The organism is Tardiphaga sp. GW822-FHT04G09 (assembly GCF_058800725.1).
In genome coordinates, this window is record NZ_JBXAMO010000004.1 from 112529 (window position 1) to 170199 (window position 57671).

Genomic DNA, 57671 nt, shown 5'->3' on the forward strand with positions numbered 1-57671 from the left:
TGAGCGGCTTGGCAATCGCGGCATGCTGCCACGGCGCAACCGCGTTCGACAAGACGCGACGCAAGGAGCACTTGCGTCGCGTCGATTGTGGCAGAGACAAGGAATATGAAAGCGAAATTACCGCTTGTGGATGAAGCCGATGATGTCCTTCACGGACTTGATGGTTTCGGCGGCAATAACGCCGGCGCGTTCACCGCCATCGGCCAGAACCTGATCGACATAGGTCAGATCGGATGTCGTCAGCCGCTTCATCTCGCCGGCGATAGGTGACAGTTTTTCGACAGCGAGATCGACGAGGCTCGATTTGAAGCCCGAAAACTGCGCGCCGCCGAATTCTGTGAGAATGTCAGCCTTCGACCGGTTGGACAGTGCAGCGTAGATGCCGACGAGATTGTCGGCTTCCGGACGCGGCTCCAGACCCTTCTCTTCCGACGGCAACGGTTCCGGATCGGTCTTCGCCTTGCGGATCTTCTGCGCGATGGTGTCCGCATCGTCGGTGAGGTTGATGCGCGAATTATCCGACGCGTCCGACTTCGACATCTTCTTGGTACCGTCGCGCAGGCTCATCACCCGCGTCGCCGGGCCGGTGATGACAGGCTCCGGCATCGGGAAGTAGGGGCCCTCGTGGCCCTGTGCGGCAATGGACTCGGAGAAATCGTTGTTGAACTTCTGCGAGATGTCGCGGCACAGTTCGAGATGCTGCTTCTGGTCCTCGCCGACCGGCACATGCGTGGCGCGATACAGCAGGATGTCCGCGGCCATCAGCACCGGATAGTCGTAGAGACCCACGGACGCGTTTTCGCGGTCCTTGCCGGCCTTCTCCTTGAACTGGGTCATGCGATTCAACCAGCCGAGGCGGGCGACGCAGTTGAAGATCCAGGCCAGTTCGGCGTGGCCGGAGACCTGGCTCTGGTTGAAGATGATTTGCTTCTTCGGATCGATGCCCGAGGCGATAAAGGCCGCAGTCACTTCGCGGGTGTTGCGACGCAGTTCATCCGGGCCGCCCCAGACGGAGATCGGTACGGTGACGGCATGCATATCAACCACGCAGTAGATGCAGTTATGCGTCTCCTGCAGTTTGACGAAATTCACGATCGCGCCGAGATAGTTGCCGAGGTGCAGATTGCCCGTCGGCTGGACGCCCGAAAAGACCCGTTGGGTAAAAGCCATAACCAAGTTCCTGTGCGCCCGTGGTGGAATGCGGGCAAGGGGCGTGACTTGCCATAGGCGCCGGGCGGCGTCCATTGCCAATCTGCCCTAGCCGGCCGCCGGCGATCGCTTGAGGGCACCGCGGATCTCGGCCCAGCGTACGGTGCCGGTCAGGGTGAGCATCGCTCCGTAGATGGCAAGTCCGCAAGCGATCAGCAGGGCGAGTAGCGCCAGCCGGGCGAGGCCATGCGCTTGCGCGATCCAGGGCAAGGCGAGCTGCGCGGCCAGCCACAGCAGCCCGCCCATGGCCAGCGACGACACGACAATGATCGGCAGCCGGCGTCTTGCATCATGGTCGAGTGAGAAGCCGAACGCTGCTGCGCTTCGGGCCGTCAGGAAGATTGCACTGCTCCATGCCGCCAGAGCGATCGCGGCGGCGATGCCGCTCGCACCGAATGACGTATTCAGAACCAGCGCGGAGATGATCGCGACGACCAGACCGATGAGCGTCGCCAGCAGCGGTGTCATCGTGTCCTCGCGGGCGAAAAAGGCGGGCGACAAGGCTTTCACAAGCACATGAGCGGGCAAGCCCAACGCAAGCCATATCAATGCACTCGCCGTGGAGATCGTATCGGTCGAACTGAACGCGCCATGTTGAAACAGAAACTGCACGATGAGATGGCTCAGCACCATCAGTCCAAGTGTTGCAGGTAGTGCAAGGCCGACTGCGAGTTCAAGCCCGCGCGATTCCGCCTGCGCGATCGCCGCGTGATCGTCTGATCGCACGGCACGCGTCAATGCGGGTATCAGCACCATGCCCATGGCCGTGCCGACGATGCCGAGCGGAAGCTCGATCAGGCGGTTCGCGAAATACAGCCACGACACCGCGGCCGGCGTTGTCGATGCGATGATGGCGCCGGTGACGACGAGAAGCTGTGGCGCGGAACTCGCGAGCATGCCAGGCAGCGCCTTGCGGAAGAAGCCGCGCATCTCACCGTCGAGGGACAATCGCAAGGGCGTCGCAAGATTGCCGCTGGACTGCCGCAAGATCAGCATCAGCAACTGCAGCAGCCCGGCGATGCCAACGGCGGCCGATATGGCCATAGCGGCAGTGTCTGGCTCCTGCCGCCACACCAGCAGTAGTGCCATCACGGCGATCAGAGCAATGTTGAACAGCAGCGGTGAAAACGCGGTCAATGCGAAGCGCTGTTGCGCATTCAGAAGTCCCATCATGACAGTGACGGGGCCCGCGAAGGCCAGATAGGGCAGCATCAAGCGCGCATTGTCGACGGCGAGCTGCAGCGTCGGCTGAGCGACGAAACCGGGAGCCAGCAATGCGATCACGACCGGCATCGCAAGGCCGATCAGGATCGTTGCGACGATCAGGGCTGCGCTGATGGTGCCGAGCACGCGACCCGCAAAGGCCGCGGCTGCGATGGCGCCCTGCGTTGTCTGGATACGCAGCCAGGCCGGGACCAGCGCGGCGTTCAGTGCGCCCTCGGTGAGCAGCCGCCGGATCACATTGACCAATTGAAACGCGACCAGAAAAGCATCCGCGATCGGACCCGCGCCGAGCAGCGCAGCCACCATTGCGTCGCGGGCAAAACCCAGCAGCCGCGACGCCAAAGTACCCGTGGAAATGGTCAGGATGGAACGGATCATAGAACCATCGTAAGGGGCTGTCCTTGCTGGCGCGGGGCAGAACGTGATAGTCGCTGCAGCCATCACACAGGCCTTCACCGACGGCTTAATCTGGGCGACAGCGAGACGAGTTGAAACGGATTTTCATCGTCATCGCAATTGCCGCAACGGGATATTCTTAATGACTTCAGCAAAATATGACGTGCTCGGAATCGGCAATGCGATTTTCGACGTGCTGGTGCAGGCCGATGACAAGTTTCTCGCCGCGCATGAAATGACCAAGGGCGGCATGGCGCTGATCGACGAGGCCCGCGCCGCGGCGATCTACAAAGCGATGGGCCCTGCCACCGAAATGTCCGGCGGTTCGGCCGCCAATACCATCGTCGGCCTCGCCAGTCTCGGCGCCCGCACGGCCTATGTCGGCAAGGTCAAGGACGATCAGATCGGCGCGCTCTATACCCACGACATCCGTGCCGCCGGCGTCGCATTCGACACCAAGGCGGCCACCGGCGGTCCGGCCACCGGCTGTTCCTACATCCTGGTGACGCCCGATGGTGAGCGCACGATGAACACCTATCTCGGTGCTGCGCAGGATCTGACGCCAGATGATATCGACGCCGCTGCGGTTGCAGCGTCTTCGATCGTCTATCTCGAAGGCTATCTGTGGGATCCCGTCAGCGCCAAGGAAGCGTTCGTGAAGGCCTCGAAGATCGCGCATGACGCCAAGCGCCAGGTTGCGCTGACGCTATCGGATGCATTCTGCGTCGGCCGTTATCGTGCCGAGTTTCTCGACCTGATGCGGTCCGGCACTGTCGATCTGATCTTCGCGAACGAGGCCGAATTGACCTCGCTCTACGAGACCGCGGATTTCGATGCGGCGCTCAAGCAGCTCGGCAAGGACATCAAGCTCGGCATTGTGACGCGCAGCGAGAAGGGGTGTGTGGTGACATCCGGCGATGGCGTCGTTGCGGTGCCGGCCCACAAGATCGAGAAGCTCGTCGATACCACAGGCGCTGGCGATCTGTTCGCGGCAGGCTTCCTGTTCGGCCTGGTGCGCAATGCCGGCTACGAGAATGCCGGCAAGCTCGGCGCCATGGCCGCCGCCGAAGTCATCCAGCATATCGGCGCGCGTCCGCAGGTGTCGCTGAAGGACCTGGCTGGCAAGAACGGGTTGCCGGTTTAAGGGTGTTATTCCCTCCCCTCGCGGGGAGGGAAAGGCGCCGTCTCACGCCGCCTTCTTCGCGCCCAGCTCCGCATAAATCGCGCGCTCAAAGTCTGAAAACACCTTCAAACAAGTCGGATCCGCGAATGGCAGCACCTGCATCATGATGACGCCGGTGATGTCGCGTGCCGGATCGATCCAGTAATAGGTGTTGGCGAGGCCGGCCCAGGCGAGGCTGCCGGCGCTGCGGCCTTCAGCGGTTTGCGCCGTGTTGATCATGAAGCTAAGGCCGTATTTCTTGTCGATGCCCGGCAGGAAGTCGACATTGTTACTGGCGGTCGGCACCGCCGCGGCCATCGGCGTCATGCTGAGCTCGCCAATATGATTCTGGCCCATCAGCGCGATGGTCTCCGGCCCTAATACCCGATTGCCGTTGCCGGTCCCGCTGTTCAGGATCATTTGCGTAAACTTGATATAGTCGGGCGCGGTGCCGTAGAGCCCGCCGCCGCCGGCGAAGAATTCCGGATCTTGCCTGATCTCGAAAGGGATCGGAGTCAGTGCGCCGTTGGTGCTGCGGCTGTGCATGGCGACGAGACGCTTGCGCTGGTCGTCGCCGATCACGAAGGCGGTGTCGGTCATTCCGAGCGGCGCCAGCAGGTGGTTCCGGAAATAGGCGTCGAGGCGTTCGCCGCTGACGGTCTCGACGACCTTGCCCACGAAGTCGATATTGGTGCCGTATTCCCAGCGCGTGCCGGGATCGCGCATGATTGGTACTTTCATGGCGGCGTTCAGCCCGGTGCGGAACGGCGGAATGCCGGTCTTTTCCAGATAGCGCACCATGTCGCCGTTCCACATGTCGTAGCAGAACCCGGCCGTATGGGTCAGCAGATGCCGCAAGGTGATCGGTTGGCGCGGTGGACGCAGCTTTGGGGTGCCGACGACGTCAAAGCCATCCAGCACCTGTGTTTCCGCAAGATCCGGCAGTACTGTCGTAAGCGGTGCATCCAGCGTCAATTTGTCCCGCTCCACCAGCTGCATCGCTGCGGCAGCGGTAATCGCCTTGGTCATGGAGGCGATCCAGAACACGCTGTCCGGGGTCATGGTGGTATCCTTGGATACGTCGCGCTTGCCGAACGCACCCCGATAGATGATCTCACCCCGCGTCGCAGCCATCGCAACCGCACCGGGAATCGCGCCGGCCTCGCTGGCCCTCTTTAGAATCTGGTCGATCTCGACTTGGGTAGACATCCGTTTCCCCTCCAGTTTTTTCTTATCTTACCGCGTTTCAACTTGAGCGCGAGGCCGCCGATCTCGCGGATGTGATTACACTTGCGCTGGTTTTAGCCCCTCGGCGGAACTATTTCCGGTTTAGCCAGCAAACTTCATAGCGGCCCGGAACGAAATTGGCGCAGCTGTGTTCAAAAAATGACGTGAACGTCAAAGCGCTTTCCGACACTAACCCTAAGACCATGAGTGTGCAGCGTGTCAGCTGCGGAGACCGACGATGATCGCGAACTGGACCGACTGGAAACATTATCCCCGCGCTTCCCGTGGCGAGAGCATCGAGGCACCGATCGGTCCAGGAATTTTCGAGGTCCGGGTTGCCCAGACCGGCGCCTTGTTCGCTTTCGATGCAGCTGAAAATCTGGCGCAGGCGCTGGCCAAGATTTCGGCCCCGCCGAAATCCTTCATCTCCTGGTTTGGTCGCCGTGACGTGGCGATGCTGCCGGAGCTGGAATACCGCACCTTCTCGACGACGACCCGCGCCAATGCCCGGATCGCTTTCGAGCGGATGATCGACCGGCGCGAGACCTATATGCGCGGCGCGGCCTGATCTGGCTTGCGGCGTTCGGCGACTGTTGAATTCGGGCGTTAAATGCCCGAGCGAGCGATAGCTGCCATTCGCTGCCGAGGGGCGCTTTCGGGTCTATACTCCTCTACAAGTCCGCGGCTATACGTTCGCGACACTTTCCGCAGGAGAACCGCCCATGTCACCGACCGCCGCCGCACGCCAGTCATCTGCCCCTTCGCTGCGCGACCGCCTCAAAGACCCCTCACTGCTGCGCGACAAGTGCTACATCGATGGCACTTGGGTCGGCACCGGCGAGACCTCGGTTACCAATCCGGTCAATGAAATTGAAATCGCCAAGGTGCCCAATATGGGTGCCAGGGAAACGACGCAGGCCGTCGAGGCCGCCGAAAAGGCGTTTCCGGTCTGGGCCAAGTTCACCGCCAAGCAGCGCTCCAACATCCTGCGCAAGTGGTTCGAGCTGATCATTGCCAATCGTGAAGATCTGGCGCTGATCCTCACCACCGAACAGGGCAAGCCGCTGGCCGAAGCGTTGGGCGAGGTCGATATCGGTGCCGCCTATATCGAGTTCTTCGCCGAGGAAGCCCGCCGCGTCTATGGCGAGACCATTCCGACCCAGCGCGCCGATGCGCGCCTGCTGGCAATCAAGCAGCCGATCGGTGTTTGCGGCGCCATCACGCCGTGGAATTTCCCGAACTCCATGATCACCCGCAAGGTGTCGCCCGCGCTGGCCGCCGGTTGCACCGTGGTGATCAAGCCCGCCAACGAGACGCCGCTGTCGGCGCTGGCGCTGGCTGAACTGGCCGAGCGCGCAGGTGTGCCGAAGGGCGTGCTGAACATCATCACCGGCGATGCATCGGCCATCGGCCTCGTGTTGTGCGAGCATCCTGCCGTGCGCTTCGTTGGCTTCACCGGCTCCACCAATGTCGGCAAGATCCTCTACAAGCAGGCTTCGGTCGGCGTGAAGAAGCTAGGCCTCGAGCTCGGCGGTAACGCACCCTTCGTGGTGTTCGACGACGCCGATATCGATGCTGCCGTCGAGGGCGCGATCGTGTCGAAGTATCGCAACATGGGCCAGACCTGTGTCTGCGCCAATCGCCTCTATGCGCAGGACGCGATCTACGATCAGTTCGTCGAAAAGCTGGCGAAGAAGGTTGCGGCCATGAAGGTCGGTGACGGCACCGAGCAGGGCATTACCCAGGGTCCGCTAATCAACGAAAAGGCGATCGAGAAGGTCGAGCGTCACATCGCGGATGCCGTGAAGGGCGGCGCCAGGATCGTCACCGGCGGCAAGCGCCACGCACTCGGCGGCACGTTCTTCGAACCGACGGTGCTCGCCAATGTGAACCCGAATGCGCTGGTGTCGCAGGAAGAAACCTTCGGCCCGCTGGCGCCGGTGTTCCGCTTCAAGGATGAAGCCGACGTCATCGCCATGTGCAACGCGTCGCCGTTCGGTTTGGCATCCTACTTCTATTCGCGCGATCTCGGTCGCGTCTGGCGCGTCGCAGAAGCGCTGGAGTCCGGCATGGTCGGCGTCAACACCGGTCTGATCACCACCGAAGTGGCCCCGTTCGGCGGCGTGAAGGAGTCAGGTCTCGGCCGCGAAGGTTCGCATCACGGCATGGAAGAATATGTCGAGATCAAATACATCATGATGTCGGGGATCTGAGGCGTCGCGCCTTTCCGAATTTTGAATCAGTCACTCGTCATGCCCGGCCCGCGCGAAGCAAGCTTCGTGCGGGCCGGGCATTCGCGTTTTGGCAGGCATGGCCAATGGCTCTGCCATAGCCAGCACAAATCAATGTCCGTCTCTCGGTTATTCGCCGGCGAGTCCGACGGGCCTTCTGAATTAGTTGATCCAGCCGAACCCGCCCTCGGTCAGTAGCAGCGACGTACGCGCACGCCATTGACCCAGACGGTGCGGCACGCCGCCGCCGGGCGGCGTACCACAACGGCGCCGCGGTAGCCGGCGCAGCCGGCACGGTAAACGCCACGTGTGCAGACGACGGCGTTGGCGTCGGTGGCTTCAAACGTCATTGTCGTGCCGAATGCGAAAACGGCTGCAACCATCATCAAGAAAGAACGCATGGTGATCTCCCGTTTTGGTTGGTTGGAAAAGGACGCGCGAAAAGGTTCGTGGGCTTCAGTGGCGGCGTAAGCGGTATACGAACAAGAGTTTTGGAAGTTGCTTCAATTGCAAAGAGTAGTTCGTAGGAATACGCAAAAATCTCGTGAACGATCAGGAATCCTGTAACGGCGCCTTGTATCCTGATGCGGCAAAACGTTTATTAAATATCGCAGATACTTGCCGACTTGAAACTTGCAGCGGGCCTGTTTCGCCCGATGCTGCCTCAGCAGGAGAAAGCATGTCGGATTTCAGAACCAGGTGGTTTAGCTTTCACAATCGACTTATCGAGCCTGCCTCAAAGGAAATATTCAGTCACGTCGAAAAGATGGTGATCGGCACCTTGATTATATCGGCCGGGGCACATGTATCGAGCGATGAGCCCTCTATCGTTCTGTTCGGATACCTGCGCCACAGTCTCGTCGGTGGTGGTGTCGAACTGTTCGGAATCGCTCTGTTGCTGCTGAACTTCATCGATGGCCTCTACAAGCTTGCAAAGCTGGAGTGGCACGTCGCGTTTCAGATCGCGATGTCGCTCTGTTACATCATCCTGTCTGCCCGGTTGATACAGCTGATCCTTGCCTTTCGTGGGGAGTAATGGACGCAGTCGGCGAATCGTTATCGTGCAGCCTCGATCACCGTTGAGCGAATGGCGCGAGGACGCCGGTACAAGCCGGTGAAAGCGATGCGCTGTTGCTGGCCAGGCACCGCACGATGCGGCCCCCACCGGGCGGAATGCCGCCGCAGAGCGATCTGATGTCGCCACCGCATGCTGATCTCATCACCAACAATTCTTCGCGTGGCCGCATCGGCCGCAGCACGATGGCTGCGGGAGTGGTTACGGGTGCAGCGGTCGCGGCTGCCGCAGCCGGAGCCGCAGTCGTGCCTTTCGTAGCGGGCGTCGCTGCTGCCTTCGGTGCGGCCGTTGCCGGCTTGGCAGCCGGTGGCGTGGATTCGGCCTTGGGCGTTGTTGCGGGTGCCGGCTCAGCGGCCTTTGGTGCAGCCGCCGGCGCTTCGACGGCCCGAACCGCGCCCGCGCATGCCGACGAAAGGCTCGACATGTTCTTCTGAAGGCACTGCAACGAGGCTTCTCCACCAGGAGGAATGCTCGAGCAATGCGCGATGTAATCCGAGCGGCACTGCGTCTTGATCGCGTCACGCTGCGCCTGGCTCGGCGCCTGCGCAAAGGCAGGGCTCGCGATTGCAAATAGAATGACAGTGGCCATCGACGTGCGATATCGCGCGGCGGAACCGAACATGAAATTCATCGCTGAAATCCTCGTTGCTACCGCCCGGTCATTCAGGGCAATTGCGTAAAATCTTCAAGAAACGTGAGTTCTGAAAGGCATTCGCAAAACAACTTCGGTCCGGCATCATTTTACGGTTTCGTTTCCACTACAAGTGTATTGTTGCTATTAATGCGTGTGGCTGCCGCTTTCTTGGCCGAGGGGTTTTCAGAGAGTCATTTGATTGAGGCAGGATAATGCGATTTGTGCGCGCCTGTTCATCTGGACGAAAAGCTCGCATTGAGCAGCTGCAGCAGATCACGGCCATGCGCGCTGCGGGTATCGTGTTGACGAGCCTTTTTTTAAGTGCCTGCGAGCAAAACACTTTTGTGCCGCCGCCACCGCCGAAAGTTGAGGTAGCGGTCCCTGTGCAGCGCGGCATCACGCGCTTTTTCGAAGCGACAGGCAATACAGCACCGGTCAAGAACGTTGATCTCGTGGCGCGCGTTCAGGGCGTTCTGCAGTCGATCAACTATCAGGATGGCTCCTTCGTCAAGCAAGGCGCGACGCTGTTCACGATCGAACCGGAGACATACCTGTTGAAGCTGGAGCAGGCGCAGGCTGCGGAAGCGGGGGCACAGGCCACTGCAAAGCAGGCCGAGGCTGACTTCAAGCGCCAGTCAGATCTCGTTGCCCGGCAAGCCGTCTCGCAAGCCACACTCGACCAGTCGACATCGGCGCGCGAAAACGCCCAAGCCAATCTGCAGCAGGCGCAGGTCAACACCAAGATCGCGGCCGTCAACTACGGCTATACGAATGTCGTTGCCCCGTTTGACGGTATCGTTAGCGCACATCTGGTGTCGGTCGGCGAACTGGTCGGTGTCGCGTCGCCGACGCAGCTTGCGACGATCGTGCAACTCGACCCGATTTATGTGAATTTCAACGTCAATGAACAGGATGTGCTGCATATCCGGGACGAAGCCCGACGGCGCGGGCTGACGGTGAGCGATATCAGGCAGTTGCCCGTCGAGGTCGGACTGCAGACCGAGACCGGCTTTCCGCACAAGGGCAAGATCGACTACATCTCGCCGACCATCAACCAGTCGACGGGTACGCTACCGGTGCGTGGTGTGCTGCCAAATCCGGATCGCATCCTGTTGCCGGGTTCTTATGTCCGCGTTCGCGTGCCTATCGACCAGCAAGGTGACGCCCTGCTGGTGCCCGATGTATCGCTTGGGAGCGATCAGGCTGGGCGCTATGTGCTGGTCGTGAATGGTGACAATGTCATTGAGCAGCGCAAGGTCGTCGTCGGCCCGCTGGAAGCCGACCTTCGCGTGATCGAAAGCGGTCTGAAGCCGGATGATCGCGTCGTCATCGCAGGCCTGCTGCGTGCCATTCCGGGGCAGAAGGTCGATCCGCAGGTGAGAAAAATCGAAGCGCCGATACCGACCAAGTAGGGACAGGCCATGATTTCGAAGTTCTTCATCGAGCGGCCGGTCTTGTCCAATGTCATCGCGTTGCTGATGATCCTGATCGGCGGCGTCTCGCTCTATGGCCTCGCTGTCGCACAGTATCCCGACGTGGTGCCGCCGACCGTCCAGGTCACGACGCGCTATCCCGGCGCCAGCGCCAAGACCATTGTCGACACGGTCGCATTGCCGATCGAGCAACAAGTCAATGGCGTCGAGGATATGCTCTATATGCAGTCCTACAGCGCTGCCGATGGCACCTATTCACTCACGGTCACGTTCAAGATTGGCACCGATCTGAATTTTGCGCAGGTGCTTGTGCAGAACCGCGTATCGAGCGCGCTGTCGTCGCTGCCGACCGCCGTGCAGAATCAGGGCGTTACCGTTCAGAAGAAGTCGACGGCAATCCTGTTGTTCGTGACACTGACGTCGCCGAAGTCGACCTATGACAGCCTGTTTCTGAGCAATTACGCCACGATCAACATCCGGGACGAGTTGTCGCGTCTGCCCGGCGTCGGCAATGTGACGGTGTTCGGCGCCGGCCAGTATTCGATGCGAATATGGCTCGATCCGAACCAGCTGCAAGCGCGCGGGCTGATGCCGCAGGACGTCATCCAGTCCATCCAGCAGCAGAGCCAACAGGTTGCTGCGGGCCAGATCGGCATGCCGCCGACACCCGCGGGGCAGGCGTTCCAGTACACGCTGAACATCAACGGGCGGCTGGACGATCCCGCCGAGTTCGAGGACATCATCGTCAAGACCGGCGATAGTGGCGACGTCACGCGGGTCCGGGACGTTGGGCGCGTCGAATTGGGCGCGCAGACCTACAGCCAGATATTCTCGCTCAACCAGAAGCCGGCTGTCGGCATCGGCGTATTCCAGTCGCCGGGCGCCAACGCGCTCGAGGTCGAAAAGGCCGTCGAGAAGAAGATGGTCGCGCTGGCTGCGCAGTTTCCCGACGACATCAAATACGACACCCCCTTCGACACCACGAAATTCGTCCAGGCATCGATCGACGAGGTCTACAAGACGCTTCTCGAGGCTGGGCTTCTGGTGCTGGTGGTCATCCTGATCTTCCTGCAGGACTGGCGTGCGATGCTGGTGCCGGCAACGACAGTGCCGGTGACGATCATCGGCGCCTTTGCGGCGATGGCCGCGCTGGGCTTTACGATCAATCTGTCGACTCTGTTCGCCATCGTGCTGGCGATCGGCATCGTGGTGGACGACGCCATCGTGGTTGTCGAAGGTGCCGCCTACAATATCGAGCAGGGCATGTCCGGCCACGACGCTGCGATCAGCGCGATGGACAAGCTGTTTGCCCCGATCATCGGCATCACGCTGGTGCTGATCTCGGTGTTCCTGCCGGCGGCATTCCTGCCTGGATTGACCGGGCGCATGTATGCGCAATTCGCGTTGGTGATTGCCGCGACGGCTCTGCTCAGCGCCATCAATGCGGCCACGCTGAAGCCGACGCAATGCGCATTGTGGTTGCGCCGCCCGGTGCCCCCGGAGAAGCGCAATTTCTTCTATCGTGGGTTCAACAAGGTCTACGACCGGGTTGAGCGGGGCTATGCTGCCCTGATCACTCGCATGGTCGCACACAGCAATCTTTCGGTTTTCATCGCATTGATTCTGATCGGTATCGGCGGTTATGGGCTGTCCCGGATTCCCACCGGCTTCATCCCGATCGAGGATCAAGGCTATCTGCTGGTAGCCGTCCAGTTGCCCGATGGCGCCGCGCTGGACCGGACGCAACGTGTGCTCGATCGGGTCAGCGAATTGGCCGCGAAGACGCCGGCGGTGGAACAGGTGCTTACCATTTCAGGCATCTCCGCGCTCGACAACAGCTCCAGCCTGGCCAATGCCGGTGTTGCCTATCTGATCCTCAAGGAATGGAGCGAGCGCGGACCGGGTCAGGACCTTCGTTCGCTGTTCGTCGGACTGAACGAGCGTCTCTCGGTGATCGAGGAAGCCCGCATTCTGGTGGTTCCTCCGCCGCCGATTCAGGGCATCGGCAATGCTGCGGGCTTCGCCATGCAGGTGGAATTGCGCGACGGTAACGCCGACTACGCCAAGCTGCAGGCGATCACCGGCGCGATCGTTGCCAATGCAGAGACACAGAGTGCCTTGCAGCGCGTCAGTTCGCCGTTCCGCTCGATGGTGCCGCAGTTCGATATCGAGATCGACCGTATCAAGACCCAGACCCTGCATGTGACGACGGATCAGGTGTTTTCGACCCTGTCGTCCTATCTCGGCTCGTCCTTCGTCAACCAGTTCAACAAGTTCGGCCGCACCTTTCAGGTCTATACACAGGCAGATGCCAAATTCCGGCTGACCGCCCGGGACATCGAGAACCTGATGGTCCGCAACCAGCAGGGCAGCATGATCCCGCTTGGCACCGTGGCGAAGATTACGCCCGCCGTAGGGCCGTCGCTGATCAGCCTTTACAATCTCTATCCGACGGCGGCGGTGATCGGCCTGCCGGCACAGGGCTACAGTTCAGGGCAGTCGATGGCATTGATGGAGCAGATCGCGGCCAAGACTTTGCCGCCGGGAACGGGCTTCGAGTGGACGGCGATGTCGTATCAGGAAAAGGTCGTCGGCAATCAATTGTATTATGTGTTCGGCCTTGCGTTGCTGCTCGTCTATCTTGTGCTCGCAGGGCAATATGAAAGCTGGTATGCGCCGATTTCGGTGATCCTGGCCGTGCCGCTGTCGCTACTTGGCCCGATGACGGTGCTCACCGCGCTACGAATCGAGAATAATCTCTACACGCAGATCGGCATTATCCTTTTGATCGCACTGTCGGCGAAGAACGCGATCCTGATCGTGGAGGTGGCGATCGAGCTGCATGTGCACGATCGCAAGCCGCTGCTCGAGTCTGCAGTCGCAGCCGCGCGTGCGCGCTTTCGGCCGATCCTGATGACGTCCTTCGCCTTCATTCTCGGCGTGCTGCCGCTGGTGCTGGCGACCGGCGCCGGCGCCAGCGCCCGCAAGTCGATCGGCATCACCGTGTTCTCGGGCATGCTCGCTTCGACCTGCCTTGCCGTCTTGTTCGTTCCCACCTTTTTTGTCGTCATCCAGAGGTGGGAGAACTGGCGCGCCAGCCGCAAGGCAACGATACCTGAAAATTCGACCGTCGGTGCCGGCGGCTCCAACTCGTAGCCGGCCGTCCGTTTCGCATGCGTCGTGTGGACTCTGCTTACCTTCGCAACACCGCGATCATCCGGCTCGCAAAAGCCAGCCGCTCCGCCATGACCGACACGAAGTATGTCAGCAGCTTCTGGCTCAATGCCGGATGGTTTTGCTTGATGTCCTCGAAGGCGTCGGCGCGCAGTAGATACAGCACGCTCGCGATTTCGGCCTGGATCGTGGCGCTGCGCGGTGCATAGGCGACAAGGCCCATTTCGCCCACTGTCGTGTAACGCCCGAGGCTGCGCACCCGCGTCAGCCTGCCATCGCCCGCCGGCACCATGATGCCAAGTCGGCCGTCCAGAATGAAGTGCATGGAATCGGCAGCGTCGCCAGCCTGAACGACGATTTCGCCGGCGCCGACCTCGATGCGTTGGCAGCGACGCATCAGTTCTTCGGAATCGTCCGCGGTGCGCAGGATCTTGGTGAACCAGTCGCGCAAGTTGGCTTCTTCTTCGGCGAGTCCGCGATGCCTGACGATCACCTCGTTCTCGCACCACTCCAGCGCGTGATCGAGTTCGCCCATGACCTTGACGGCGTTGTCGATGAACAGGCTGGCGCGCAAATTGCGATTGGCCGCGGGATGAAGATTGGCGAGCACCAGCGTGGTGCCGTGGCCTTCGGCGATGCGCTTGATCTGGGCGAAGCTGTGGGCAGCCGATGAGTCGATGCCCGTCACCAGCTTGAAGTCGAACACCAGATAGCGGCATTCGGGATGCCGGCGCAGCAGCGCCTTGACGTGCAGATACAGTCGGTTGGCCGAGCCGAAGAACAGATAGCTCTGCAGATTGAGGCCCTGAATTTCGCGGCCATGGGTCGCCAGCGTGCGCTGGTCTTCCAGCGACCGGTCGAGCGAACTGCGATATTCCGAGCCGTCGAAACCGTATTTGATCGAGGAGACCCGCGACACGCTGAGCGCAAAGGTGGCGCAGCCGATGACGATGCCGATCAGCACACCGGCCACGAAACCCCAGGTCAGAATAATGACGATGATCGCCAGCAGCGACAGGTAGTCGAGCAGCGAGAGCCGCTTGCGGGAGTCGACGATCCAGCGATGAAGTTGCTCCAGGCCGAGATACAGCAGCAGGCCGCCGAGCACGAAGCGCGGCATATAGGCAAGTAATGCGGGATCGACGACGAGCATCAGCGCGGCTACCGCGGCGACGGTCAGGCCGGACAAACGACCGGTAGCGCCACTGCTGCGGTTCAGGACTGAACGGCTGATCGAGATGCAGCCAGCATAGCCGCCAAGTGCGCCGGCCAGGATATTGGCGGCTCCGGTGACATTGAGTTCGCGCTCGATATCGGCTTCCTGATGCGCGGCGACTTCGAGGCCCGTCGTATTGAACAGCGTGCTCACTGCCGTCACGAAGATCACAGCGATGAAATTGCCCACAAGTCCGGGCAGCGCCTGCCACGGGTAGCCATCGCTGAAGAATCCCCAGGGCAAGGTCAGGCTGGCTTTCGGGGGCGACGCGAAGGTCCAGCCGATGGCCTGTGCTTCGATCACGGATATGCCGGCGATCCGGAACGCGAGATGCGCCGCTACGACGCTCCCGATGAGGATCGTGGGCAGCGCCAGCGGCTTGCGGGAGCGATGCCAGACAATGTAGATCGTCAGTGCCACGGCAGCCGCAGCCAGCAGCTCGTAGAGCGTCATCGGATTGGAGAGGCTGGTGAGGTTCGCCCATTGCAGCTTGTGGCCGGTAATCACCTGAATGGCGCCAGCGACGATCAGGCAGGCGGTAGCTCCGAGAAACCCGCCGATCACCGGATAGGGCACATAGCGGATAGCCCGCCCCATGCGCGTGATGCCGAAACCGCACAGCACGATGCCCGTGACGATCGTGGCCGAGGACAATGTGATGAGTACTGGACCCAGCAAAGTGGGCGATGCATCGGCCGTGACGAGGTGTTCGACCAGGGCTGCCGACAGGATCGCGGTGACGGCTGCGGTGGAGCTCTCCGGGCCGGCCACGGCGAAGGGAAATGAGCTGCCGAGGGCGACGACGGCGGCGATGACACTCGCCGAGATGAAGGTTGCGGCGATTCCGTAGGGCATCAGCGCCGCCAGCGGCCCCGTAAAGATCAGCACCGAATAGGACAGGCCGAAGCTGATGGTCAGAACGCTGGCGATCAGGCCGCCGGTGATGTCATTGCGCCAGACGCGCAACGCGTCCGGGCTGACGAGGGAGTCAGCCATGGGCGGCTACCTTCAAGGTGGAGGGGATGGTGGAGCCGGGCAAGAAGTATGTCACGCGCGAACCTGTCGGAGCGCTGCGCGACAAGCGCAACCGCCGCCGTCTCTGGTAGACGACGGAGAGATGGACGGACAAGAATATTTTTATGACAGTCCACGTGAAGGACCGTCGGCGGCTTAGCTGACCACAAGCTCAGCGCCGGTCAGGCGACGATAGGCTTCCAGATAGCGTTTGCTGGTGGCGTCGATGACCTCAGGGGGGAGTGCCGGCGGAGGCGCCTCACCGTTCCAGCGGCCGGCGCGTCGCTCGATGTCGAGATAGTCGCGCAGTGGCTGCTTGTCGAAGCTCGGCTGTGGCTGGCCCGGCTTATAGACATCGGCCGCCCAGAAACGGGAGCTGTCGGGGGTCATCACCTCGTCGATCAGGATGATGCGGCCATCGGCCTCCTTGCCGAATTCGAACTTGGTGTCGCCGATGATGATACCGGCTTCGCGGGCGATCTCTTCGCCCTGGGTATAGATGGCGCGGGTCATGCTCTCGAGGGTGAAGGCATCCTCCTCGCCGATGATCTCGCGCATCCGGGCAATGGTGATGTTCTCGTCATGGCCGGTCTCGGCCTTGGTGGCCGGGCTGAACACCGGCTCGGGGAATTTCTGGCTCTCAAGCAGTCCGGCATCGAGCTTCTCGCCGGCCAACGTGCCTGACGCAGCATATTCCTTCCAGGCCGAGCCCGAGATATAGCCGCGGATCACGCATTCGATCGGGAAGACGGTGGTGCGGCGGCACAGCATGGCGCGACCGGCCAGCGCGGCGCGGTGACCTGCGAGCGCCGGCACTTGCTTGATGATGTCGTCGGCATCGGCCGAGATCATGTGATGCGGGACCACGCCGCCGAGCTGGTTGAACCACCAGGCACTGATCTGGGTGAGCACCGCACCCTTCATCGGGATGGTTTCATTCATGACCACGTCGAAGGCGCTGATGCGATCGGTGGTCAGCAGCAGCACGCGGTCGTCGCCGACGGAATAGATATCGCGCACCTTGCCGCGACCGATCTTGGGCAGGGGCAGGTCGCTGGTGGCCATCGTGGTCATGTCAGGGGGTCTTTCGAAAGCAGAACCGTCCGGCGTCAGGCCGGCGGCGTCGTGATGAAGGGGGGCCTATTCCGGCAGCGGGATGAATTCGTGCTCGTTGGGCACATGGGCGAAGCGGCCGGTCTTCCAGTCTTCTTTCGCCTGCTCGATGCGTTCCTTGCTGGAGGACACGAAATTCCACCACAGGTGCCGCGGCCCTTCCAGTGCGTCGCCGCCGAGGAACATCATGCGGGTATTGTTGATGGCCTTGATGGTGATGGCATCGCCGGGCCGGAAGATCAGCAGTTGCGGCGCCTCATGGCGGTCGCCGGCGATCTCGATTTCTCCATCGACGATATAAACCGCGCGTTCCTCGTGATCGGGATCGAGCGGCACGCTGGTGCCGGCCTCGACCGCAACTTCGGCATAGAACCACGGCGACACCATCGACACCGGCGAAGCCTTACCAAATGCCTTGCCGGCGATCACGCGCGCGGTGAAGCCGGTGTCTGTGATGGTCGGCAGGCTCTCGGCAGCATAATGCTGGAACGACGGCGCGATTTCCTCGGAGCCCTTGGGCAGCGCGATCCAGCTTTGCAGGCCTAGCATCTTCTGGCCGTCGCGGCGCTGGACGTCGGGTGTACGCTCGGAATGGGCGATGCCCTTTCCGGCGGTCATCAAGTTCATCGCGCCCGGCTGGATCTCGCGGACATTGCCCTCGCTGTCGCGATGCATGATGGCGCCGTCAAACAGATAGGTGACGGTGGCTAGGCCGATATGCGGATGCGGCCGCACATCCATGCCCTTGCCGGAAATGAACTGCATCGGGCCGAAATGGTCGAAGAAGATGAACGGGCCGACCATCTGCCGCTTGCCGTGGGGCAGTGCGCGGCGGACCAGGAAGCCGTCGCCGAGATCGCGGGTGCGCGGCACGATTACCAGCTCCAGCGCGTCGCAGGTCTTGGGATCACCGAGGATCGGATCTTCTGATGGTTGCCAGCTCATGAGGGGCTCCGTGGGGTTGGAGCCATCATAGCAGCATTTGGCGGGGCGGGTAAAAGGGGCTCAGCCCGGATGGATCGCTCCGTCCGGACTGAGGAATGGCTGTGCTTACAGCGGCTTGATCTGGACCTTGCGGAATTTCACCACGCCGGAGCCGTATTGCAGGGCGATCGGGCCGGCGGCGTGCTTGGTATCTTCCACGTCGACGGTCTTTTCGCCGTTCAGGACGACCGTGAGCTTCGGACCTTTCGCCGTGATCTCATAGGTGTTCCACTTGTCCGCGGCCTTGGGCATCGGATTGACCTTGGCCACATCGACAATGGCACCGGTGCCATAGGACGGGTCGGGTCGCTTGTCGAAGATGTTGACCTCGTAGCAGGTCTTGCCGTCGATCACCTTCGGGTTATCGCAGCGAATGAAGATGCCGCTATTGGCTTCGGCATCGGTCCAGAACTCGGCCCTGATCTGGAAATCCTTGTAGGGGGTCTTGCTGACGAGATAAGCGAGGTCCTTGCCGGAGAGCAGCTTGTCGGCGGCGAGCGCGCCGTCCTTCATCGCCCAATTGGCGTCGCCGACCTTGTCCCAGTCGCCCATCCTGGTGCTATCGACCAGCGTGACCCAGCCACTTTCCGACTGGCTCGATGCCGATCTGACCATGTTGGACGCAGACAGGACGATCGCGACGCAAGCCGTGATCGCGGTGATGCGATTCATAAAGGTCTCCTCCCGTTTGCTTTGTGTTGCCGCGACGATAGCAACGGGAGGAAGAGCGTGTAAACGGCTGCGCGTCGTTATTTATAGTTGCCGTGCGGTGTAACCGCAGCGACGTTGATCGTGAGGTCGTCAGCGCCCCAGCGCGGTCGCAGTCGCAACGTGGTCGAAATTCTCGAGCGAGAGAATGGCGTCGGCAAATTTCTCGGCGCGATTATTCAGCACGGGGCGCGCGAGCTGCAGGAATTTCTGCTGCATGGCGGCGGCATCGGGAAACGAAGTCGGTTCGCCCGACGGGTCCGCATAGATGCGCTCATGCACGCCATCCTCGGTGGTGATGCTGACGCGCGCTCCGAACGGATGGCGCTTGCCTTCAAGGCGCGCGTCCTGAACCACGTCGAAACGGTCGGCCAGCATATTGATCGCGCTGTCGCCGAGACGCTTGTAGTCGTCCCAGCCGAAGCTGCCCTGATCGAGCGCCAGCGCGCCGGTGAAGAACATCGAGAACTGGCCGCCGACGATGGAGCTCGGATGGCGCTTGGTGGCGGCGTCGCCAGTCAGCGTGATGCCGTTGCGATGCAGGCCGATCTCGACGCGCTTGACCTGTTCGGGCGTCAGATTGTGTTCGCGGCGCATTGCGAGCAGAGCGTCGATGGCGGCGTGGGTGTAGCGGCAGCTCGGATAGGGCTTGATACCGATCTTCATGGTCTCATAGACCGAGCCGAGATCAGCCACGGCCTTTTCGGGATGCGCATCGTCGCTGTAGCCGACCAGCAAGCCATGCTTGCCTTCGACGGATTCGGTCGCACCGATGAAGTCGTTGCGCGCCAGCGTTGCGGCGATCACGCCGTTCATGGCTGCAGCCCCGACCTGGTAACGTTTGTTCCAGGCGCCGTTGACAAGGAATTGCAGCGAACCCGCCGCCTGGCTGCCCGACACGCCGAAAGCCGAAATCAGCTGATCCTTCGAGAGTCCGAACAGTTTGCCGGCTGCAGCGGCGGCGCCATAGGTGCCGGCGGTGGCGGTGGGATGGAAGCCCTTGGCATAATGGGAGGTCGGGTCGAGGGCGTTGCCGAGCCGGCAGCAGACCTCATAGCCGGCGACGATCGCGGTCAGCACATCCTTGCCGGAGGCGCCGACCATTTCCCCCACGGCAAAGGCGGCGGGCACCACGGGAGCGCTCGGATGCAGCGAGGAATCTGCATGGGTATCGTCGAAATCGAGCGAGTGGCCGAGCGCGCCGTTGAGCAGGGCGGCTACGGCCGGTGTCCAGGTCTTGCTGTCGCCGAACACGGTGGCTTCGCCCTTGCCGTCCAGCGACAGGGCTTCCAGCATCTTCAGCAAGGATGGGGTGGATTCGGCCTCGCTGCGGGCACGGATGGTGCTGCCGAGATAATCGAGGGTGAGGACCTTGGCTCGTTCCAGCACGTCCTGCGGAATGTCGTCGAATTTCAGGTCAGCGACATAGGCGGCAAGCGTTGCAGTCTCGTTAGCCATTGTGTTTCCTCACTCTTGTTGAAATAGCCTTAGGCGGACCAAATGGGCGTTTCAAGCCGGCATGGCGACGCGTGGATCAGCCATGCTGAAACCAGTTCGTCAAAATCCGTTTCAGGGATCAATCTGGACATGTCCGCATCGAAGCGAATTCTCGGCTTCCTGAAACGGGTGGTTGCCTTCTTTCAGGCGCGCAAGGTCGAACTCGGCCTCGGCGTCCGGGTGACGGCCGCCGCGCTTGCCGCGCTGATCGTGGCCCTGACTGTAGGGCTCAAACTGCCGCTCTGGGCGGTGCTGACCGCGATCATCGTGACGCAAATGAGCGTCGGACGGTCGTTGAAGGCGACGCGCGATTATCTGGTCGGGACCATCGGCGGCGCCATTTATGGCGGCGCAGTGGCGATTCTGATCCCGCATTCCAATGAAGGTGCGCTGTTGGCCGTTCTGGTGCTGGCGGTGGCCCCGCTGGCCTTCATCGCGGCCATCAATCCGAGCCTGAATGTCGCGACGGTGACGGCGATCATCGTGCTGCTGCTGCCGATGATGAACCACAACACGCCGCTCGAATCCGCCATCGATCGTGTGCTCGAAGTGACAGTTGGTGCCGTCACAGGTCTGCTGGTGTCGTTCCTCGTGCTGCCGTCGCGGGCGCATAGTCAGGTCCGCGCCAGTTCGGCCGAGGCGCTCGATCTGATCGCCACAGCGCTCACCGAACTGCTCGCGTCGCTGACGCGCGGTCGCGACAACGAGGCGCTGCACCGATTGCAGGATGGCATCGGTCATGCGCTCACCAATCTGAATGCGATCGGTGCAGAAGCAGAGCGCGAGCGCGCTGCGCATCTGTCGAGCGGTCCCGATACCGGCCCGTTGCTGCGTACGACGCTGCGGCTAAGGCACGATCTGGTGATGATCGGGCGCTCGACGGTGGTGCCTTTGCCGTCTGCGCTACAGATTCGTCTCGCCGGGCCACTGTCTCGCGTGAGCGATGCTATGGCGACATTTCTGCATTCGACCGCCGTGGCGTTGCGCGGTGGCACTGGAGCGCCGGCGATCTGGCCGGTGCAGACCGCATTGCAGGCCTATGCCGGGGAAGTTGCCGCGCTTCGGCAGGAAGGACTGACGCGCGGATTGCCCGGCGATGTCGCCGAACGCTTTTTCGCGATCGGTTTCTCGCTGGAGCAGATGCGGCAGAACTTGAAGGATCTCGAGCGTTGCGTCGCCGAATGGGCCGAGACGGACCCAGAACCGGTGAGCAAGGAGCTTACTGACGGGACTTGAGCGCCGCCAAAGCGTGGAGCTGCAGCTTTTCGGGATCGCGCTCGCCGCGCGACGCTTCGTCGAGGATGCTGCTGGAGAGCAATTGAACCGCATCCGACGAAATCCGCAGCGGCAGCTCGTCAAGACAGCGGTCCAGTGCGGTGGACATGGCCGCAACGATCTCCGGGCCGAACGATTGGGTTCGCTGGTCGTTCGCCAGAGGCGCAAGACCGGGAGATGACACTTCGCGGATACGGACCGACAGTCGCGCGGCTTCGGCAATCACGCGCAGGTAAATCAGGCCCGCTTCGCCGAGCGTTTTTTCATCGATCTGTCCGGATCGCGCCACGGCAACAATCCGCGCTGCAAGGCGGCGGCGATTCTCTGGCGTGTCTGCGGCCGCGCCTTCATGTGCCACAAAGGGCTGCCATGCGGCGTCAAACGCGCGCGCCAGCTTGACTTTCAGCTCGTCGTTCGGCGGATCAATCCCGGTAAATGGCATATGGGCTAACGGGCTGCGATGACCCAGGTTCCCCACGGCGCCACGGCGAAATCAACGCGCGACCTGTTGCAGCATGGAACGGACAACCATCCGGTGAAACGGCTTGATGACCGTCAGGTAGATACGTCCGAACCAGTTGTGCATCAGCACCACTGTCGTAGCGGTGACGCGCTGACCGGCGCCATCTGGCGCGACATCGACCACAACGCGAAAATCGAGATGATTGTCGTTGAAGCCGGCGACCAGACGCTGCGGCGTCTCGGTGAGCACCGGAAAAAGGCCGATCTTGTCGATATCAGCGCGACGCGCGGAGTGCGCCGTCTTCAGCCCAAAGGGCGCAACGATCAGATCCCGCAGCCGCGTGAGGGCGACCACCCAAGGTGCAGAGTGACTGAGCATACGGGTGGCGGCGTCGCGGGCGGTCAGGTCCGTCGTCTCGGTGGAAATGCTAAAGGCATCGGCGAATTGGGCGCCGGTCAGCAGGCCCTTGGTGTCGATCGTTGGGTGAACCATGGAGATGGTCATCAGGACCTCCGTAAACGTCAAGGAGTGGCGCAACACGCCGTCGGCTACGCCGCTTTGCAGCATAACATGTCTTTGCCTCCGGCGCCGGATACTCCCTAAGATCACGGAAAAATCAGGGATGACCTGGTCAGGGAGGATTTGGGATGGCTTGGTTCAGGCTTGCTCCGCTCTGTCTGGTGCTGATCGCGCCGCTGTATGCGTCCGCGCAGGACTATCCCACCCGTCCCATCACGCTGATTGTGCCATTCGCTGCGGGCGGCAGTTCCGACGTCAATGCACGGCTGATTGCCGAACAGATGAGCCGGCATCTCGGTCAGCCCATCGTGATCGAAAATATCGGCGGCGCGGGTGGGGCCGTAGCGCTGGCCCGCGTCGCGCAGGCTCCACCGGATGGCTACACCATCGTGCAGGGCAATAGCGGTACCAACACAGCAGTCTATCTGTTCACGCCCGATGTGAAATTTGCGCCGTCGGATTTCACAGGAATCGGCATGTTCAACAAGAGTTCCGCCATGGTCGCCATCCGGCGCAATTTTCCAGCCGACAATCTCGCGCAATTCATCGCTCATGCGAAACAGAATCCCGGCCGCCTCAACATCGGGCACTCTGGCGTAGGCTCGCAGAACTATCTGTTCTGCAAGGCTTTCGTTCAGGCTGCGGGCATCGATGTCACGCTGGTCGGCTATCGCGGCGGCGGGCCGGCATTGAATGATCTGATCGGCGGACAGATTGACGGCATCTGCGATTCCTCGGCGTCAGTAACGCCGGCCATTCAGAGCGGTCTCATCCGGGCCATCGCGCTGGCGTCCCGCACGCGGTTGCCGCATTTGCCTGATGTTCCGACCGCCGGCGAGGCCGGGTTGCCGCAGTTTGAAATATCCGGCTGGTACGCGTTGTTTGCGCCGAAGGGCACACCTGCGCCGATTATCGGGAAGCTCAATGCCGCGATGCGCGCTGCCGTTGCCAATCCCGATTATCAGAAACGGCTCGATGATCTCGGCTCCATGCCCGCCAGCGATGCCGAAATGGCACCGGCCTATCTCGCGGCCTTCGTGCCGCAGGAGATCGAGCGCTTCCGAAAGATGCTCGGCGACGGCAAGTGATCTAAAGCCGGACCACCTATGCAGCGTTATAGCATGCCCGTCATCGCTTTCATGTTATAAGGGTCAATCTGATTGTGGGTGGGGGAATAAGTTGGCTTACGATCGTTCGACCGTCGAGGCGGTGATTCAGCATTATTTCGACGGTCTCTATGAGGCTGATGCCGACAAGCTTGGCGCGATCTTTCATCCGACCGCGGACCTGCGCTGGGTCGAGAATGGTGAGCTGAAAGTGCTGCCCATGCCGGACTGGATGGCAATGGTTCGCACGCGGACCTCGGGCAAGGTCGATGGCAAGACCCGCGATGATCTCATCGTCACCATTGATCGATCCGACGACAAAACAGCCTTCATCAAGGTGCGCTGTCAGCTGCCGCCGCGTTACTTCACCGATTACCTGATCGCGATGAAGCTGGCCGATGGCTGGCAGATCGTGTCGAAATCCTATCGTTACGACGTGAAGGACTAACAGGCGCAGGCATTCTGCCTGCACCTGTAGAAGAGGCATGCCGGATCCGGCTGCGCGACATTGGCTATAAATGCCAGAAATGGCGATTGATCCCGGTCGGAATTCGTTCGCGGGCTTGACCTATGTCAACCGGAGCGGCGGCGGAGCCGCCGCGAGACGGGCAGGGGATTCCCGGCTGGCACCGCTCGATCGCAAGATTGGTGGTCGGTCCTGGGTGCGCCATTCCGATGCTGCTCAACGAGCGTACCGATGCGTTGACTGCCATGGGCACCCGTATGGGGATGGTCTGCGCCAATCTGCCGGTCATGCTGACCTGAGCGAGAATCGCGCTGGCTTTGTTCTTGATCAATGTCATGACCGGGCTGCTCGGTATGATCGTCGTGTTTCCCGTGCCCGGTCACGGGACGTGGCGCGCCTATATGGCGATGAAGCGGGGTGTCGAGGTGCCCGGCATGATCCGGAAAAGTGGAAACCGGGTTTTCGAAAGGATCATGCGCAACATGAGAAACGAGGTCGCCGATGAGTTGCTGTGGCTCAGGAGCAGAATTGGCCATGCTGGCGGCGCCGGATCCCCGCGAGGTGCTGCTGGCCAGCCGGACCATTGCCGGCGGTTTAAGGCAAACCGACCTCTCGGTCCCGGATGTTCATTGCGGGGCCTGTATTCGCACGGTCGAACAAGCGCTGGGTGCGCTCGATGGCGTGACCTGGGCGCGGGTCAATCTCTCCACCAAGCGCGTCACCATCAAATGGCACGTCGATGCCGCGCCGCCGCCTTTCATCGAGACGCTGCGCAATGTTGGCTATGAGGCGCATCTGTTCGAAGTCGATGGCGATGCCAAGGACACGACGCTGTCGGAATTGATCCGGGCGCTGGCGGTGTCGGGCTTTGCGGCCGGCAATATCATGCTGTTGTCGGTGTCGGTGTGGTCAGGCGCAGAGCCCGCGACACGCGATCTGTTCCACGGCATTTCCGCGTTGATCGCGTTGCCGACGCTGTTCTATTCGGGTCGGGTGTTCTTTCGTTCGGCGTGGCAGGCGCTACGTCACGGTCGCACCAATATGGATGTGCCGATCTCGCTCGGCGTGCTGCTGGCCTTCGGCATGAGCCTGTATGAGACCGCAACGCATGGGCCGCACGCATATTTCGATGCGTCGGTGACGCTGCTGTTCTTCCTGCTGATCGGCCGTACCCTTGATCACATGATGCGCGAGCGTGCGCGTGTCGCGGTGAAGGGGCTGGCGCGTCTGGCCGCGCGCGGTGCGTTGGTGCTGCAGAATGACGGTTCGCAGACCTATCTGCCGGTGGGCGAAATCACTGTGGGTATGACCATCATGCTCGCTGCCGGCGAGCGGGTGCCGGTCGACTCAACGGTGACCAAGGGTCTGTCAGAACTCGATGTCTCGCTGGTCACCGGCGAAAGCGTGCCGCAGCCGGCGCTCCCTGGTTCGGTGCTGCGCGCAGGCACGCTGAATCTCACGGGGCCCCTGATCATCACGGCGAAAGCCTCCGCCAACGATTCGTTCCTCGCGGAAATGCTGCGGATGATGGAAGCCGCAGAGCAGGGCCGCTCGGTCTATCGTCGCATCGCCGATCGTGCGGCCGGGCTTTACGCGCCGGTGGTACATCTCACCGCCGCCATCACGCTGGTAGGTTGGCTCATCGCGTCGGGCGACGTGCATCGCGCAATCACCATTGCAGTGGCGGTGCTCATTATCACCTGTCCCTGCGCGCTCGGTCTTGCCGTGCCGATGGTCCAGGTGGTTGCCGCACGACGGCTGTTCGAGAGCGGCATCATGATCAAGGATGGCGGTGCGCTGGAGCGCCTTGCCGAGGTCGATACGGTGGTGTTCGACAAGACGGGAACGTTGACGCTCGGCAATCCCCGCGTCGTCAATGCAGAAGCGATCGATCCGGCGACGCTTGCACTGGCCGGTGCGGTCGCCGCGCATTCGCGACATCCCTATTCGCGTGCGCTCGCAACTGCCGCTGTGGCGGCGCAGGCTCCGATTGTACTCGATGATGTCTCCGAACATCCGGGCTGCGGCATGGAAGCGCGTCTCGGTGGCAGCGTGCTTCGCCTCGGGCGGCCGGAATGGGCCCTCGCCGATATCAGCGGGGTGGATCTCGATGGCTCCTCCGTGGTGCTGTCGCGCGATGGGCGATGCCTGGCGGATTTCCGCTTCGAGGATCGTTTGAGTGCGGGTGCGACTGAGACGGTCTTCGCATTGAAATGCGATGGTCTTGCTGTGGAGGTCGTGTCGGGCGATCGAGAGATGCCGGTGCGCACACTCGCGATCGGCATGGGCGTGCCGTATTTCGCCGGCGTGTTGCCGGGCGGCAAGGCGGCGCATGTGGCAGCGCTGGCATCCGCCGGCAAGAAAGTGCTGATGGTCGGCGACGGACTCAATGACACGCCGGCGCTGATGGCCGCGCATGCGTCGATGGCGCCGGCCTCGGCTGCCGATGTCGGGCGCAACGCTGCCGATCTCGTCTTCCTGCGCGAGGATCTGTCGGCGGTGTCGCAGGCAATCGCAGTGTCCCGCGAGGCCGGGCATCTGGTGCGCCAGAATCTCGCGCTGGCGGTCGGCTACAATTTCATCGCAGTGCCGATCGCGATCATGGGCCATGTCACACCGCTGGTCGCAGCCATCGCGATGTCCGGCTCGTCCATCGTGGTGGTCGCCAATGCGCTGCGGCTGCGTGGCCGCAGCAGGTCCGACAAGTCTCAGGGGGCCAACGTATCAACGCCGCGCATGTCGGTCAGAATGGAGCCGGCGGAATGACGGATTATTTCTGTTTGATCCCGATTGCCATCGGGCTCGGCTTGGCCTCGTGGCATTCCTGTGGTCGCTGAAGTCAGGCCGGTATGACGATCTGCAAGGCGCTGCCGAACGCATCCTAAGCGAAGCGGATGCAGGTTCGCGTCAGGGAACCAATTCAAAACAAACAGAAAGAGCCTCGGTTCTGATCAGAACCGAGGCTCTTTCTGTCCAGCGTCAATGTTGCTTACGACTCGATCGCCGAAGCGTCGCGGCTGGCGAACTGCCGGTTGATCGAGATCGCAAGCAGGGTCATGACCGCGCCCGACAGCAGATAAACGCCCGATGAGGACAGGCCGAAGCGGCTCGACATCACCAGCGCCACGAATGGCGCGAAGCCGGCGCCGAACAGCCAGGCAAGGTCTGTGGTGAGCGCTGAACCGGTATAGCGGAAGCGCTTGGAGAAGCTCGATGCGACCGAGCCTGACGACTGACCGAGCGACAGGCCGAGCAGGATGAAGCCGGTCACCATGAAGGCCAGTTCGCCGACGATGCCGCCGTCCAGCATCTGCGGGGCGAAGCCGCTGAACACGGCGATGGCAATCGCCGAACCGGTCAGCAACGTGCGGCGGCCGACCTTGTCGGCGACATAGCCCGATACGATCATGGCGATGATACCGAACACGGCGCCGATACATTCGACGAGCAGGAAGCGGCTGGGTGCTTCGCGGGTGAACAGGAACACCCAGGAGAGCGGGAACACTGTGACCATGTGGAACAGCGCGAAGCTCGCCAGCGGGGCGAAAGCGCCGATCACCACGGTGCGGCCCTGCGAGGCGATCGTCTCGGTGATCGAGGACGGTTCGAGCTCGCGGGCTTCGAACAGCTCGGTGTAGCCGGGCGTCACCACCATGCGCAGACGGGCGAACAGCGCGACGACGTTGATGGCGAAAGCGACGAAGAACGGATAGCGCCAGCCCCAGTCGAGGAAGTCCTCAGCGGACAGGGTGTCGACGAAGAAGGCGAACAGCGCGCTGGCCACCAGCAAACCGATCGGCGCGCCGAGCTGCGGAATCATGGCGTACCAGCCTTTCTTGCCCTCCGGCGCATTCAGCGCCAGCAGCGAAGCAAGGCCGTCCCACGTGCCGCCCCAGGAAATGCCCTGGCCGATACGTGCGGCCGCCAGCAGCCAGGCCGACGCGACGCCGATCGATTCGTAACCGGGCAGGAAAGCGATGGCGACGGTGGCGACGCCGAGCAGGAATAGCGCGATCGTCAGCTTGGCGCCCTTGCCCTGGCTACGATCGATGGCCGTGAAGATCATCGTGCCGATCGGACGGGCGATGAAGGCCAGCGAAAAGATCGCAAAGGAATAGAGGGTGCCGGTCAGCGGGTCGAGATAGGGGAAGACGAGCTTCGGAAACACCAGCACCGAGGCGATCGCATAGACGAAGAAGTCGAAGAACTCGGAGGTTCGGCCGATGATCACGCCGATGGCGATCTCGCCCGGGTTGACCTTGCCGTGGCCATCCGCGTGCAGAAGGCGTGCGTCCCGTTCCATCGTCGATGACGTCTGCGCCATTTTTTCTATCCGTCAGTGGTGTGTTGAAGGTCATGCAATCGACGCCCAAGGGGCGACGCGAGGTTGACGATTTGTCGCGAACGGCGTCTTCGGACCATTGGACAAATTGTCCAATGTTGCCCTGCAGCAAATGCGCCTAACCGTGCACGCGAACGGACATTATCGAATGGGTAACACCTTGAGCCGCCTACGGATACTCCTTTTGCTGCCCTCGGTTGCCTTGCTGGGCGGATGCAATTTCGTCGTCATGAATCCTGCGGGTGACATCGCAGTGCAGCAACGCGATCTCGTGGTCATTTCCACCGTGCTGATGCTGCTGATCATCGTGCCGGTGATGGCGCTTATTGTGTTCTTCGCCTGGAAGTACCGACAGTCGAATGTCGCTGCCAAATACGAACCGGACTGGGATCACTCGACCCATCTCGAGCTGGTCATCTGGTCGATGCCCCTCCTCATCATCATCTGTCTCGGCGCCGTGACCTGGTCCAGCACGCATCTGCTCGACCCCTATCGCCGGCTTGACCGGATTGCGCCCGGCAACGCGGCGAGCCTGAACGAGCCACTGCAGGTCGAAGTCGTCGCGCTCGACTGGAAGTGGCTGTTCTTCTACCCGGAATACGGCATTGCTACGGTCAATGAGCTGGCTGCCCCGGTCGATCGCCCGGTGCGCTTCAAGATCACTGCCTCGTCGGTGATGAACTCCTTCTATATCCCCGCGCTCGCCGGTCAAATTTATGCGATGCCCGGAATGGAAACGAAGCTGCACGGGGTCATCAACAAGGCCGGCATCTATGACGGCTTCTCGGCGAACTACAGTGGCGCAGGCTTCTCCGGCATGCGCTTCAAGTTCCATGGCCTCGATCAGGCTGGCTTCGATGCCTGGATCGCCAAGGCCAAGGCAAGCAGCGAGACGCTGAGCCGCGAGGCCTATCTGGAGCTCGAAAAGCCCAGCGAGAACGTGCCGGTTCGTCTCTACAAGGAAGTCGCGCCTGACCTCTATAAGGCGATCCTCAACATGTGCGCCCAGCCCGGCAAAATGTGCATGAGCGAGATGATGGCGATCGACGCGAAGGGCGGGCTCGGCCTCGCCAGCGCCCGCAACATCCTGCCGCTGAAGTACAATATCTCGATGCTCGACGGATCCAGTTCGACGAAGAACTACGTCGCCAGCGTCTGCACCCTCGCCGAGGCTGCACGCGAAGCGTCTGATCGCCTTTCGACGACCCCGCTCGACCCGACACCGGTCACCGGTGCTGGTCTCTCGCGCCCGGGTGCCGCCCCCGCGCCGTTCAATTTCACGCCTGCGCCGTCGCTTGCCGAGCGGCGCGCTTCCAACACCTGATCGGGTTGATCTGAATGTCTGATACAGCCGCACTGGCAAATACCGGGCTCGCGAAGTTCATCTTCGGCCGCCTGACATTGGAATCGCTGCCGCTCCATGAACCGATTTTGGTCGCCACCTTCGCCATGGTCGCGCTCGGCGGCATCGTGCTGCTTGGCGCGCTGACCTATTTCAAGCTCTGGGGTTATCTCTGGAAGGAATGGTTCACCAGCGTGGACCACAAGAAGATCGGCATCATGTATATGGTGCTGGGCATTGTCATGCTGCTGCGCGGTTTCGCTGACGCGATCATGATGCGCGCCCAGCAAGCCATGGCTTTCAACGGTTCGGACGGCTTCCTCCCTGCTCATCACTACGATCAGGTGTTCACGGCCCATGGCGTGATCATGATCTTCTTCGTGGCGATGCCGCTAGTCACCGGCCTGATGAACTATATCGTGCCGCTGCAGATCGGTGCGCGCGACGTGTCGTTCCCGTTCCTCAACAATTTCAGCTTCTGGATGACGACCGGTGGCGCCATCCTCGTCATGATGTCGCTGTTCGTCGGTGAATTCGCCAAGACCGGCTGGCTGGCTTATCCGCCGCTATCGAATATCGGCTACAGTCCTGATGTCGGCGTCGACTACTACATCTGGGCGCTGCAGGTCGCCGGCGTGGGCACGACGCTATCGGGCATCAACCTGATCGCGACCATCGTGAAGATGCGTGCGCCCGGCATGACCATGATGAAGATGCCGATCTTCACCTGGACTTCGCTCTGCACCAACGTCCTGATCGTCGCGTCCTTCCCGATCCTGACGGCCGTGCTCGCGCTACTGTCGCTGGATCGTTACGTCGGCACCAACTTCTTCACGAACGATCTCGGGGGCAACCCGATGATGTATGTGAACCTGATCTGGATTTGGGGCCACCCGGAGGTTTACATCCTGATTCTGCCGCTGTTCGGCGTGTTCTCGGAAGTGACCTCGACGTTTTCGGGCAAGAAGCTGTTCGGCTACACCTCGATGGTCTACGCCACGCTGGTCATCACCATCCTGTCCTATCTCGTCTGGTTGCATCACTTCTTCACCATGGGCTCGGGCGCCAGCGTGAATTCCTTCTTCGGCATCACGACGATGATCATCTCGATCCCGACTGGGGCCAAGATATTCAACTGGCTGTTCACGATGTATCGCGGCCGCATCCGGTTCGAATTGCCGATGATGTGGACGATCGCCTTCATGCTGACCTTCGTCATCGGCGGCATGACCGGCGTGCTGCTCGCGGTCCCGCCGGCTGATTTCGTGCTGCATAACAGCCTGTTCCTGATCGCCCACTTCCATAACGTCATTATCGGCGGCGTGGTGTTCGGTATCTTCGCGGCGATCAACTTCTGGTTCCCGAAGGCCTTCGGATTCAGGCTCGATCCGTTCTGGGGCAAAGTGTCGTTCTGGGGCTGGGTTGTCGGCTTCTACTTCGCCTTCATGCCGCTTTATGTGCTCGGCCTGATGGGCGTCACCCGTCGCCTGCGTACCTTCGACGATCCGTCTCTGCAGATCTGGTTCATCATCGCGGCTTTCGGCGCCGTCTTGATCGCCATCGGCATTGGCGCCTTTCTGGTCCAGATCGCGGTTAGCATCTGGAATCGCGAGAAACTGCGCGACACCACGGGCGATCCGTGGAACGCTCGTACGCTGGAATGGGCAACGTCGTCGCCGCCGCCGGACTACAACTTCGCCTTCACCCCGGTCATTCACGACAACGACTCGTGGTGGGACATGAAGCGCCGCGGTTATGTCCGTCCACTGGAAGGTTTCAAGCCGATCCACATGCCGAAGAACACCGGTACTGGCGTGATCCTCTCGGTGCTCGCTACGGCCATGGGCTTCGCTCTGATCTGGTACATGTGGTGGCTCGCGGCTCTGAGCTTCGTCGCTCTCGTCGCCGTCGCGATCTTTCATACCTTCAACTACAACCGTGACTTCCATATCCCGGTGGAGGACGTCATCCGTACCGAAGGTGACCGTACGAAACTTCTCGCAGCGCAGGCCGCGTCATGAATATTACGACCCAGACGATAAACGGCACTGAAGTTCCGGTCTTCTACGTCGTCGACGAGCACGATCATCCGGCCGGCTCCAGCACCATGCTGGGGTTCTGGCTCTACCTGATGAGCGACTGCCTTATCTTCGCGATGCTGTTCGCAACCTTCGGCGTACTCGGCGGCAGCTATGCCGCAGGGCCGGGGCCGAAGGATCTGTTCGACCTCAAGCTCGTCGCGCTCAACACCGCGATGCTGCTGTTCTCGTCGATCACCTATGGCTTCGCGATGCTGGAGATGATGAAGGGCAGAGTGAAGTCGACCCAGATGTGGCTCGGCATCACCGGCCTGTTCGGCCTGGCCTTCCTGTGCATCGAACTCTACGAGTTCCACCACATGATCCATGAAGGTGCAGGACCCTGGCGCAGCGCCTTCCTGTCGTCCTTCTTCACACTGGTCGGTACCCACGGTCTGCACGTCACCTTCGGCATCATCTGGCTGGTTACGCTGATGGTGCAGGTCGCCCGGTTCGGTCTGATCGAGGCGAATCAGCGCCGTCTGATGTGCCTGAGCATGTTCTGGCACTTCCTCGATGTCGTCTGGATCGGCGTCTTCACCTTTGTTTATCTGCTGGGAGTGCTGCGATGAGCGCCGATGCACATGCCGCGCACGGACATGGTCACGATGACCACGGCCATGATGACGGCCGCGACCACGGTTCGATGAAGTCCTATCTGATCGGCTTCTTCCTGTCGGTCGTCCTCACCGCCATTCCGTTCTGGCTGGTGATGACCAATGCGATTGAGAATAAGAACTGGACTATCGCGATCGTTGTTGCGTTCGCTGTGGTGCAGATCGTGGTTCACATGATCTACTTCCTGCACATGAACACGAAGTCGGATGCCGGCTGGACGATGATGGCGCTGATCTTCACGATCATCGTCGTGGTTATTGCGCTGAGCGGCTCGCTCTGGGTGATGTATCACCTCAACGTCAACATGATGCCGGTTCACGACATGAGGAATATGCCCTGATGGCCATGGCGTGCGCCAACGACGGGATCGTCGTGGGCCGCCCGGCCAGACAGGACTCCTCTGAATCGAACATCGAATCCGGGCGGTCGCCACGTCGCGCGACGACGCTCGCGGTGCTGGGTCTGCTGGCGCTGCTCGGCATTGCGGGATTGACCGCGCTGGGCATCTGGCAGGTCGAACGCCGCGCCTGGAAACTGGATCTGATCGCACGTGTCGATCAGCGCAGCCACGCCGCGCCCGAAGCTGCACCCGGGCCCGCGGCGTGGCTTGCGATCAATCGCAGTGACGATGAATATCGTCGCATCGGCGTCACCGGTCGGTTCGTGCCGGGTGCCGATACTCTGGTTCAGGCCGTCTCGGATCTCGGCGCCGGCTTCTGGGTGCTGACCCCATTGCGCGCCGAGGCCGGCTACACCGTTTTGGTGAATCGGGGCTTTGTCAGCCCGGACGAGCGTAAGGCTGGCGCATTCGGGGCGCCCGCGACGCCGGTCTCGGTGACGGGCCTCCTGCGCATCACCGAGCCGAAGGGCGGGTTCCTGCGCAGCAACGATCCGGTCGCCCAGCGCTGGTATTCCCGCGACGTCGAGGCCATTGCGGCCAGCCAGAAGCTCGGTGTCGTCGCGCCTTATTTCATCGATGCCCATGCCGCGCTGGACGCGCCGGGTCAGCCTCATGGCGGCCTGACAGTGATCGCGTTCCCGAATAATCACGTGGTCTATGCCATCACCTGGTTCGGCCTGGCTTTGATGCTGGCCGGTGGCGCCTTGTTCGTCGCCCGTGACGAGTGGCGGATTCGGAAAAAATCACTACCTCGCGTATGACGTCATGGACGACGCGCCGGTTCGATTGAGACCGGCCGATCAGGCCGACGGGGCGAGATGCCGGGTTTGGGAGCAGAGAGCAACGTGGAGACACCAGACGTCAGTGGCGTCAGTGCGGTGACCGCGTCGCCTAGCGCGGGGGCGACCGCACGTGCTGCGCTCGCGGCTTCACCGCTCGACGAGACCACCAACATCAAGAATATCAATCTGCTGATCCAGTTGCGCTGGATCGCCGTTGTCGGGCAGGTCCTGACCATCGGCTTCGTGCATCTGGTGATGGGGATCGCGCTACCGTTGATGGCCATGGTCATGGTGCTGTGTGGCTCGGTATTCCTGAATGTCATCAGCCAGGAGTGGCTGCGCCAGCAGACCGACGCGCGTGACCGCGAACTGCTGCTGCTCTTGCTGCTCGACGTGGCGGCGTTGACCGGGCAGCTCTATCTGAGCGGTGGGGCGACAAATCCATTCGTGTCGCTCTATCTTCTGCAGGTGACGCTCGGGGCGATGCTGCTGAATGGCCGCTCGACCTGGGTCGTGGTTATCGTTGCCTGTCTATGCTTCGCCGGGCTGATTGTGTTTCATCGCCCGTTGGAGCTGCCGGACGCGCTACGCGACGACCTGTTTCAGTTGCACATTATCGGCATGCTGATCTGCTTCGTGCTGGACGCGGCGCTGATCGTCGTTTTCATGGCGCGCATCGCGCAAAATTTGCGCGAGCGGGACGAGGGTCTCGCAGCACTGCGCCAGCAAGCCGCGGAGGAAGATCATATCGTGCGCATGGGCCTGCTCGCCTCGGGCGCCGCGCATGAACTCGGCACACCGCTGGCATCACTGTCTGTTATCCTCAGCGACTGGCGCCGAATGCCGGCGCTTGCTGCTAATTCCGAGCTGATGGAAGAGATCAGTGAGATGCAGGCCGATGTGCAGCGTTGCAAATCGATCGTCACCGGCATTCTGATGTCGGCGGGCGACATGCGCGGCGAGGCTCCGGTCGTGACCACAGTCAATGGCTTTTTCGGCGAGTTGGTCGAGGACTGGCGCGGCGCCCGCTCGATCAACACGCTGGTCTATGAGAACCGGTTTGGCGAGGATATGCCGATTGTGTCGGACTCGGCATTGAAGCAGATGATCTTCAACGTGCTCGACAATGCGAATGAAGCATCTCCACTCTGGGTCCGGCTGGCCATCGAGCGCGATGGCGAATGTCTGGTACTGAAGGTCAGCGACATGGGGCCGGGTTTCCCCAAAGAGATGCTGGCGAATCTCGGAAGACCCTACAATTCAAGCAAGGGCCAGTCCGGGCGCGGGCTCGGTCTGTTTCTGGTGGTCAATGCCGTCCGCAAACTGGGCGGCACCGTGGTGGCAGAGAATCGGCCCGTGGGCGGCGCCCTGGTGACGCTGTCGCTGCCGTTGTCCGCCCTCGCGATTGGAGCGCGCAAACATGTCGGATGAACGTCTGCTGATCATTGTCGAGGATGATGAAGGTTTCGCGCGCACCTTGAAGCGTTCGTTTGAGCGTCGCGGTTACACTGTGTTGCATTCCGAGGGCTTCGAGACCTTGACCGAGGTGCTTGGCGACAAGGTACCGGGCTATGCGGTGGTCGATCTCAAGCTTGCGGGCGCCTCGGGCCTGGCCTGTGTTGAAGCGCTGCACGCGCTGAGCCCTGAGATGCTGATCGTGGTGCTCACCGGCTATGCCAGCATCGCCACGGCGGTGGAGGCGATCAAGCTTGGCGCGTGTCATTACCTTGCGAAGCCCTCGAACACCGACGATATCGAGGAAGCGTTCCAGAAAGCGACGGGCGACGTTCAGGTGGCGCTCACGGAACGTCCGACTTCGATCAAGACGCTGGAATGGGAGCGCATCCACCAGACGCTGGTGGAAAGCGATTTCAACATTTCGGAGACCGCGCGCCGTCTCGGCATGCATCGCCGCACGCTGGCCCGAAAGCTGGAAAAACGTCAGGTGAACTGAAGGCGCTCAGCGTTCGGTACGCTAGCAACATCCCTGTTGCCGAAACCAGTGTGCCACGGCGCTTTCGAACGGCGCCCAGGTGCGTTCGAACGCCTTGAACTGCGGCACGCTCTTCCGGTAGAGCCCGCGCAACTCGATCTCCATGGCCTCCAGGTCGACACCGGTCGGTTTTCCATCGCGGCTGATGGTGCGGTCGTTGACGATCACATCGCGGACGCAGCTGCTGTTGCCGCGGGCAAACAGCATGTCGATCGGGTCGACAGGCATGATGGCATCGCGGTCGAGCTGGCCGATATCGAGTGTCACGAAATCCGCGGCTTCTCCGGCTGCGAGTATGCCCGTTCCCGGTGCGCCGATCGACTTGCGGCCGTTGCGGATGGCGAGCGCGAGAAACTCTGCTCGGCTCCACGTGCGGTCGAAGCCGAGGCCGTCATGCGCCATCTGCACCAGGCGCATTTCGCGGATCGCATCATCGTCCTCGTCTAGAGCGATGCCGTCTATGCCCACGGCGATCGGACAGCCGCGGCGATGTGCATCAGCAATGGGCGCAAGACCGGAATGCAGATGCAAATTGGAGCTGAAATTCGTTACGATGGTCGCGCCGGATTCGGCGATCATGTCGAGTTCGTCCGGGCGGGCATGAATGCAATGCGCCAGCGTAAGTCGGCTCGATAGCAGGCCGATATCTTTCAGAAAGCGCACAACGCCGCCGGGAAAAGCGCGGTCGGCCCATTGCCGCTGATAAATGGTTTCGAGCAGGTGCATGTGGGCGCGCCGGCCGGTGGTCGCGGAGCGCTCTGCGATGGCTTCGAGCAAAGCGGGCGAGCACCACTGGACGCCGGCGGGGCCGAACTGCACGTCGACCATTGGCCCGGCGATGGCGGCATGAATGGCCTCCACGCGGTCAAGATATTCTGATGGCGTCGGGCTCGGACGAATGAACATGTCCTGGATCGTGCTGCGGTCATCTTCTTCAGGCAATGCGGCAAGCACGTCGGCGCTATCGCCATAGACGATCGGGTTCTGGTCGCGCACGGCCAGCGCGAAGGCCAGCCGGATGCCGACATCGCTCGCGGCTTTTGCAATGGCGATCGACTCATCGACGATCGGCATCTTCCCGCTCGGGCGGGTGTAATGAATCATAGCGCCGCCGCAGCCTGCACGCGCCGAGCGGGCGAGCGAGACAGCGGCGACGAGATAGGGATCGGGCGGCGTACCGAAAGCCGAACGAACGATCCAGGATTCCAGCGGCATGTTCGATGCGCCGAAGGATGTCATGGACGGCCGGGCATGGTCGTGGGCATTGACCAGCGCGGGGATGATCAGATGGTTCGTCTGCGGCGAAAGGCTTGCGCCGGTCGAGACGCTCGTGATCAGGCCATCCGTATAATGGAGGCTGGCCCGAGGAACGAGGCCCCGATCTGTGCCGGTGAAGATATTCGTCGCAGACGCAACCTCGGTCATGCCGCGTGCGCTCAGTTCGCGGTATAGACCAGTTCGCGATCCCCACGCGCCGGCAGGAATTCGCGGGAAAATACTTCCTTCGGGGTCGGGGTGCGCTTCAGGTCGTAACCTTCGACGACCATGCCGATGGCGCGGGCCATGCGGTCATCCTTGATGTCGCCGACGCCGATTTCCTTCATCTCGGGCGAGACCATCAGCTTGTCGAAGGAATATTGCAGGCGGCGCTTCTCGACGGGAACATCCACCAGATTGTCGAAGGCGACGACCGACGCCATACCTGCGTTCTGATCCTTTGCTACGGCGATGTTGGCCTTGTTGATCGCGCGGACCAGGCCGGCAACGGCCTTTGGATTCGACGACAACAGCTTTTGCGACACCATCACGCCATTTGAATAGAGGTCGAGGCCGAATTCACCGAAGGAGAACCACTTGTAATCCTTTTCGGGATCCTGGCGATTCAGGACGAGGTTGAAATAGCTGGTAATGTTGAACACCAGCGCGGCGTCGATATCGCCCTTGATCAGCATCGGCTCCTGCAGATTGGGGGCCATGTTCGTGACTTTGATCTTGTCGGCCGCAAGACCGTTCTTCTGGATGAAGACGGGCAGCAGGCGGGTCGTCGGCGTGCCCTGCGCGCCACCCAGCGTGTGACCTTCGAAATCCTTGATCGTCTTGATGCCGCTGGTGTTCTTGGTGACGATCGAGAAGGGTGGCTGGTTCCACATCATATAGACCATCACTGGCGCGTCCTGCGGGCGTGTCGATGCGTTCTGGATGATGGCATTAACGTCGCCGAAGCCGGCATCCCAGGCCCCGGACATGATGCGAGTCACGGTCGCGCCCGAGCCTTCGCCCTGATCGATCACGACGTTCAGGCCCTCTTCCTTGAAGTAGCCTTTGTCCTTCGCGTAGAAGAACGCCGCGTCACTGCCCTGGGTTTTCCAGCCCAATGTGAACTTGATGGTCGTCTCCTGAGCAAAGGCAGAGCCTGTGAGCAGGACGCTGCCGATTGCGAGGGCGGTCAATCTTTTCAACATGACGTTCTCCTGGTTGATGTGGGTTGATTAGGTCGCAACGAGATCGTTCTTGCGCGTGGCCCAGCCGGTCACGCGCGCCTCGATCAGAGAGAAAATGACGTAAAGCGCCACGCCGAGGATCGCGAGAATGAACAGGCAGGCGAAGACCAGCGGAACATTGAAGTTCGATGATGCGCTCATCATCACATTGCCGATGCCGCGGTTGGACGCGACGGTTTCCGCCAGTACCGCGCCGACAAAGGCGTAGCTGACCGCGACTTTCAGCGAAGCGAAGAAGAACGGCATGGTGCGCGGCAGGCCGACATTCCAGAGAATGTCCATCTTGCTGGCGCCGAGGGCCTTCAGCACGTCTTCCAGTTCCGGCTCTGTGGTGGCGAGGCCGGTCGCGATATTGACGACGATGGGGAAGAAGCAGATCGACAGTGCGGTGAGGATCGCAGGTACGGAGCCGGAGCCGAACCACAATACGAAGATCGGCACGACGGCGACTTTCGGGATCGACGAGAAGCCGACCAGCAGCGGATAGGCGGTGTCATAGGCAACTTTCGAGACGCCAATGACCGCGCCCAGCACCACGCCGAGGCCGACACCAAGGGCAAAACCGGCCATGGTCGTGCTTAGGGTCTGGATGATATGCGGCCACAGCACCGGGAAGCGCGCGATGAGTGTCGCGAGAACATCGGTTGGGCGCGGCAAGATCAGATCGGACATGCCCGAGACGACGCAGAACAGTTGCCACGCCGCGAAAAAGGCGACGATTAGTCCGAACGACCAGAGCTTCTGACGGAGGCCGAGATTCATTTATGCCTCCTGTGTGGCGGACGCATTGCTCCGCGCATTGACGATGAGATCGCGCAGACGCTGGTTCAGCGCGACGAAGTCCGGCTCGAAAGTCATCGGAATGGTGCGTGGGCGGGCGAAGTCCACGCGGCTGTCGTCGAGGATACGGCCCGGCCGGGCGCTCATCACGCAGATGCGGCTGGCCAGGAAGCCGGCTTCGCGGAGATCGTGCGTGACGAGCAGCACCGTCGGTTTGTGCTGCAGCCAGAGGCTCTGCAGGATCGACCAGAGTTCCTCCTTGGTGAACTGGTCGAGCGCGCCGAAGGGTTCGTCGAGCAGCAACATGCGCGGTTCATGGATCAGCGCGCGGCACAGATTGGCTCGCTGCAGCATGCCGCCGGAAAGTTGCCAGGGATACTTGTTGCCGAAATCCCTGAGGCCGACCTGCGCCAGCAGCGCATGGGCCTTGTCGCGAAATTCGCCTTTGCGCTTCTGTCGATACTCGGACCGGAACGGCTCCACGATCTTGAGCGGCAACATGATGTTCCGCTCGATGGTCAGCCAGGGCAGCATGGTCGGATTTTGGAACGCCATGCCGATCCGTAGCGCCTTGGCAGCGACCTCGCGGCCGCCGACGATCACGACGCCGGTGGTGGGGTGAAGCAGATTGCTGACGAGCTTGAGGATCGTCGACTTGCCGCAGCCGGAGGGGCCGACGAGGGCGAGGAATTCGCCGTCGGGAATGCTAAGGTTGGTCTCGGCGAGTGCCGGCGTGGCGGTCGGGCCGCGGCCGAAGGTCACCGAGGTGGCCGACAATTCGATCGCGGTCGGCCTGCGCTGGGCTCCGGTAGCCCCCGTGTCTTGCATACTTGTCATAACAACAAGTGCATGCAATTGGGGTGCCACTTGAGTCCGGGGCGAAATGTTGTCATTTTACGTTCGCTCGCCATTCCCTGAGGAATTATTGGGCAACCATTCTTCTCGACTGCATGCACTTCGGGCACGACCCCGAACGCTCTAATCGCGACAGGTCTGACTGAATGCCAGAAGCGCCGAATTCAAAAGACAAGGTTGGGGTTATCTGCCGTGCGCTGCGGCGGGCGATCATCGAGCAGGCCCTGGAACCCGGTGCCAAGCTTCCCGAGGACTCCCTGGGTGAGCGCTTCGGCGTCAGTCGGACCATTGCGCGCTATGCACTCGGGCAACTGGCGTCTGAGGGGCTTGTGGAGCTTCGCCGTAATCGCATTGCAGTGGTCGTGACCCCGAGCTGGCAGGATGCGCGGGACATTTTCGACATCCGGATGGATCTCGAGCGGCTGATCGTCCGCAAGATCGCCGGCAAGCTCAGCAGCAGCCAGATCGCGCGCCTCAAGGCGCATGTCGAGGCGGAGCGCGAGGCGCATGATGGGCCGAACGCCGTGTCCATCCGTCTGGCGACGGAATTTCACATCATGTTGGCGTCGATGACCAACAGCCCGGTGCTGGTCCGCTATGTGAGCGAGATCGCCTATCGCTGCTGTCTGACGCTGTCGCTGTTCAGTCGGCCGCATTCGTCGGAATGTGGCGTCAGCGAGCATATTGCGATCATCGAAGCGCTGCAGGACGGCGACGCCAACAAGGCGATGTCGCTGATGCATTCGCATCTCGACTCGGTCGCCAACCGCGCGCTGGTGGAGCCGACCCCGGCGCGTGGTCGGGATCTGCTGGATGTGCTGGCGCCCTATGCCGAAGAAGCGACCTGAAGGCGTCGCTGCGTCTATTGCAGTCGGCGGAGCAGAAATTCGTAGAACTTCGGATTGTCCGCCCGCGACACATTGATCCTGATCGCCCGCGCCAGCGGACTGTTCTTGTCGAGGCAGAACAGGCTTCCCGGCGCGATGAAGATGCTGTCTTTCGCGCCTTCGCGTGCCAGCGCCATGTCGTTGATTCCGTCCGGCAGTAGCAGATACAGGTAATAGCCCGTGCGTGCGTCGGCATAGATCTGATGGCCGCTGCGAACGAGATTGGCGCGCACCTGGCCCATGGCGGCGTCACTCCGCTGTCCCAGCCGCTTCAGGTGCCGGTCATAGTGGCCGTCCGCGAGCAGCCGGTGCAGCAGCCGCTCCACATGGCCGGAACTGTTGACGGTGGTGAGCATCTTCAGTTCGGCCAGGGTCGCGATGCGGTCGCTGCGGGCCGCGATGAAGCCCGATCGCAGGCTCGCCGACAGCGTCTTGGAGAAGGTCCCGATCGAGATCACATTGTTCAGCTGATCGAGGGTCGCCAGCCGGCTGTTTGCCGCCATCGGCAGATCGGCAAACGGGTCGTCCTCGACGATCACGAGATTAGATCGCATCGCCGTCTGAAGCACCGCATGTGCCACGGGCAGCGTGATCGATCCTCCGGTCGGATTGTGGCCGAGCGACTGCGTGAAGAACAGCTTCGGCCGCTCCGACTGGATCTTTGCGGCGAGGTCATCCACATCCGGCCCATCCGCCAGGCGGCGAACGCCGACGATGCGAATCTGGGCCAGCGTGAGCTTGGCGAACAAAGGATAGTAGCCGGGCTCGTCCACCAGCACCGTATCGCCAGGCGCCAGCATAGCGCGGATGATCAGGTCGAGCGCGTGATTAGCTCCGAATGTGAGCAGAAGCCCGTCTTCCCTCACCGCGATTTGCTGGGCTTGCAGCCGCAACGCGATCTGTTGTCGGAGCGGCAGGAATCCGAGCGCAGAGCCATAGGCGTCAGCAGCGGCCGGCAGGATCCGTCCGGTCCCGCTCAGATGGCGCTTGATCTCCGATTGTTCCGTCCACGAAGCCGGCGGCCGCCCGTCTCCGACGCGAATCTCGAAATTCTGCGAGAGCTGGGCGCTCAGCAGAGATGCAATGTCGACGGCTTCGCTGACGTGTTTCGGTCGTCCGCCATCATCGCCACGATAGATGACAACGAAACCGGAGCCTGCCTTGGCCGCGACGAGTTTGCCAAGCACGAGCCGGTCATAGGCGTCGACCACGGTGTTCTTCGACACGCCAAATTCCACGGTGGCCTTTCTGATTGAAGGCAGGCGGTTGCCTTCCGGCAACGTGCCGGAGAGGATTTGCGCACGCAACCGGCTGGCTAAAGTCTGGGTCAGCGTTGCTCTGTGGTCGGACGGTTCACGCGAAGCGGTCAAGCAATGTCTCCAGGTGCAGTGCTGGACGATCCATCAGAACCGTACCTTTCTCCAAGAGCGATAAGATTGAATTCAATAGTCCAGTCTCATGTCTCCGCGCAGGCGGATCTTGGGTCGCGCGCCATTTGCAGGGAAAAATGCTGCATCCGCGACCAGAGAAGTCATTTCGCCATGGGTACAGTCTAGGACAATATTTCAAAACTGTCTCTTTCGGAGATCGTCAACGGGTGCCTAACGTGCGGCCAACAAAAGACCCTGTGTGTGGGAGGCGCCGCAATGGCCGGTTCGAAGTCGGGCGAACAACCCGGAAAGATCAATTCGCGTTTGGAAAATCTGCGCAATCTCGCGCCTGCCGAAAGGCTGGGCCGTGTGATCGACGCGACCTCGCTCGGTGACACCGAGCGCGCGGCCTTCGGCCCCGGTACGCTGCCGCTCGAACTTGCCAATGGCATGATCGAGAATGTCATCGGCACGTTCGAACTGCCGGTCGGTATCGCCACCAATTTCACCGTGAACGGCCGTGACTACCTGATTCCGATGGCGGTCGAGGAGCCGTCGGTGGTGGCTGCGGCGTCCTATATGGCTCGCATCGTTCGCAAATGCGGTGGCTTCCAGACCTCGAGCTCCGCGCCGATCATGCGTGCGCAGGTGCAGGTGCTAGGCGTGACCGATGTGCACGGTGCCCGTGCGCGCGTGCTACGCGAGCGCGATGCCATCCTTGAGGCGGCCAATGCCAAAGACAAAGTACTGATCTCGCTCGGCGGCGGCTGCCGCGACGTCGAGGTGCATGTGTTCGAAGACACGCCGGTGGGGCCGATGATGGCCGTGCATCTCATCGTCGACGTACGCGATGCCATGGGCGCCAACACCGTCAACACGATGGCGGAGACGGTCGCGCCACTGATCGAGAAGATTACCGGCGGTACCGTGCGTCTGCGAATCCTGTCGAACTATGCCGATCTGCGCATCGCCCGCGCCATGGTGTCAGTGACGCCGAAGGCGCTGAAGACCGAGGAATATGCTGGCGAACGCATTGCCCGTGGTATCGTCGAGGCCTGCGCATTTGCGATCGTCGATCCCTACCGCGCTGCGACCCACAACAAGGGCATCATGAACGGTATCGATCCCATCGTGGTCGCCACCGGCAATGACTGGCGCGCCATCGAAGCCGGCGCTCATGTCTGGGCCTCGCGCTCCGGCCGCTACACCTCGCTGACCAATTGGGAAATCGATGGCAGGGGCAATCTCGTCGGCACCATTGAGATGCCGATGGCGCTCGGCCTCGTCGGCGGCGCCACCAAGACCCATCCCGCCGCGCGAGCGGCCCTGAAGATACTTGGCGTGCAGAGTGCGCAGGAACTAGCGGAAGTCGCTGTTGCCGTCGGCCTCGCCCAGAACATGGGAGCACTTCGCGCGCTCGCGACGGAAGGCATCCAGAAGGGCCATATGGCGCTTCACGCCAGAAATATCGCGATTGTTGCCGGCGCTGCTGGCGACGAGATCGAGAAGGTCGCCGCCGCCCTCGCAGCCGATCACGATGTGCGTGTCGATCGCGCCAAGGAAATTCTTGAGAAGCTGCGTTCGTAGAAAGTGGAGTTTTTCCAACGCCAGTTTCTGCAACGCAACCTCGTGCAGGCGCGCTGCCGGCACGGCAAGCGAATATGAAGATGTATCCTCGATGCTCATGCTCTTGTACGAAAACCATGCGCGCCGATGTTGTTGGCGTCCATTCGCATGGACTGGGAGGATGATGTGAACACGGAAGAAAAGATGGGTGGGTTGAAGGAACGTAACGGTCCTCTCAAGGGCGTGACGGTGCTCGACATCACGCGGGTCGTCGCAGGTCCATTCTGCTCGATGTTGTTCGCAGACCTGGGTGCCACCGTGATCAAGGTGGAGCATCCCGGCGAGCCGGATTACGCGCGAACATTTCCGCCCCTCGTCGGTGAAGGCGATGAGCAGCTCAGCGCCTTCTTCACGCAATTCAACCGCAACAAGCAGGGCATCACGCTCAATCTCAAATCCGACGATGGCAAGGCCCTGCTGAAGAAGCTGGTGCAGAAGGCCGACATCCTTGTCGAGAATTTCCGGCCCGGCACGATGGACAAGCTTGGCCTCAGCTACGAGGTACTGCGCGAGCTCAATCCGAAGCTGGTCTACACCGCCATCAGCGGCTTCGGCCGCACAGGCCCCAATTCCTCCAAGCCGGCCTATGACAATACGGGGCAGGCGGCCGGCGGGCTGTGGTCCATGAATGGCTATGCCGACATGCCGCCGGTCCGTGTCGGCACGATCATAGGCGATCTCGCTGCGTCCCTCTATGCGGCCATCGGAACGCTCGCAGCATTGCGAGAGGCAGAAAAGACCGGCGCCGGTCAGGTAGTCGATGTGTCTCAGCAAGACTCCGTGCTGACACTGACCGAGAATGCCGTAGTCCGCTACACCGCGCAGAAAGAAGTCGCTTCGCCATTGGGCAACGATCACCCGTTCGTTCGACCTTATGGCCAGTTCCCCTGCAAGGACGGCTACGTTTTCTTCGGCGGCTACACCGACAAGTTCTGGGCGATCACCTGCACGTTGTTCGGCGAGCCGGAACAGGCCAACGATCCTGGCATCGATACAATGGAGAAACGGTTCGATCACACTGTGGCGGAAACCAGGGTGAAGCCGCTGCTGGAGCGCTGGTTCAGCAATTACACCAAGGCCGAGCTCGAAGAGATGGCGGGCGACAAGATCCCGCTCAGCGCCATCAAAACCATCGCCGAAGTGGTGGAAGACCCGCACATCGCTGCGCGAAACATGATCGTCAATGTGCCGGTCGCGGGCAAGCTGATTGGTATGTTCGGCCTTCCGATCAAACTGTCCGGTGCAGATCAGACGTCGTTCGAGAAGGCGCCGATGCCCGGCGAACATAATGCGGATGTGCTTGCCCGCCTGGCTGGCGTAACGCCGGCCGAGCTGGCGCGTCTCAAGGCGTCGGGAGCGATCTGATGTCGATCGATGTCACCAGAGACGGCCATGTCGCCACTGTCCGCATCAACCGGCCGGACAAGATGAATGCGCTGACGCTCGCGATGTATGACGATCTTGGCCGCGCCTTTCACGCGATCAAGGATGACGACGCCGTGCGCGTCGTTGTGCTGGCCGGCACGGGCGACCGTGCTTTCTGCGTCGGTGCGGATCTGATGGAGTCGATCCCGGCGCTGGCCGCCGATACAATCGACATTTCCGCCTGGGATCCCGCACATATCAAGTTTCCGGGCTTCTACAAGCCGGTCATCAGCGCCATCCGCGGCATGTGCATGGGCGGTGGTTTCGAGATCATGCTGGCGACCGACATTCGCATCGCCGCGCGCGATGCCATCTTCCAGTTGCCCGAGCCGAAACATGGTTTCGTGCCGGCCGGCGGCACGCTGGTGCGTCTGGTCCGGCAGATCGGCTACGCCCATGCCATGGAGATCATGCTGACGGCGGAACGCTTTTCGGCCAATGACCTCTTTACCAGGGGCGTCGTTAACCGCGTCGTCGATGCGGAACAGGTCGAGTCGGTCGCGTTCGAATTCGCCGAAAAGATCGCCGCGCTGAGCCCGATTGCGATCCAGACCATCAAGGAAGCCGCGCTGACGCTGCAGGACCTCCCGCTCGCGGACGCCTTTCACAAGGAGGCCGCCCTCGGCCAGCGCACCTTTACGAGTGCAGACGCCAAGCGCGGTCTCGCCGCCTTCGCGAACAGAAGCGGGAAGTAACGATAAGACCACGTCGCAACAGGCGTATTGAGCCAATCAATACGCGGAAGGGGGAAACATGAGACAGATCGACTTCGGTGCAGGTCACTTCGCGACCGCACTTGCGAGCCTATTCTTTTGCACGGCTTCGGCCCACGCACAAACCGCACAGATCTCGGACGGCGTCGTTCGCGTCGGCGTCATTGAGGACATGTCGGGAGTCTATGCCGACATCACCGGCAAAGGCGCCGTGACGGCGGCGCAGATGGCTGTCGAGGATTTCGGTGGCAAGGTTCTCGGCATGCCGATCGAAGTCGTGTTCGCGGATCACCAGAACAAACCTGACATTGCCGCCAACGCTGCACGCAAATGGTTCGATACCGACAAGGTCGATGCCATTCTCGACGTTGCGTCGTCGTCGCCTGCGCTGGCGGTGCTTGAGATCGCCAAAGAGAAAAAGAAGATCATCACGCTCAGCTCGCCCGGATCGACCCGGATCACGAATGAGGTATGTGGACCCTATGTGGTTCACTGGGCCTATGACACATTCGCTATCGCGAACAGCACGGGCAAGGCGCTTGTGAGCCAGGGCTTCGACACCTGGTATTTCGTGACGGCCGACTATGCGTTCGGTCAAGGCCTTGAGAAGGACACCGGCGATGTCGTCAAGGCGTCGGGCGGCAAGGTCGCCGGCGCGACCAAGCACCCGGTCGGAACCGCGGACTTCGCTTCCGTCCTGCTGCAGGCGCAGTCGTCCAAGGCCAAGGTTGTGGCTCTCGCCAATGCCGGCGGCGACACCATTAATTCGATCAAGCAGGCGGCAGAGTTCGGCTTGACGGCAGGCGGCCAGAAGCTCTCGGCGCTGGCCGGATTTATCAACGACGTTCACGGTCTCGGATTGAAGGAGGCCCAGGGGCTGACGATCACCGAGGCGTCGTATTGGGACATGAACGACGAGACGCGGAAGTGGTCGAAGCGCTTCTACGGGAAGGTCAACGCCATGCCGAACATGCTGCAGACCGGCACATACTCATCGGTGCTGCATTATCTGAAAGCCGTTCAGGCCGCCGGCACCGACAGCACTGAACAGGTGATGAAGAAGATGCGTGAATTGCCGGTGGATGACGTGTTCTACAGGAACGGCAAGATCCGCGAAGATGGTCGTATGGTCCACGACATGTATCTGTTCGAGGTGAAGAAGCCGGGTGAGTCCACGGCGCCGTGGGATTACTACAAGCTGCTTGCCACAATTCCGGCAGATCAAGCCTTCCAGCCATTGGCGCAGTCGCGCTGCCCGCTGGTGAAGAAGTAGGATAGACGCAAAAAGGCCCGCCAGAATGGCGGGCCTTTCAGTTTATCTCTGTGCGATCCGCTTAGACGTCGACATTCGCGCTGAGCGAATTGTCCTGGATGAATTCGCGGCGCGGTTCGACAACGTCGCCCATCAATTTGGTGAAGATGTCGTCGGCCTCGTCGACCTCCTTGACCCTGACTTGCAGCAGCGAGCGCTCATTGGTGTCCAGCGTGGTTTCCCAGAGCTGGCCGGGATTCATCTCGCCCAGACCTTTGTAGCGCTGCAGGGCAACGCCCTTGCGGCCGGCGTCGGTGACGGCCTCGAACAGGCTGACAGGACCGTGGATCGGGAATTCGATGTCCTTGCGGCGCAGGACGCCGGATTTCGGATAGGCTTCCTGCAGGCTGCCGGCATATTCGTCGAGCTTGCGGGCGTCGGCCGAGCCGAGCAGGGCATCGTCAATGAAGGAGACGTCCTTCACGCCGCGAATCGTGCGTTCGAAGAAGAAGCCCTGGCCTTCGCGGAATTCACCGATCCAGCCGCGCTCGACTTCGTCGGCCAGCGCATCCAGACGCTTGGCGATGTAGTCGGCGGCGGCATTGGCGGTTGCGAGATCGGCAGTGACCCGCGGATTGAGCACGCCGGCAATTGCAGCCTGCTCGACGACTTTGCGATTATAGCGCGAGTGCAGATTGTTGAGCGTGCCGCGGATGACGCGGGCATCCTCCACCAGCGCCAGCAGATCACGGCCCGTGCGATCCTCGCCCGAAGCGAGCTTGAAGATGCAGTCGTCGAGACCCGTCTCGATGAGGTAGTCTTCCAGTGCCCGCTCGTCCTTGAGGTACTGCTCGGACTTGCCGCGCGTCACTTTGTAGAGCGGCGGCTGCGCGATGTAGAGATAGCCGCCTTCGATCAGCGTCGGCATCTGGCGGAAGAAGAATGTCAGCAGCAGCGTGCGGATATGCGCGCCGTCGACGTCGGCGTCCGTCATCAGGATGATCTTGTGATAACGCAGTTTCGACAGGTCGAAGTCGTCGCGGCCGATGCCGGTGCCGAGCGCCGTGATCAGCGTGCCGATCTGTTCGGAGCCGAGCATCTTGTCGAAGCGCGCGCGTTCGACATTGAGGATCTTGCCGCGCAGCGGCAGTACGGCCTGGAATTCCCGGTTGCGGCCCTGTTTCGCTGAGCCGCCTGCCGAGTCACCCTCGACGATGAACAGTTCGGACTTGGCGGGATCGCGCTCCTGGCAGTCAGCGAGCTTGCCGGGCAGGGAGGCGATGTCCAGCGCGCCCTTGCGCCGGGTCAGTTCGCGGGCCTTGCGCGCGGCTTCACGGGCGGCACCGGCCTCGATCACCTTGCTGACGATGATCTTGGCTTCAGTCGGATGTTCCTCGAACCATGAGGCGAGGGCTTCGTTGAGCACGTTCTCGACCACCGGACGCACTTCCGAGGATACCAGCTTGTCCTTGGTCTGCGACGAGAATTTCGGATCGGGCACTTTCACTGACAGCACGGCCGTGAGGCCTTCGCGGCAGTCGTCGCCGGTCAGCGCGATCTTTTCCTTCTTGGCGACAACTTCGGCATAGCCGTTGACCTGGCGCGTCAGCGCGCCACGGAAACCGGCCAGATGGGTACCACCGTCGCGCTGCGGGATGTTGTTGGTAAAACACAGCACGTTCTCGTGGTAGCTGTCGTTCCACCACATCGCGACTTCAACTGATATGCCGCCTTGTTCGGCGCGCATCACGATCGGCGTCGGCACCATCGCCTTCTTGTTGCGGTCGAGATATTTGACGAATTCCTCGACGCCGCCCTCATACATCATGTTCTCGGTCTTCTCGACCGGATGACGCAGATCCGACAATCTGATGTTGACGCCGGAATTCAGGAAGGCGAGTTCGCGCAGACGATGTTCGAGCGTCGCGAAATCATATTCGAGCGTCGTGAAGGTTTCCGCCGAGGCATAGAATGTCACCTCGGTGCCGCGCCTGCCATTGGCATCGCCGACCACCGAGAGTGGCGCCACCGCGTCGCCATGGGCGAATTCGATGCGATGCTCTTTGTCGTTGCGCCAGACGCGCAGGATGAGCTTGCTCGACAGCGCGTTGACGACGGACACGCCGACGCCATGCAGACCGCCGGACACCTTGTAGGAGTTCTGGTCGAATTTTCCGCCGGCATGGAGCTGGGTCATGATGACCTCGGCTGCCGATATGCCTTCGCCCTTATGGATGTCGACAGGAATGCCGCGACCATCGTCGCGCACCGTCACCGAACCATCGGCGTTCAGAATAACTTCGACGGCGCTGGCGTGACCTGCAAGCGCTTCGTCGATCGCGTTATCGACGACCTCGTAGACCATGTGATGCAGGCCCGAACCGTCATCCGTATCGCCGATATACATGCCCGGCCGCTTGCGGACGGCATCGAGTCCCTTCAGAACCCGGATCGATTCCGCGCCATATTCAATGGGAATGGCATGCTCAGTGTCGGCGATGGGTTGCCGGGCTGGTTCAGTCATGTAGGGGCCTTCGAAGGTGTGCCGAATCAGCGCGGAAAACGGCGCCTGAATCACTCTATTTGTGCCATGAAAGGCGCATTGCGCCTAGCGCAAAGTAACGCGTGGCAAGTTATTGAATAAATAGGATTTTTTGGCGCCGTTTCAAGCCTGTTTCAGGCCGTTTTCACGGCCTGATTTGGCGTCTGTTTCGGGCGTCGAAAATGCCCGGCTTGCGTGCATTCCGGAGACTATTTGTCAGCTAGTTCCGCAGCCGGCTTGTCGGCATTCGTCTTGAGACCGCGCCGGGCGATCAGATGCGCAGCCAGCACGACCGGTTCAAGCAACACCATCCCGAACAGAATGCCGAACAGGCGATCATAGCCGGGCTCCAGGGCGGCATTGGCGTAGTTGTCGGGCACCAGCACCACGAGGAAAGCGAGCGTGAACTGCAGGCCCGCATAGCTCATGGAGGGCGGGCCGTTTTCGATGTGACGGCCGATCATGACGCCGAGCGCGAGCCCGATGGTCATCACGACCGGCGAATGGTGGCTCACCAGCAGGATCGCGCTGGCGAGCAGGCCCCCTGCGAGACAGCCTATCAGACGGTTCATCATGCGCGAGGAAACCGGACTGAGCATGCCTTCCGCCAGCGACGCGGCCGGTACCAGCATGACCGCGAAGATGGTGATGCTGGATTGGCTGAGCGACGGGATACCGAGCCACAGCCAGGCCCAGGGGATCAGCGCCAATGCAATGCCGCCGACCAGAGCGTGACGTGCTACTGTGGCGTGCCATTGCCGCGCCGGCTGGTCGATCGGCTTGGCGCGCAGATTGAGATCGGGATTGGGCAGTGCGCGGCGGATCGTGAAGGTCGAAATCGCGCTGACGATGACGCAAGCGGTGGTGCCGGCCAGCACTTCGAGCACGCGCGTTGAAGCAAAGCGCAGGATCGGCTCCCGCGCATGTTCCATGCCTTCGATCAGTACCATCAGGAAGGTGAGGCCGGTGAACAGCCAGGCATAGGCGCGGCGGCCGACGATGGCGAAATACAGCGTGCCGCCGCCGCCGATCAGAAGACCGAGACTCAGCAACAGCGGCTGCCGGAGCAGTAAGGGCGCAGCGGCAAGAGCGAGCCCTGCACCTGCAAGCGTGCCGATGACGCGAAGGATGCCGCGCGTGAAGCTTTCAGTGACATGCGAGCGCATCACCATGTAGCCGGAGAATGCGGCCCAGCCGACATTCTCGGCGCCGATGGCATGCGACAAGACGATGGCCAGCAGCACCGAACAGATGCATTCGGCCTCATCGATCATGCGCGGGCCAGGCACCGGCAGCGCGCGCATCTCGCCCCACAGGGCGCGGCCGAAGCTGGTCAGGTGGATGGCTAAAAAGGTCAACATCACCAGATGTTTGCAGGTGTTCTAGCAGATCTTCAAGAGGCGATCGATCATGGCGCGATCCGCGATCATCATCGTGCGATGAGAGCATTATTCATGCCGGGGTTTATCGGCGTGTGACGTGACCATTGGCGACGTCGAAGATTTCGCCCGCGGGACCGATATCGGCGAAGGCCGCGGGATCGGCGCCCGTCATCCAGACCTGTGCGCCCAGTTTCGACAATTCGCCGAACAGTGATCTGCGCCGGTCGGGGTCGAGATGGGCGACAACTTCGTCGAGCAGCAACAGCGGCGTGATGCCGGTCATCTCGGCGACCAGCGTGGCATGGGCCAGCACCAGGCCGATCAGTAATGCTTTCTGTTCGCCGGTGGAGGCATCACGGGCCGGCATGTTTTTGGGGGCGTAGATCACCTGCAGGTCTGTGAGATGCGGGCCGTCGAGCGTGCGGCCGGCGGCGGCATCGCGCGGGCGGCCATCGCGCAGAATCTGGCGATAGCGATCTTCGACTGCTGTGGCCGGTTCATTAACCAGCGCATTCTCCATCCATCCGTCGAGCATGATGAGCGCCGACGGAAAGGCCGAGGCTTCGCCGCGCACGCGCAGCATCCCTGCGAGCCGTATCGCTGTCTGACCGCGCGTCGCGGCGACGGCAACCGCGAGTTCGGCGGTCTCGCGCTCAATGGCATCGAGCCAGTGGGCGTCGCTGTTCCGGTCTTCCAGCAAGCGGTTACGCGAACGCAGGCTACGCTCAAGTGCGGAGACGCGACCGGAGTGGTCCTTGTCGATGGCCAGCACGAGGCGGTCGAAGAAGCGTCGGCGTTCCGATGCCGCGCCCATGAACAGTTGGTCCATGGCGGGCGTCAGCCACACCATGCGTAGGTGATCGCCGAATGCTGCCGCAGAGCCCACAGGCTCGCGGTCGATGCGGCATCGTCGGCTGGTCGATGCGCCTTCCGCGGACGGTGCATCGATGCCGGTGCCGAGTGTGGCCAGGCCGACCTCGCCCTCGACGGTGGCCGACACGGCCCAGGAACCGTCGCCTTCGTTACTCGCAACGTCTTCGAGTGTCGCGCGGCGCAGGCCGCGGCCCGGCGACAGAAACGAGATCGCTTCGATGCAATTTGTCTTGCCGGCGCCGTTCGGGCCGACGAGGGCGATCATGTCCGCCGACGTCTCCAGTGATGCCGCGCGATAGCTGCGGAAATTGGTGAGCGACAGGCGATGGATGCGGGAGGCGGTCATTCACTGGCGTCCACGACGGCGCGCTCTTCTTCCTTCTCCCCTTGTGGGAAAAGGTGGCGCGGCCGAAGGCCGTGCCGGATGAGGGGTAGTGCGGGGCTCGGAGCTTGTGGCACCCCTCACCCGTTTCGACCGCTTTGGTCGATTCACCCTCTCCCACCTGGCGAAGCTTCGCTTCGCACGGGGGGAGAGAGGGGAGGAAGACTACACCCGCATCGGCATCAGCACATATAAGGCGCCTTTGGCATCCTTGTCCTGCACCAGCGTCGGCGAGCCGGGATCGGCGAGGCGTAGTACGGCGACTTCGCCTTCGATCTGGGCGGCGATGTCGAGCAGATAGCGCGAGTTGAAGCCGATATCGAGCGCGTCGGACGCGTATTCGACTTCGAGTTCTTCGGTGGCGCTGCCCGAGTCCGGATTGGTCACTGACAGAACCAGTTTGCCAGCCGACAAAGCCAGTTTCACGGCACGGCCGCGTTCGCTGGAGATTGTCGAGACGCGATCGACTGCGTTCTCGAAATCCTTCTTGTCGATGATCAGTTCCTTGTCGTTGTTCTGCGGGATCACACGGCCATAGTCGGGGAAGGTACCGTCGATCAGCTTCGAGGTGAGAACCACATTGCCGAGCGTGAAGCGGATCTTGCCCTGTGACAGTTCGATGGTGATCTCGGCTTCCAGGTCCTCGATCAGGCGCTGCACCTCACCGACCGTCTTGCGTGGCACGATGACGCCCGGCATGCCGTCGGCGCCCTTGGGCAGCTTGAGGTCGATCTGTGCCAGACGGTGACCGTCGGTGGCGACGGCGCGCAAGGTTGCGGCGGTCGCGGTGCCGGCGGCGTGGAGATAAATGCCGTTGAGATAATAGCGGGTTTCTTCGGTGGAGATCGCAAACTGCGTGCGGTCGATCAGGCGCTTGACGTCGGAGGCCGGCAGCGCAAACGCATGGGTCATGTCGCCGGCCGCGAGGTCCGGGAAATCGTTCTCCGGCAGGGTCTGCAGGGTAAAGCGCGAGCGACCGGCGCGAATTGCCATGACCGAGCGATCGCCATCGGCTTCGAGCACGATCTGCGACCCATCCGGCAGTTTGCGGACGATGTCGTAGAACATATGCGCGGGCACGGTGGTGGAACCGGCGGTACCGACTTCGGCGGCCAGGGTTTCAGTCACTTCCAGATCGAGATCGGTGGCCTTCAGCGACAGCCGGGCATTTTCGGCGCGGATCAGCACGTTGCCGAGGATCGGAATCGTGTTACGGCGCTCGACCACGCGATGCACGTGGCTCAGCGACTTCAGGAGTTGCGCGCGTTCGACGGTGACCTTCATAACAAAACCCGCCCGATTCAATCCGGTATCGTGTGGAGGTGCCCGGCAGCCCGAACGGGCGCCGCGGCGATGACACCCGCAAGCTCGATCAGTGGATTTTGCTCAATCCCGCGGGGGACCGCAAGGTGGCGTGGATGGCCGGGAAGCGCAAGAGAGATGCACTTCCGGCCCCCAATGTTTTGAGGGTTAAGAGGCGGATCCTGCCCCGGTGCACGCTTCGGCGCACCGGGATCGGGAGCGCCTTACTCCTGCAGCTGACGCTTCAGCGTTTCGACCTCGTCCTGCAGGGCCACGTCCTTGCCGACCAATGCCTCGATCTTGCGCACGGCATGCAGAACCGTGGTGTGATCGCGGCCACCGAAGCGGCGGCCGATTTCTGGCAGCGAGCGCAGCGTCAGGGTCTTGGCCAGATACATCGCAACCTGGCGGGGGCGCACGACATTGGCGGTGCGACGCGAGGACAGGAGGTCGGACCGGCTGACATTGTACTGACGCGCGACGACACGTTGGATGTCCTCGATCTTGATGCGCTTCGGTTCCTGCGGGCGGATCAGGTCGCGCACTTCGCGCTCGGCCATTTCCAGCGTCACCGGTGTGGCATTGAGCTTCGAATGCGCCAGCAGGCGGTTGATCGCGCCTTCGAGGTCGCGGCCGTTATGGGTGATGGTGCGGGCCAGATAATCCAGCACCGGTTCCGGCACCTCGAACGAGGCGTGGTGCGCGCGGGCTGCGGCAACGCGTGATTTCAGAATGCCCAGGCGCAGTTCTTCACCGAGCGAGCTCATCTCGACGACGAGGCCACCGGCGAGGCGCGAACGCACGCGTTCGTCGAGGCTTTCCAGATCCGATGGCGGACGATCGGCGGCGATCACGACCTGGCGGCCTGCATCGATCAGCGCATTCAGCGTGTGACAGAATTCGGCCTGGGTGGTCTTGCCCTGCAGAAACTGCATGTCATCGATGACGAGCACGTCGATGCCGCGCAGCGCTTCCTTGAAGGCGAGCGCCGTCTGCGTCTTCAGCGCAGCGACGAAGCCGTACATGAACTTCTCGGCGGTGAGATAAAGCACCTTGCGGTCGGGGCCGGAATTGCCGGCCCAGGTCACGGCCTGCAAAAGATGGGTTTTACCCAAGCCAACGCCCGCATGGATATAAAGCGGGTTGAACATCACCGGATCGCCGCGGCGGCCTTCGGCGACTTGACGCGCCGCAGCATGGGCCAGCGTGTTGGCGCGGCCGAGCACGAAGCTCGCAAAAGTCAGGCGCGGATCGAGCGGCGAGCCGCCGAGCGCTTCATGACTTGCGGACACCGGTGCGGTGGCCGTGGCGCGGAGCTCGGGCGCGGGACGGTTGTTGGACGTCTCGGTGCGGCGCGCTTCGGTCGGCGCTGAGGATTCCTTGTTCGCGGGCGCAACGTTGCGCATTGCAGAGCGCACAGTGAGGTCGACGCGGTGAACCTGCGGCATCTCGGCCTGCCAGGCGTTCAGCACGCGCTCGGCATAGTGGGCCTGGATCCAGCTCTTCAGGAATCGGGTGGGTACCGAAAGATGGACGCTGTCGTCCTGCACGCTTTCGAGATCCATCCGCGCGAACCAGCTGGAATAGACGTCTTCGCCAACCGTCGACCGCAGCCGACCTTTCACGCGAGACCAGTGATCCTGTTCCATATTAGCCATTGTCAGAGAACTTTTCAGATAGAGTGAGTGTCCGGCAGAACGCCGCCGATTGAATGTCCGCGTATGGAAACGCGGTGCGACCTCGTGTGACGTGTCGTCTTCGGGCACAGCTCCGCCAACGACCATCCGGCCGAAGTCAGATCAGTGATGTCGAAGAGGACCTCGTCGCGAGGTCAGCGCGTACTGGAGGGTCTGTCGGGAGCGTGGGCGGAGGGCCGGATCGCTGCATGTGCAGCCATATCTGAACGAGACGCAGATCGCAGTAGCTGGAATGCTGTCGTGGTCGATTTGCGCATAAAGCCTCCCCCGCTCGCCGCGGTCGCTCGCGGCAAGGTGTCAGTTCACATATGGTTCAAAGTCAGTTCGCAACGCTGAACATTGAAACTCGTTCAGGTCGCATTCCGTGCCGTCGTCTTGCCCGCTCGTCTGCCCGCTTACTTCCGCACCTTCAGCTTTGCCGGTTACGATTGGCCGGTGCGCATTTCTTTTCAAAGCATCCGAACGGATACTCGAGAAATTTCGACACAGAACAACCCTTCCCATATTGCTATGGGCTGCGATCCGATCAAAGCTTGGAAGGTGTCGCTAACCTGAAGACCGTCGCTGATCCTAAAGTCCGCCCTGGTTCTTAAATCGCTCTGATCTCAAGAACCGCGGGCGCCGCGAGTGATTAAGAAATACAGCACGGCCCGTTTCTCGCAACGGAATCATTTTTGAGGTGCCCAGCAAAAGCCTCACTTGCGCAGCCCCGATCGCGGCGTGATTTTTTTGGCGGTACGTCAAGGTTTTGAATCAACGCGCTGAATCGCAATGTGACAGTGCCGTTGCAAATTCGATCCAGCGAAAAAAGAAATTCATAATTCATTTACGAATGAAGGCACCGAGGCCGCGTTTTCAAACTGGTCCGCTTCGCTATGCCGATAAGTGATTAGAGCCGCGCGTTTTTTTCTGTGCGTTGAGTCAGGGTAACCCTAGACATCGGACTCGCGCTGGCGGCGCAGCGCTGTTGCTTTTTCAGAATCACGCGGGCGTAAGCGATAACGCGGATTGGCCCCCGGTGTGACGTGTTGTGCGTTCCGGCTGCGCCATTGAAGACACATGACGAGACGCGCATTGTGCAAGCGCGCATCGGTCTTTGTGCTTCATCAGAATTTGTGACGCGATAGCGCGCGCATTGCGGCATAAAAAAAGCCCGGCACGAAGCCGGGCTTTTAGAAAGGATGTCGTCGTCAGATTACTGTGCGAGCTTCGCGATCTGATGGACGAGGCGCGAGACTTTGCGGCTTGCGAGATTCTTGTGAACGAGGTTGCGCTGAGCGGCCTTCATCAGCTCGGGCTCGGCGAGCTTCATCGCCTTCAGCGCCGCTTCGCGGTCGCCGCTCTTGATCGCCGCCTCGACGGTGCGGACTGCACCGCGCATCTGGGTGCGGCGGGACTTGTTGACGATGGTGCGGCGGGCAATCTTGCGCGTCGCCTTCTTGGCGGAGGTCGTATTGGCCATATCTCACTATCCTTCAGCAGCGTCCCGTCTCGGGCGCCGGGCTGATTGACGTCTGCCGCTCGACTGCGGCCAACGCTGATCTGTTTCCGGGGTGTTCCTGAAAATGCTATCCCCGGAGCGGCAAAGCTCACGCGTTTCGAAACTCACGGGGCGCGCCGCTCAAAGAACAGCGGCGGCGGGATTGCGCCCACCGCCATTGGCGCTCCTTATAGAGCGCCCGATTTCCACCGTCAACGCTTTCCGGCTATGCCTTTAGACGAAAAACAACCGCAGAACGGCGGTTAAGTTGCTGATGAGGTTGAATTTCTCAGGTTTGCCCGGTATTGCCGGGGGTGCGAGTGATGAGGGGGTTCGAATGATCCGCGGGTTTTTCCGCCTGATAGGGCTGTTACTGCTGGCCGGTGGGTTCGTGTTCCTGGTCTATGATGGCGCACGTTCGATTGCCGATCAGGCCCTGCGGCTGACCCGACTCGGTGAGTTCTGGAACGACGTTAACCAGGCCAGCCAGCGTTCCTTCCAGGCGATGGTCGATGCCAATGCGCCGTTCCTCAGCGGTCTTCTCAAGCTGCTGCTCGACCAGCCGTCCTGGGCCGTCATGGGCGTGCTCGGCATCGTGCTGATGCTGTTGTTCCGGCCGAGCAAGCCGCTGATCGGCTATTCGCGGAATTGACGGCGTACCGGCAGCGTAACAGACCTGCCGTTTCCGTCGTAGATGCCTATATTGCCACCTGAGATACGCCGCGCGGCAGGAGTGAATCCGGTTCTGCCTCGCCGGTGCTATTGGCCCCCCAGATCTGCGCGTTCGTCCAGCGAACCGGAGTCCACTTCGTTCGCGAGCGCGCCGGGAGATGATCCATGCTGTTCATGCGCAAGACCACTGCGTTGCCGACCGCGGCCGAGGCGCTGCCCGGTCGCGATACGCCGATCCCCACTGCCAAACA

General features: G+C 61.6%; 49 protein-coding genes and 1 pseudogene (1 of these 50 cut by a window edge). 27 read left to right on the top strand and 23 right to left on the bottom strand.

The annotated features are described in order from the left end of the window. Positions 1 to 117 precede the first annotated feature (117 nt). Both trpS and murJ read right to left on the bottom strand, forming a co-directional pair. Positions 118 to 1170: a tryptophan--tRNA ligase gene (gene trpS / locus AC1RLZ_RS09680; protein WP_371420388.1), complete on the bottom strand. Its 1053-nt coding sequence runs from the start codon at positions 1168 to 1170 to the stop codon at positions 118 to 120. 87 nt (positions 1171 to 1257) lie between these two features. Continuing rightward, positions 1258 to 2811 (bottom strand): murein biosynthesis integral membrane protein MurJ, encoded by a 1554-nt coding sequence (gene murJ, locus AC1RLZ_RS09685; protein WP_493188471.1) that lies wholly within the window; start codon positions 2809 to 2811, stop codon positions 1258 to 1260. A 160-nt stretch (positions 2812 to 2971) separates the two neighbouring features. Between murJ and AC1RLZ_RS09690 the strand changes: the two genes are divergently transcribed. Beyond that, positions 2972 to 3973 carry an adenosine kinase gene (locus AC1RLZ_RS09690; protein WP_493188472.1) on the top strand — a complete coding sequence of 334 codons (1002 nt, stop codon included), beginning with the start codon at positions 2972 to 2974 and terminating at the stop codon, positions 3971 to 3973. A 42-nt stretch (positions 3974 to 4015) separates the two neighbouring features. On the opposite strand, the gene AC1RLZ_RS09695 is transcribed toward AC1RLZ_RS09690, so the two are convergent. Next, the gene (locus AC1RLZ_RS09695; RefSeq protein ID WP_493188473.1) at positions 4016 to 5200 is read right to left on the bottom strand and encodes a serine hydrolase domain-containing protein; all 1185 of its coding nucleotides are present in this window, start codon (positions 5198 to 5200) and stop codon (positions 4016 to 4018) included. A gap of 256 nt (positions 5201 to 5456) precedes the next feature. Between AC1RLZ_RS09695 and AC1RLZ_RS09700 the strand changes: the two genes are divergently transcribed. Then, the gene (locus tag AC1RLZ_RS09700; protein WP_371420384.1) at positions 5457 to 5786 is read left to right on the top strand and encodes a hypothetical protein; all 330 of its coding nucleotides are present in this window, start codon (positions 5457 to 5459) and stop codon (positions 5784 to 5786) included. Positions 5787 to 5940: 154 nt separating this feature from the next. Continuing rightward, a complete protein-coding gene (locus AC1RLZ_RS09705) occupies positions 5941 to 7431 on the top strand; it encodes an NAD-dependent succinate-semialdehyde dehydrogenase (protein ID WP_493188474.1) in 1491 nt (496 codons plus the stop codon). Positions 7432 to 7640: 209 nt separating this feature from the next. Here the strand turns inward: AC1RLZ_RS09705 and AC1RLZ_RS09710 are convergent, their stop codons facing one another. Then, positions 7641 to 7850 carry a hypothetical protein gene (locus tag AC1RLZ_RS09710; RefSeq protein ID WP_493188475.1) on the bottom strand — a complete coding sequence of 70 codons (210 nt, stop codon included), beginning with the start codon at positions 7848 to 7850 and terminating at the stop codon, positions 7641 to 7643. Between the two features lie 143 nt (positions 7851 to 7993). Between AC1RLZ_RS09710 and AC1RLZ_RS09715 the strand changes: the two genes are divergently transcribed. From AC1RLZ_RS09715 to AC1RLZ_RS09730, 4 genes are all read left to right on the top strand, one after another. Continuing rightward, on the top strand, positions 7994 to 8485 hold the full coding sequence (locus AC1RLZ_RS09715; RefSeq protein ID WP_493188476.1) for a hypothetical protein: 492 nt from the start codon (positions 7994 to 7996) through the stop codon (positions 8483 to 8485). A gap of 158 nt (positions 8486 to 8643) precedes the next feature. After that, positions 8644 to 8958, top strand: coding sequence for a hypothetical protein (locus AC1RLZ_RS09720; protein ID WP_493188477.1), 315 nt, complete (start codon positions 8644 to 8646; stop codon positions 8956 to 8958). 481 nt (positions 8959 to 9439) lie between these two features. Further along, positions 9440 to 10570 (top strand): efflux RND transporter periplasmic adaptor subunit, encoded by a 1131-nt coding sequence (locus AC1RLZ_RS09725; protein WP_493188478.1) that lies wholly within the window; start codon positions 9440 to 9442, stop codon positions 10568 to 10570. Between the two features lie 9 nt (positions 10571 to 10579). Further along, the gene (locus AC1RLZ_RS09730; protein WP_493188479.1) at positions 10580 to 13747 is read left to right on the top strand and encodes an efflux RND transporter permease subunit; all 3168 of its coding nucleotides are present in this window, start codon (positions 10580 to 10582) and stop codon (positions 13745 to 13747) included. Positions 13748 to 13784: 37 nt separating this feature from the next. On the opposite strand, the gene AC1RLZ_RS09735 is transcribed toward AC1RLZ_RS09730, so the two are convergent. The 5 genes from AC1RLZ_RS09735 to AC1RLZ_RS09755 all read right to left on the bottom strand — a co-directional run bounded on the left by AC1RLZ_RS09735 (position 13785) and on the right by AC1RLZ_RS09755 (position 20258). After that, entirely contained in the window at positions 13785 to 15977 is a 2193-nt protein-coding gene (locus tag AC1RLZ_RS09735; RefSeq protein ID WP_493188480.1) for an SLC26A/SulP transporter family protein, read from the bottom strand. A gap of 174 nt (positions 15978 to 16151) precedes the next feature. Continuing rightward, positions 16152 to 17069 carry a phosphoribosylaminoimidazolesuccinocarboxamide synthase gene (locus AC1RLZ_RS09740; protein WP_493188481.1) on the bottom strand — a complete coding sequence of 306 codons (918 nt, stop codon included), beginning with the start codon at positions 17067 to 17069 and terminating at the stop codon, positions 16152 to 16154. Positions 17070 to 17135: 66 nt separating this feature from the next. Continuing rightward, positions 17136 to 18053, bottom strand: a complete 918-nt coding sequence (locus AC1RLZ_RS09745) for a pirin family protein (protein ID WP_493188482.1) — start codon at positions 18051 to 18053, stop codon at positions 17136 to 17138. A gap of 105 nt (positions 18054 to 18158) precedes the next feature. After that, the gene (locus AC1RLZ_RS09750) at positions 18159 to 18707 is read right to left on the bottom strand and encodes a 3-keto-disaccharide hydrolase (RefSeq protein WP_371420419.1); all 549 of its coding nucleotides are present in this window, start codon (positions 18705 to 18707) and stop codon (positions 18159 to 18161) included. Between the two features lie 186 nt (positions 18708 to 18893). Next, positions 18894 to 20258 carry an MmgE/PrpD family protein gene (locus AC1RLZ_RS09755; protein WP_493188483.1) on the bottom strand — a complete coding sequence of 455 codons (1365 nt, stop codon included), beginning with the start codon at positions 20256 to 20258 and terminating at the stop codon, positions 18894 to 18896. Positions 20259 to 20387: 129 nt separating this feature from the next. Here AC1RLZ_RS09755 and AC1RLZ_RS09760 point away from each other — a divergent pair, with 129 nt between their 5' ends. Beyond that, positions 20388 to 21533, top strand: a complete 1146-nt coding sequence (locus AC1RLZ_RS09760) for an FUSC family protein (protein WP_493188484.1) — start codon at positions 20388 to 20390, stop codon at positions 21531 to 21533. Here the strand turns inward: AC1RLZ_RS09760 and AC1RLZ_RS09765 are convergent. Then, positions 21517 to 22014, bottom strand: a complete 498-nt coding sequence (locus AC1RLZ_RS09765) for a hypothetical protein (protein WP_493188485.1) — start codon at positions 22012 to 22014, stop codon at positions 21517 to 21519. The two genes, AC1RLZ_RS09760 and AC1RLZ_RS09765, sit on opposite strands and share 17 nt — an antisense overlap. A 51-nt stretch (positions 22015 to 22065) precedes the next feature. Beyond that, positions 22066 to 22539, bottom strand: coding sequence for a DUF2867 domain-containing protein (locus tag AC1RLZ_RS09770; protein ID WP_493188683.1), 474 nt, complete (start codon positions 22537 to 22539; stop codon positions 22066 to 22068). Positions 22540 to 22682: 143 nt separating this feature from the next. Here AC1RLZ_RS09770 and AC1RLZ_RS09775 point away from each other — a divergent pair, with 143 nt between their 5' ends. The 5 genes and pseudogenes from AC1RLZ_RS09775 to ccoS form a co-directional block, all read left to right on the top strand. Further along, positions 22683 to 23642, top strand: a complete 960-nt coding sequence (locus AC1RLZ_RS09775; RefSeq protein WP_493188486.1) for a tripartite tricarboxylate transporter substrate-binding protein — start codon at positions 22683 to 22685, stop codon at positions 23640 to 23642. 91 nt (positions 23643 to 23733) lie between these two features. Continuing rightward, positions 23734 to 24108 (top strand): nuclear transport factor 2 family protein, encoded by a 375-nt coding sequence (locus tag AC1RLZ_RS09780; protein ID WP_493188487.1) that lies wholly within the window; start codon positions 23734 to 23736, stop codon positions 24106 to 24108. A 122-nt stretch (positions 24109 to 24230) separates the two neighbouring features. Next, a complete protein-coding gene (locus tag AC1RLZ_RS09785; protein WP_493188488.1) occupies positions 24231 to 24425 on the top strand; it encodes a hypothetical protein in 195 nt (64 codons plus the stop codon). A gap of 202 nt (positions 24426 to 24627) precedes the next feature. After that, a complete protein-coding gene (locus AC1RLZ_RS09790; protein ID WP_493188489.1) occupies positions 24628 to 26892 on the top strand; it encodes a cation-translocating P-type ATPase in 2265 nt (754 codons plus the stop codon). A 10-nt stretch (positions 26893 to 26902) separates the two neighbouring features. Then, positions 26903 to 27037, top strand: a pseudogene (gene ccoS / locus AC1RLZ_RS09795) (cbb3-type cytochrome oxidase assembly protein CcoS); the annotation flags it as partial. Positions 27038 to 27115: 78 nt separating this feature from the next. Here ccoS and AC1RLZ_RS09800 read toward each other — a convergent pair. Continuing rightward, positions 27116 to 28450 carry an MFS transporter gene (locus tag AC1RLZ_RS09800; RefSeq protein ID WP_493188490.1) on the bottom strand — a complete coding sequence of 445 codons (1335 nt, stop codon included), beginning with the start codon at positions 28448 to 28450 and terminating at the stop codon, positions 27116 to 27118. Between the two features lie 178 nt (positions 28451 to 28628). Between AC1RLZ_RS09800 and cyoA the strand changes: the two genes are divergently transcribed. The 7 genes from cyoA to AC1RLZ_RS09835 are packed head-to-tail and all read left to right on the top strand — an operon-like array spanning position 28629 to position 35642. After that, complete coding sequence (cyoA, locus tag AC1RLZ_RS09805) at positions 28629 to 29792, top strand: ubiquinol oxidase subunit II (protein ID WP_493188684.1); 1164 nt, start codon at positions 28629 to 28631, stop codon at positions 29790 to 29792. 14 nt (positions 29793 to 29806) lie between these two features. Continuing rightward, entirely contained in the window at positions 29807 to 31831 is a 2025-nt protein-coding gene (gene cyoB / locus AC1RLZ_RS09810; protein ID WP_371420365.1) for a cytochrome o ubiquinol oxidase subunit I, read from the top strand. Next, positions 31828 to 32460, top strand: coding sequence for a cytochrome o ubiquinol oxidase subunit III (gene cyoC, locus AC1RLZ_RS09815; RefSeq protein WP_371420364.1), 633 nt, complete (start codon positions 31828 to 31830; stop codon positions 32458 to 32460). Before cyoB ends, cyoC begins: the two co-directional genes overlap by 4 nt. Beyond that, entirely contained in the window at positions 32457 to 32846 is a 390-nt protein-coding gene (cyoD, locus tag AC1RLZ_RS09820; RefSeq protein ID WP_493188491.1) for a cytochrome o ubiquinol oxidase subunit IV, read from the top strand. Before cyoC ends, cyoD begins: the two co-directional genes overlap by 4 nt. Continuing rightward, a complete protein-coding gene (locus AC1RLZ_RS09825) occupies positions 32846 to 33667 on the top strand; it encodes an SURF1 family protein (protein ID WP_493188492.1) in 822 nt (273 codons plus the stop codon). The genes cyoD and AC1RLZ_RS09825 overlap by 1 nt, the downstream gene beginning before the upstream one ends. A 57-nt stretch (positions 33668 to 33724) precedes the next feature. Further along, entirely contained in the window at positions 33725 to 35119 is a 1395-nt protein-coding gene (locus tag AC1RLZ_RS09830; protein ID WP_493188493.1) for an ATP-binding protein, read from the top strand. Further along, on the top strand, positions 35109 to 35642 hold the full coding sequence (locus AC1RLZ_RS09835; protein ID WP_184512409.1) for a response regulator transcription factor: 534 nt from the start codon (positions 35109 to 35111) through the stop codon (positions 35640 to 35642). The genes AC1RLZ_RS09830 and AC1RLZ_RS09835 overlap by 11 nt, the downstream gene beginning before the upstream one ends. A gap of 21 nt (positions 35643 to 35663) precedes the next feature. On the opposite strand, the gene AC1RLZ_RS09840 is transcribed toward AC1RLZ_RS09835, so the two are convergent. From AC1RLZ_RS09840 to AC1RLZ_RS09855, 4 genes are read right to left on the bottom strand one after another with little or no spacing between them, the layout of a single operon-like run. Further along, positions 35664 to 37106 (bottom strand): amidohydrolase family protein, encoded by a 1443-nt coding sequence (locus AC1RLZ_RS09840; protein ID WP_493188494.1) that lies wholly within the window; start codon positions 37104 to 37106, stop codon positions 35664 to 35666. A gap of 11 nt (positions 37107 to 37117) precedes the next feature. Next, positions 37118 to 38143 carry an ABC transporter substrate-binding protein gene (locus AC1RLZ_RS09845; RefSeq protein ID WP_493188495.1) on the bottom strand — a complete coding sequence of 342 codons (1026 nt, stop codon included), beginning with the start codon at positions 38141 to 38143 and terminating at the stop codon, positions 37118 to 37120. Positions 38144 to 38170: 27 nt separating this feature from the next. Beyond that, positions 38171 to 38944 (bottom strand): ABC transporter permease, encoded by a 774-nt coding sequence (locus tag AC1RLZ_RS09850; protein WP_493188496.1) that lies wholly within the window; start codon positions 38942 to 38944, stop codon positions 38171 to 38173. After that, positions 38945 to 39799: an ABC transporter ATP-binding protein gene (locus AC1RLZ_RS09855; RefSeq protein WP_493188497.1), complete on the bottom strand. Its 855-nt coding sequence runs from the start codon at positions 39797 to 39799 to the stop codon at positions 38945 to 38947. A gap of 164 nt (positions 39800 to 39963) precedes the next feature. Between AC1RLZ_RS09855 and AC1RLZ_RS09860 the strand changes: the two genes are divergently transcribed. After that, positions 39964 to 40665 carry a GntR family transcriptional regulator gene (locus AC1RLZ_RS09860; RefSeq protein ID WP_493188498.1) on the top strand — a complete coding sequence of 234 codons (702 nt, stop codon included), beginning with the start codon at positions 39964 to 39966 and terminating at the stop codon, positions 40663 to 40665. 14 nt (positions 40666 to 40679) lie between these two features. Here AC1RLZ_RS09860 and AC1RLZ_RS09865 read toward each other — a convergent pair whose 3' ends face one another. After that, a complete protein-coding gene (locus AC1RLZ_RS09865) occupies positions 40680 to 42074 on the bottom strand; it encodes an aminotransferase-like domain-containing protein (RefSeq protein WP_493188499.1) in 1395 nt (464 codons plus the stop codon). Between the two features lie 276 nt (positions 42075 to 42350). Between AC1RLZ_RS09865 and AC1RLZ_RS09870 the strand changes: the two genes are divergently transcribed. The 4 genes from AC1RLZ_RS09870 (at position 42351) to AC1RLZ_RS09885 (ending at position 47111) form a co-directional block, all read left to right on the top strand. Continuing rightward, on the top strand, positions 42351 to 43661 hold the full coding sequence (locus AC1RLZ_RS09870; RefSeq protein WP_493188500.1) for a hydroxymethylglutaryl-CoA reductase, degradative: 1311 nt from the start codon (positions 42351 to 42353) through the stop codon (positions 43659 to 43661). A 165-nt stretch (positions 43662 to 43826) separates the two neighbouring features. Further along, positions 43827 to 45065: a CaiB/BaiF CoA transferase family protein gene (locus tag AC1RLZ_RS09875; RefSeq protein WP_493188501.1), complete on the top strand. Its 1239-nt coding sequence runs from the start codon at positions 43827 to 43829 to the stop codon at positions 45063 to 45065. Then, on the top strand, positions 45065 to 45820 hold the full coding sequence (locus tag AC1RLZ_RS09880) for an enoyl-CoA hydratase/isomerase family protein (RefSeq protein WP_493188502.1): 756 nt from the start codon (positions 45065 to 45067) through the stop codon (positions 45818 to 45820). Before AC1RLZ_RS09875 ends, AC1RLZ_RS09880 begins: the two co-directional genes overlap by 1 nt. A 58-nt stretch (positions 45821 to 45878) precedes the next feature. Continuing rightward, positions 45879 to 47111: an ABC transporter substrate-binding protein gene (locus AC1RLZ_RS09885; protein WP_493188503.1), complete on the top strand. Its 1233-nt coding sequence runs from the start codon at positions 45879 to 45881 to the stop codon at positions 47109 to 47111. 61 nt (positions 47112 to 47172) lie between these two features. Here the strand turns inward: AC1RLZ_RS09885 and gyrB are convergent, their stop codons facing one another. The 6 genes from gyrB to rpsT form a co-directional block, all read right to left on the bottom strand. Continuing rightward, positions 47173 to 49614, bottom strand: coding sequence for a DNA topoisomerase (ATP-hydrolyzing) subunit B (gene gyrB / locus AC1RLZ_RS09890; protein WP_371420350.1), 2442 nt, complete (start codon positions 49612 to 49614; stop codon positions 47173 to 47175). Between the two features lie 227 nt (positions 49615 to 49841). Further along, positions 49842 to 50993: an FUSC family protein gene (locus tag AC1RLZ_RS09895; protein ID WP_493188504.1), complete on the bottom strand. Its 1152-nt coding sequence runs from the start codon at positions 50991 to 50993 to the stop codon at positions 49842 to 49844. 103 nt (positions 50994 to 51096) lie between these two features. Next, positions 51097 to 52233, bottom strand: a complete 1137-nt coding sequence (gene recF, locus AC1RLZ_RS09900; RefSeq protein ID WP_493188505.1) for a DNA replication/repair protein RecF — start codon at positions 52231 to 52233, stop codon at positions 51097 to 51099. Between the two features lie 201 nt (positions 52234 to 52434). Then, entirely contained in the window at positions 52435 to 53553 is a 1119-nt protein-coding gene (gene dnaN / locus AC1RLZ_RS09905; RefSeq protein ID WP_371420347.1) for a DNA polymerase III subunit beta, read from the bottom strand. Between the two features lie 242 nt (positions 53554 to 53795). After that, positions 53796 to 55229 (bottom strand): chromosomal replication initiator protein DnaA, encoded by a 1434-nt coding sequence (gene dnaA / locus AC1RLZ_RS09910; RefSeq protein WP_493188506.1) that lies wholly within the window; start codon positions 55227 to 55229, stop codon positions 53796 to 53798. A 1234-nt stretch (positions 55230 to 56463) separates the two neighbouring features. Beyond that, complete coding sequence (gene rpsT, locus AC1RLZ_RS09915) at positions 56464 to 56730, bottom strand: 30S ribosomal protein S20 (RefSeq protein ID WP_068729934.1); 267 nt, start codon at positions 56728 to 56730, stop codon at positions 56464 to 56466. Positions 56731 to 57085: 355 nt separating this feature from the next. Between rpsT and AC1RLZ_RS09920 the strand changes: the two genes are divergently transcribed. Both AC1RLZ_RS09920 and msrA read left to right on the top strand, forming a co-directional pair. Beyond that, positions 57086 to 57400 carry a hypothetical protein gene (locus AC1RLZ_RS09920; RefSeq protein ID WP_493188507.1) on the top strand — a complete coding sequence of 105 codons (315 nt, stop codon included), beginning with the start codon at positions 57086 to 57088 and terminating at the stop codon, positions 57398 to 57400. A gap of 185 nt (positions 57401 to 57585) precedes the next feature. After that, on the top strand, positions 57586 to 57671 hold the 5' end (the start) of the coding sequence (gene msrA / locus AC1RLZ_RS09925) for a peptide-methionine (S)-S-oxide reductase MsrA (RefSeq protein ID WP_493188508.1). 586 nt of this gene lie beyond the right edge of the window; only the first 86 of its 672 coding nucleotides appear in the window; it begins with the start codon at positions 57586 to 57588; the stop codon falls past the right edge of the window.

Bases quoted from the DNA above. Each gene is read 5' to 3' on its own strand.
- trpS (WP_371420388.1), bottom strand. From the start codon at position 1,170: ATGGCTTTTACCCAACGGGTCTTTTCGGGCGTCCAGCCGACGGGCAAT.
- murJ (WP_493188471.1), bottom strand. From the start codon at position 2,811: ATGATCCGTTCCATCCTGACCATTTCCACGGGTACTTTGGCGTCGCGG.
- AC1RLZ_RS09690 (WP_493188472.1), top strand. From the start codon at position 2,972: ATGACTTCAGCAAAATATGACGTGCTCGGAATCGGCAATGCGATTTTC.
- AC1RLZ_RS09695 (WP_493188473.1), bottom strand. From the start codon at position 5,200: ATGTCTACCCAAGTCGAGATCGACCAGATTCTAAAGAGGGCCAGCGAG.
- AC1RLZ_RS09700 (WP_371420384.1), top strand. From the start codon at position 5,457: ATGATCGCGAACTGGACCGACTGGAAACATTATCCCCGCGCTTCCCGT.
- AC1RLZ_RS09705 (WP_493188474.1), top strand. From the start codon at position 5,941: ATGTCACCGACCGCCGCCGCACGCCAGTCATCTGCCCCTTCGCTGCGC.
- AC1RLZ_RS09710 (WP_493188475.1), bottom strand. From the start codon at position 7,850: ATGCGTTCTTTCTTGATGATGGTTGCAGCCGTTTTCGCATTCGGCACG.
- AC1RLZ_RS09720 (WP_493188477.1), top strand. From the start codon at position 8,644: ATGTCGCCACCGCATGCTGATCTCATCACCAACAATTCTTCGCGTGGC.
- AC1RLZ_RS09725 (WP_493188478.1), top strand. From the start codon at position 9,440: ATGCGCGCTGCGGGTATCGTGTTGACGAGCCTTTTTTTAAGTGCCTGC.
- AC1RLZ_RS09730 (WP_493188479.1), top strand. From the start codon at position 10,580: ATGATTTCGAAGTTCTTCATCGAGCGGCCGGTCTTGTCCAATGTCATC.
- AC1RLZ_RS09735 (WP_493188480.1), bottom strand. From the start codon at position 15,977: ATGGCTGACTCCCTCGTCAGCCCGGACGCGTTGCGCGTCTGGCGCAAT.
- AC1RLZ_RS09740 (WP_493188481.1), bottom strand. From the start codon at position 17,069: ATGACCACGATGGCCACCAGCGACCTGCCCCTGCCCAAGATCGGTCGC.
- AC1RLZ_RS09745 (WP_493188482.1), bottom strand. From the start codon at position 18,053: ATGAGCTGGCAACCATCAGAAGATCCGATCCTCGGTGATCCCAAGACC.
- AC1RLZ_RS09750 (WP_371420419.1), bottom strand. From the start codon at position 18,707: ATGGTCAGATCGGCATCGAGCCAGTCGGAAAGTGGCTGGGTCACGCTG.
- AC1RLZ_RS09755 (WP_493188483.1), bottom strand. From the start codon at position 20,258: ATGGCTAACGAGACTGCAACGCTTGCCGCCTATGTCGCTGACCTGAAA.
- AC1RLZ_RS09760 (WP_493188484.1), top strand. From the start codon at position 20,388: ATGTCCGCATCGAAGCGAATTCTCGGCTTCCTGAAACGGGTGGTTGCC.
- AC1RLZ_RS09765 (WP_493188485.1), bottom strand. From the start codon at position 22,014: ATGCCATTTACCGGGATTGATCCGCCGAACGACGAGCTGAAAGTCAAG.
- AC1RLZ_RS09770 (WP_493188683.1), bottom strand. From the start codon at position 22,539: ATGACCATCTCCATGGTTCACCCAACGATCGACACCAAGGGCCTGCTG.
- AC1RLZ_RS09775 (WP_493188486.1), top strand. From the start codon at position 22,683: ATGGCTTGGTTCAGGCTTGCTCCGCTCTGTCTGGTGCTGATCGCGCCG.
- AC1RLZ_RS09785 (WP_493188488.1), top strand. From the start codon at position 24,231: ATGTCAACCGGAGCGGCGGCGGAGCCGCCGCGAGACGGGCAGGGGATT.
- AC1RLZ_RS09790 (WP_493188489.1), top strand. From the start codon at position 24,628: ATGAGTTGCTGTGGCTCAGGAGCAGAATTGGCCATGCTGGCGGCGCCG.
- AC1RLZ_RS09800 (WP_493188490.1), bottom strand. From the start codon at position 28,450: ATGGCGCAGACGTCATCGACGATGGAACGGGACGCACGCCTTCTGCAC.
- cyoB (WP_371420365.1), top strand. From the start codon at position 29,807: ATGTCTGATACAGCCGCACTGGCAAATACCGGGCTCGCGAAGTTCATC.
- cyoC (WP_371420364.1), top strand. From the start codon at position 31,828: ATGAATATTACGACCCAGACGATAAACGGCACTGAAGTTCCGGTCTTC.
- cyoD (WP_493188491.1), top strand. From the start codon at position 32,457: ATGAGCGCCGATGCACATGCCGCGCACGGACATGGTCACGATGACCAC.
- AC1RLZ_RS09825 (WP_493188492.1), top strand. From the start codon at position 32,846: ATGGCCATGGCGTGCGCCAACGACGGGATCGTCGTGGGCCGCCCGGCC.
- AC1RLZ_RS09830 (WP_493188493.1), top strand. From the start codon at position 33,725: ATGCCGGGTTTGGGAGCAGAGAGCAACGTGGAGACACCAGACGTCAGT.
- AC1RLZ_RS09835 (WP_184512409.1), top strand. From the start codon at position 35,109: ATGTCGGATGAACGTCTGCTGATCATTGTCGAGGATGATGAAGGTTTC.
- AC1RLZ_RS09840 (WP_493188494.1), bottom strand. From the start codon at position 37,106: ATGACCGAGGTTGCGTCTGCGACGAATATCTTCACCGGCACAGATCGG.
- AC1RLZ_RS09845 (WP_493188495.1), bottom strand. From the start codon at position 38,143: ATGTTGAAAAGATTGACCGCCCTCGCAATCGGCAGCGTCCTGCTCACA.
- AC1RLZ_RS09850 (WP_493188496.1), bottom strand. From the start codon at position 38,944: ATGAATCTCGGCCTCCGTCAGAAGCTCTGGTCGTTCGGACTAATCGTC.
- AC1RLZ_RS09855 (WP_493188497.1), bottom strand. From the start codon at position 39,799: ATGACAAGTATGCAAGACACGGGGGCTACCGGAGCCCAGCGCAGGCCG.
- AC1RLZ_RS09860 (WP_493188498.1), top strand. From the start codon at position 39,964: ATGCCAGAAGCGCCGAATTCAAAAGACAAGGTTGGGGTTATCTGCCGT.
- AC1RLZ_RS09870 (WP_493188500.1), top strand. From the start codon at position 42,351: ATGGCCGGTTCGAAGTCGGGCGAACAACCCGGAAAGATCAATTCGCGT.
- AC1RLZ_RS09880 (WP_493188502.1), top strand. From the start codon at position 45,065: ATGTCGATCGATGTCACCAGAGACGGCCATGTCGCCACTGTCCGCATC.
- AC1RLZ_RS09885 (WP_493188503.1), top strand. From the start codon at position 45,879: ATGAGACAGATCGACTTCGGTGCAGGTCACTTCGCGACCGCACTTGCG.
- gyrB (WP_371420350.1), bottom strand. From the start codon at position 49,614: ATGACTGAACCAGCCCGGCAACCCATCGCCGACACTGAGCATGCCATT.
- AC1RLZ_RS09895 (WP_493188504.1), bottom strand. From the start codon at position 50,993: ATGTTGACCTTTTTAGCCATCCACCTGACCAGCTTCGGCCGCGCCCTG.
- recF (WP_493188505.1), bottom strand. From the start codon at position 52,233: ATGACCGCCTCCCGCATCCATCGCCTGTCGCTCACCAATTTCCGCAGC.
- dnaN (WP_371420347.1), bottom strand. From the start codon at position 53,553: ATGAAGGTCACCGTCGAACGCGCGCAACTCCTGAAGTCGCTGAGCCAC.
- dnaA (WP_493188506.1), bottom strand. From the start codon at position 55,229: ATGGCTAATATGGAACAGGATCACTGGTCTCGCGTGAAAGGTCGGCTG.
- rpsT (WP_068729934.1), bottom strand. From the start codon at position 56,730: ATGGCCAATACGACCTCCGCCAAGAAGGCGACGCGCAAGATTGCCCGC.
- AC1RLZ_RS09920 (WP_493188507.1), top strand. From the start codon at position 57,086: ATGATCCGCGGGTTTTTCCGCCTGATAGGGCTGTTACTGCTGGCCGGT.